The organism is Micromonospora sp. NPDC093277 (assembly GCF_044765245.1).
Taxonomy (GTDB): domain Bacteria; phylum Actinomycetota; class Actinomycetes; order Mycobacteriales; family Micromonosporaceae; genus Micromonospora.
Map to the genome: position 1 here is coordinate 230687 of NZ_JBIWJO010000009.1, position 55945 is coordinate 286631.

A 55945-nucleotide genomic window follows, 5' to 3' on the forward strand; every position below is an offset into this window, starting at 1 on the left:
GGGCTGCCGCTCTACCAGGCGGCGCTGCTGACCGCGTTGTTCATCTTCCCGGCCAGCCTGCTGCGACCCGTGGGTGGCTGGCTGTCGGACCGGTTCGGTGCCCGCCGGGTCATGTACGGCACTTTCGCGACCATGGCGGCGGCCAGCCTCTTCCTCGCCATGCCCTACGGCCACATCGTGCTGTACGTGCCGGAGCGCTACGAGGCCGACGGCGTACGCGAGGTGCTGCCCTACCAGCTCGGCGTGCTGCCGTTCACCGTGGCCGTGTTCGTGGTCGGGATCGCGATGGGCATCGGGAAGGCGGCGGTGTTCAAGCACATTCCGGAGTACTTCCCGAACGACGTCGGCGCGGTCGGCGGCCTGGTCGGCATGCTCGGCGCGCTGGGCGGGTTCGCCCTGCCGCCGCTGTTCGCGTACGCCCAGGCCTGGACCGGCCTGCCGCAGACGACCTTCGCGATCATCTTCCTGCTGACCGCTGCGGCCGGGCTGTGGATGCACGTCACGGTGCACCGGATGCTGCACGACCGCAGCCCCGACCTGGCGCGAAATGTCGAGCCGACGCCCGCGTGAGCAGCGTTTCCGCTGATGGGCGGGACCTTGGTCCCGTCCGTCGGCGGACCGTCGGCCGTGTCCTGGTGAGTTGTCCCCGAACAGGCTGACAGAAGTCCCGAACCGTTCGGCGACAGCGAGGAGCAGCGCGATGACCACGGCACTACGACCCCCGGAGGCCGGCACCGGTGGCCTCCCGGCGGAGGAGCCTCCCGCCCGGAAGGGCCGGGAGTGGTTGGCGGACTGGAATCCGGAGGCCGACACCTGGGACCAGCGGCTGGCGTGGCGGACCCTCAGCGTCACCACGTACAACCTGACGCTGGCCTTCATCACCTGGTTCCTCGTCTCGGCGATCGCGCCCCGGCTGAACAACATCGGGTTCGGGCTCAGCACCACCGAGCTGTACTGGCTGGCGGCGATGCCCGGCCTGGCCGGTGGTCTGCTGCGCCTGATCTGGATGTTCCTGCCGCCGGTGCTCGGGACCCGCAAACTCGTCTCGGCCTCCACGCTGCTGCTGATCGTGCCGCTGGTCGGGTGGGGCTGGGCCGTACGGGAGGCCACGACGCCCTACGCCGTGCTGCTCGCGCTCGCCTTCCTCTGCGGCATCGGCGGCGGCGTCTTCTCCGGCTTCATGCCGAGCACGTCGTACTTCTTCCCCAAACGCAAGCAGGGCGTGGCGCTGGGCATCCAGGCGGGCGTGGGCAACTTTGGCGTCAGCGTGGTGCAGTTCCTGGTGCCGTGGGTGATCGGCTTCGCCCTGCTCGGCACGGCGAGCATCGGCCCGGAGAAGGTGGTCAAGCCGGCGAAGGGGCTCGGCGAGTCGATCTGGCTGCACAACGCCGGCCTCGTCTTCATCCCCTGGGTGGTCGCCGGTGCCGTGCTGGCCTGGTTCTTCCTCAAGAGCGTGCCGGTGCAGGCCAACGTCCGCCAGCAGTTGGACATCTTCCGGGAGAAGCACACCTGGATCATGACCGCGCTCTACCTGATGACGTTCGGCGCGTTCTCCGGCTTCGCGGCGCAGTTCGGTCTGCTGATCAAGAATCTGTACGGCACGTTCCCGGACGCTCCGGACCCGCTGAAGTGGGCGTTCCTCGGCCCGCTGGTGGGCTCGGCGGCCCGGGTGGCGTGGGGGCCGCTCTGCGACCGCTTCGGTGGCGCCGTCTGGACCGTCGTGTCGGGCGTCGGCATGACCGCCTCGACCGTCTTCACCGCGTTCTGGCTCACCCCGTCCTCGCTCGGCGAGTTCAAGTTCTTCGTCGCCGGCATGCTGGGCATCTTCTTCTTCGCGGGCGTCGGCAACGCCTCGACCTTCAAGCAGATGCCGATGATCTTCGAGCGCCGGCAGGCGGGCGGGGTGATCGGCTGGACCGCCGCCATCGCCGCCTTCGGGCCGTTCCTGTTCGGTATCGGGCTGGCCAGCGTCCCGGCCACCGCCTTCTACCTCGGCTGGGCCGTCTTCTTCGCCGCCTGCGTGGCGCTGGCCTGGCACTTCTATGCCCGCAAGGGAGCCGAGCGCCCCTCCTGAACCTGCGGCTGTGGCGGCGACCGGAACCCCTCCGGCCGCCGCCACGGCCTGTGCGCGGTCCGTCCCGGGTCCGCCGCCATGGCCTGTGCGCAGTCAGTCCCGGGTCCGCCGCCAGTAGCGCGCGGGGGCGCGCCATCCGGCACGGTTGGGATACCGGGCCTGGCCAGTACGGGCGAGCTCTCGTCACCGACGTGGCGCGGCGTGCCGGGTGGTCGTGCCGCCCGGGTCGTGTCGCGTGCTCGGCAGGTCCGCGTGTCGCGGCCATCCGGCCGATCAGGTCTCAGCGATATGTCGGTGAGACATAAATATGTCTCACCGACATATCCAAAGCGAGGGCATCGTCTTCCCGGTGGCGTGACCGCCCGCCACGGGCTTGGGGCTGGTGTCCCACCGCCAACCGGCCACCCCACCGCCAACCGGCCACCCCACCGCCAACCGGCCACCCCACCGCCAACCGGCCACCCCACCGCCAACCGGCCACCCCGCAGCCAACCGGCCACCTCGCAGCCAGCCGGGCAGAGCGAACGTCAGCGGTCCAGGCGTAGCAGTTGCACCGGGGCCTCGCCCCGCCAACCGGGCGGCACGACGGCGAAGGCGTCCGCGTCGGCGGCGCCGCTCAGCTGGCCGGGCTGCCCGCCCTCGACGAGCTGCACGACCTGCCCCGACCGCCGGACCGGCACGATCCGGGTGTTCCGTTCGTCGGCCGGCGGTGCGCCGACGAGCGCCGCGGTCTCCAGTGGGGACAGCGGCAACCCGGTGAGCCCGGCCAGCAGCGGTTCCACCAGGGTGAGCGCCGCGACGAGCGCGGCGTACGGGTTGCCGGGCAGCCCCACGATCCACTTCTGCCCCACCTGGGCGAGCACCTGCGGGTGGCCGGGCCGGCAGGCGACGCCGTCGACGTGCACCGTGGCGTCGAGGCTGCCCAACGCGTGGTGCAGTCCGTCCGCGGGCCCGACCGACGACGCGCCGCACACGATCGTCACGTCCGCGTCGATGATGCTGCCGGCGACCGCGGCGGCGAACCAGTCGAGTTCGTCGCCGACCATGCGGGAGTCGAGCAGCTCTGCCCGCCACGACATCAGCAGCGGTCGCAGCATCGGACCGATCGCGTCGCGGACCTGTCCCCAACGGGGCAGTCCGGTGGACACCAGCTCGTTCCCGCTGACGATCATCCGCACCCTGGGGCGGGTGTACACGGTGAGCGTGTCCAGACCGACGCTGGCGGCCAGGCCCAACGCCGGCGGGGTGACGGCCCTGCCCGCCGATAGGAGTTCCTGCCCCGGACGGGCGTACTCGCCGCGACGCCGGACGTGCCGGCGGTCGCCCGGCGACGCCCACACCGTGTCACCGACGCGCTCCGCGGTCTCGTAGGGCACCACCCGCTCCGTCCCTTCAGGTACGGGAGCGCCGGTGGCGATCTCGACGGCGGTCTGCTCGGCCAGCGACGACGAGACGTGGGCGCGGCCGGCGAGCACCCGGTCGACGACCCGCCACGGACCGCGGCCCCGGACGGCGTACCCGTCCATGGCCGCGTTGTCGAACCCCGGCAGCGGCACCCTGGCCGAAAGCGGTGCGGCGAGGGTGCGGCCGGCCGCCGACGCGAGCGGCACCTCCTCGGCGGGCAGGGGAGAGGCCAGGTCGTGGGCGAGGCGGCGCGCCTGCGTCCACTCGGTGAGCCGGGTTCCGTGCTCCTTGCGGCGCGGCGCGGCGGTGGTGATCACCGCGTCTCCTGCGGAACCAGTGCGGCGACGGCGACCCGCGCCGCGTCCGGGTCCGCGCCGCGTCCGACGGCCACTCCGACCAGGTACGCGCCCAGTGGCGCCGCCGGCCGGCAGACGCCGTGCGCCACGTCCCGGACCAGGTCGAGGACCGCTCGGCACTCGTCGGTCGACGGGGTGGGCAGGTCGAGTGCCGCCGCAGCGGTGGCGAGCCAGTCGTCCAGCCTCGGGTCGGTCATGGTCTCTCCTTGGGGTCAGCCGCCGGCGAACGGCGGAAGCACGTCGACCGTGGCCGACGACGGCAGGACGGCGTGCCGGTCACGCCACTGGGTGCCGTTCACGAGGAAACTGCAGGCCCGCAGTGCTGCCCGCAGCCGCCACCCGTGTGCCTCACCCATCCGGTCGAGCAGCTCCGCCAGGGTGCTCGCCCGGTGGTCCTCCTCCGATGCCCCGGCGGCGACGCGGGTGCCGCCGAAGTAGCGCACGCGGACGGTGGTCGCCGGACCAGCGCCGTGGTCACCTGGCTCGTAGCTCGCCGACATACGCACTCCCACAACGGAATCGAGGTCCTCGCCGGCCGCTCACCGGGCGCCGCACGGGTGTCCCAGCCAGCCTGCCGGCACGTATTGCCGCTGTTCCGGGCCGAAGGTCCCGAAATCGTGGGGCGGTTGTGCCCGTGGTTGACCGAGGCGGCTCCGACCTCGACCGCTGAGCCCAGGAAGGCCCTCCGGCCCGGGTCACCGGTCCCTGGCCCGTGGCGTTACCGCCGGGCAGCGTCCCGGTCGTGACAGACGCGATCACGCCGGGAGGGCGGGAGCGCCCGGCAGGGGCGGGCAGGGCCGTGCGGCTGCCCCGACAGGACGTGCGGGAGCGGCCCTTCATCGTCATCTGGGAGGCCACCCAGGCGTGCCCGCTGGCCTGCCTGCACTGCCGTGCCTCCGCCCGCCCACTGCGCGACGCCGCCGAACTGGACACCGAGGAGGCCACCGCCCTCATGGCGCAGGTGGCGGCCTTCGGTCGTCCGGCGCCGCTGTTCGTGATCACCGGTGGCGACCCGTTCCAGCGGCCGGACCTGGCGGAGCTGGTGCGCCGGGGCAGCGAGCTGGGCCTGCCGGTCTCCGTGTCGCCCTCCGGTACGCCGACCCTCACCCGGAGCGCCCTGGCCGGCCTCCGGGACGCCGGCGCCCGGGCCATCTCGCTGAGCGTGGACGCGGCCACCCCTGCCGGGCACGACGGGTTCCGGGGCGTGCCGGGAGTCTGGCAGCTCACCGACCGGGCCTGGCGTGACGCGCGGGACCTGGGCCTCAAGGTCCAGATCAACACCACGGTCACCCGGGACACGGTGCACGACCTGCCCGCGATCGCCGCCCACGTACGCGAGCGGGGAGCGCTGCTGTGGAGCGTCTTCTTCCTCGTACCCACCGGGCGGGGGCGGGCACTGGCCGGCCTGGACGCGGCGGAGGCCGAGGACGTGCTGAACGTGCTCTACGACCTCGGCGAGACCGTGCCGGTGAAGACCACGGAAGCGCATCACTTCCGGCGGGTCTGCCTGCAGCGCGACGCCCTCGCGCGGCGCGGCGAGGACCACGTGGCGGCGCTCGGGCTGGGGCCGACGTATCGAGGCCTGCGCGCCCGGCTGGAGGAGCACGGCCTGCTCGGGCGGGCCGTCCGGGTGCGCCGGGCGCCGCTGCGGGTCAGCGCCGGCAACGGCTTCGTCTTCGTCTCGCATCGCGGGGACGTGCACCCCAGCGGGTTCCTCCCGGTTTCGGCCGGCAACGTGCGGCAGCGGTCGCTGGTGGAGATTTACCGCGACTCGGAGCTGTTCACCGGACTGCGGGACCCGGGACAGTTGGGTGGCCGCTGCGGTGCCTGCGAGTTTCGGGCCGTCTGCGGCGGATCCCGTGCCCGGGCGTACGCGATGACCGGTGACCTCTGGGGCGAGGACCCGGCGTGCGGCTACCAGCCGGGGACGTTCCCCGGCGCGGACAGGCTGGCCCTCGAAACCTGAGCCGCCACGGCCGTCCGACCCGTTCCGGTCGGGCCTTCCGCCGCTGTCGGGTGTCGGTTCCGCCGGGCCAGCCTCAGGCATGATCTCGGTACGAGAGGCGGCCTTCGACATCTTCCGGTCGCACCACCTGACCACCGTGTTCGGCAATCCCGGCTCGACCGAGCTACCCATGCTCGCCGGCCTTCCGCCCGACTTCCGCTACGTCCTCGGCCTGCAGGAGGGCGTGGTGGTCGGGATGGCCGACGGTTACGCCCAGGCCACCGGGCGTCCCGCACTGGTCAACCTGCACAGCGCACCCGGGGTGGCGACCGCGATGGGCGCGCTGGTGAACGCCGCTGCGGCCCGCACCCCGTTGGTGCTGACCGCCGGGCAGCAGGTCCGGGCCCTGCTCACCGGGCCCGCGCTGCTGACCAACCCGGAGCCGACCGTGCTGCCCCGACCCCTCGTGAAGTGGAGCGTCGAGCCGCCCCGGGCGGAGGATGTCCCCGCTGCCCTGGCCCGGGCCGCGCACCTGGCCGCCCTGCCGCCGCGCGGGCCGGTGCTGGTCTCGCTACCGATGGACGACTGGACGGCCCAGGTCGAGGTCGACCAGGTACGGATCCTCGCCGAGCGGCGGGTCAGCGTCGGTGCCGGCGTCGACGCTCAACTCGTACGAAATCTCGCTGCCCGGCTGGCGGCGGCGCGCTCGCCGGTGCTCCTCGTCGGCGCGGGCCTGGACAGCCCGGCGGGATGGGTGGCGGCGGTCCGGCTGGCGGACCGGTGCCGGCTCCCGGTCCACTGGGCGCCGCTGGAGCCGCGCTGCGGCTTCCCCACCACGCACCCGGCGTTCCAGGGCGTCCTGCCGGCGACCGAGGCCGGGGTGGGCAAGGCGCTGCGCGGGCACGACTTCGTGCTGGTGGCGGGGGCCAGCGCCTTCCGTTACTACCCGTACGCGCCGGGGCAGCTGTTGGGGCCGGACGCCGAGCTGGTGCTGCTCACCGACGACCCGGACGAGGCGGCACGCGCGAGCCTCGGGCAGGCGGTGCTGGCCGACCCGGTGGCCGTGCTGGCGATGCTGGCCGAGGAGGCCGCGCTCGCGCGGACCGGGCCTCGCGCTCCGGGGCCGCGCCCCGAGCCGGTCGACGATCCGGAGGGACAGCTGAGCGCCGCCGGCGTCTACGCGGCCATCGCCCGGGTGTTGCCGCCCGACGGTGTGGTGGTCTGCGAGTCCGTGTCGAACATGCGGGACTGCCAGGACCAGATCCGCCTACGCCGCCCCGGCGGCTACTACAGCCCGGCCGGGGCGAGCCTCGGCTTCGGTGTTCCCGCCGCGATCGGCGTGCAGCTGGCGCAGCCGGACCGGTCGGTGACGGCGGTGGTCGGCGACGGGGCGTTGCAGTACGCCCTGCCGGCGCTCTGGACCGCCGCCAGCTACGACGTGCCGGTGACCATCGTCGTGCTGCGCAACGACCGGTACGCGGTGCTGGAGGACTTCCGGGACTTCCTCGGGCTGGCCGAGGTGCCCGGTCTCCGGGTGCCCGGCATCGACACCGTTGCCCTGGCCCGGGCGTACGGGGTGGCGGCGACGCGGGCGGACGGCGCCGGAGAGCTGGCGGACGCCCTGCACGACGGCCTGGGCCGCACCGGCCCGACCGTGATCGAGGTGCCGATCGACGGCGCCGCGGAGAAGCACTGGTGAGAAGGGAACTCGGCGACGTGGCACCACTGCTGCGGTTGGCCCGCTCCGGCCGTCCCCTCCTGGCGCTGGACGGCTGTCCGCTGGTCTGCGTGGCGGCGACCCTGCGTCGGCACGGCCTCACCCCTGACGGGCACGTCGTGCTCAGCGACCACGGGGTACGCAAGCGCCGGCACGTCGACCCCGACGAGGCGGACCTGCGACGGTTGTGGCCACTGGTCACCGACGCGGCGCGCGACTGCGCGTCGTCGAAACCCGGCCGGTCGGGACCTGGGGCCCGGTCGGTGTCGGGACCTGCTGCCCTCCCGGACGGCTGACCGCACGGGCAGGCTGTCTGCATGATCACACTCCTCCTCACCCTCACCGGCGTGCTGTTGCTGGTCGCCGGACCGGTCATGATCGCCCAGGGTTTCCTCGGCCGGCGCAGCGTCGCCCAGGAACTGACCCGTCAGCGGATCGCCTTCCCGGCCACCGGCCTGCCGGCCCCGCTCGCCAGGTACGCCCGGACCCCGGTGTCCACCGGGGTCCAGGCGCGTGCGTACTCGGAACTCATCGCCGACCACGTGGCCCAGGCCACCGGTGGCCGGACGTACGCGGAGATCGCCGAAGAGTGCATGGGCGCGGGCCGCGGCGACCAGCGGCTCGACCGGCTGCGGCAGACCGCCTTCATGGGGGAGACCCTGCGCGGGGCGTTGCTCGGGGCCTACCAGGCGTGGCAGGTGACCGCCCTGGTCACGGGGTTGGGCGCGCTGGTCATGCTGATCGGGGCGGTGTTCGTGGTTCTTGCCGCTCACCTGGGGTGAGCCGTGGTTCCGGAACCGCAGCCACGTCAGGCCGTCGCGGGCGGCGGGAACAGGGGAGTGGTGAGGTACCGCTCGCCGGTGTCGGGCAGCACCACCACCACGGTCCGGCCGGCGTGGCCGGGTCGGGCGGCCACGCGCAAGGCGGCGTGCACAGCGGCACCGCTGGACACCCCGGCGAGCAGTCCTTCGGTACGCGCCAGCCGCCGTGCCGCCGCCCGCGCCCCTTCCACGTCGACCTTGACGATCTCGTCGTACCCGGTCGGGTCGAGCACCTCGGGCACGAAACCGGCGCCGATGCCCTGAATGCCGTGCGGACCGGGCCGGCCGCCGGAGAGCACCGGTGACTCCGCCGGCTCCACGGCCACCGCCCACAGGTCCGGGTTCTTCGACTTCAGCACCTGGGCGACGCCGGTGAGGGTGCCGCCGGTCCCGACCCCGGCGACCAGGACGTCCACCCGACCGTCGGTGTCCGCCCAGATCTCCGCCGCGGTCGTGCGCCGGTGGATCTCCGGGTTGGCCGGGTTGTCGAACTGCCTGGGCAGGAACGCCGCCTCGTCGTCGGCGATCTGCCAGGCCCGACGGACCGCGCCCGCCATGCCCTCGCGCGCAGGGGTGAGGACGATCCGGGCGCCGTACGCGGCCAGCAGCGCGCGCCGCTCCAGGCTCATGCTCTCCGGCATGGTGAGGGTGACCCGGTAGCCGCGGGCGGCCGCGATCATGGCCAGCCCGATGCCCGTGTTGCCACTGGTCGCCTCGACGATCGACCCACCGGGGCGGAGTTCCCCGCTGGCTTCGGCCGTCTCGATCAGGGCCAGCGCCAGCCGGTCCTTGACGCTGCCGCCGGGGTTGGCGGACTCCAGCTTGCCGAGCAGGGTCACCGGCAGGTCCCGGGCCAGCCGGTCCAGCCGCACCAGCGGGGTACGACCGATCAGCGCGGTGACGTCTGAGTAGATCACGGTGTTCTCCCAGGTCGGGTAGGGGTGGATAGGGCCGCCTCCGGGGCCTGGAGCCGAGCCCCGGGTGGCACGTCGTGCAGGACCAGGCAGTGGGCTCCGATAAGGGCGTCGTTCCCGACGCGTACGGGCCCGAGCAGCGAGGCGCCCACGCCCAGCACCACCCGGTCGCCCACGGTCGGGTGGCGCCGGCTTCCTCTGCCGTCCTGCCACCAGCCGCGGGCACCCAGCGTGACCTGGTGGTAGATGGTGACGTCGTCGCCGATGCGGGCGGTCTCGCCGATGACCACTCCCGCGCCGTGATCGATGAAGAGGCGGCGACCGACGATCGCGCCAGGGTGGATCTCGATGCCGGTCAGCAGGCGGGTGAGCTGGCTGAGCAGCCGGGGCAGCAGGGGAAGCCGGCCGCGGTGCAGCAGGTGCGCGACGCGGTGGCTCCACACCGCCCACAGGCCGGGACAGAGCAGTACCTCCACCACGTGGATGCCGTGCAGGGCGGGGTCGCGGCGGTACGCCGCGCGGATGTCGTCGAGCATGCGGGGTTCCCTGGCGGGGGAGGGGCCGGCGCCACGGGCGACCGGCCCTCGGACAGGACCGGCGGGACCGGCGTGCCACCCCGCCCGGCTCGGGCGAGGCGGCGGCTACGCCGGTTCAGGCGGGGCGACACCGTTCGTCGAAGTCGCGCCGGACGTGGGCGCCCGCCATGGGTATGGCGAACCGGCAACCGGCCAGCCGGTGTCGGGTCGGGCCGTGCCCGGCCGGCCGGTGCGGGCGTACGCTCACCGGGCGTCCGTCTCGGCCGGGGTGATCCGGTCCCAGGCGGGGATGGGCAGCGCGATCACCGCGGCGGGGAACAGGCCGTGCTCCTCGTTGTCGATGTGCCGGTGCAGCCGGTCCAACGCGCCTCGCACCAACGGCCAGTCTGGTGCGAGGCGGTCGACGCCGCCGAGCACGCCGTGGATGTCCTGGTGCTCGGCGCAGAGCTGGGTGACCGCGTCGGCGAGGCTGCCCTCGGCGCGCAGCTCGGCGAAGAGCCCGTCCTCCTCGGTGGTGGTGTGTGGCAGCAGCAGGGCCAGCAGCTCGTCGAGGGCGGCCAGGGCGGCCGGGTCGCCGGAACCGATGGCGGTGCGCAGCCGGCCGGCGGCGTTGGCGATCGCCTCGTGCTCGGTGGAGAGCCGGCCGATCAGCGGGAAGTCCCGGCAACCGCAGTAGTTGCACACGAACATCACCTCCCCGTACCGCTTGGCGGGTCCAACGCTGCCCGCCCGGAACCGCTCGAAACAGGGTCGAAGGACCCGGTCGGGCCGGGACGGCGGGCCCTGACGGAGACCGTCCCGGCACCGGCAGACTTCCTCAGGCCAGGTCCGGCTGCCGGGACAGCCGGACCTGCCACGTGTCCGGGCCGTCCTGAAGCCACTCGGCGTGCATGTCGCCCCGGTAGCGGGCCTCGATCTCGGCGAGCAGGGGTCGGGGCGCGTGCGGGGCGACCAGCACCAGTGCCCCGCCGACCGGCACGGCGTCCAGCGCCGCCAGCACCGTGGAGTGTCGGCGGTCGTGCGGCAGCAGCCGCACGTCCAGGCGGGGGTCGATGGTCAGCACCGGCGCCGGGGCCTCCGTCGTGGCGGCGTCGCCACCGCACCCGCAGGCCCCGCCGCAGCCACCGGCCGACTTCGAGGAGCCCAGCAGATCGTGTACGCCGTCGAGCAGCGCCGCCAGCGACACGTCCGCGGCGTCCACCAGCAGCGGGACGATCAATTCGTTCTCCTTGGCGAGGTGGACGGCGAGGACGGCGGCGAGGGCCCGCGCCGTCGCGGCCAGCCGTACCGGCTCGGTGGTGGCGTCGAGCTCGGCCGCCAGGTCGGTGATGGCCCGGTGCTCTGCTCGCATGCCCCGGATCAGCAGCGCGGCTTCGGCCCGCTCGGCGGCCACCGGGTACAGCGCGGTCTCCTCGGCGTCCGCGTGGGGCAGCAGTTCTTCGCGCAGCCAGCCGAGCAGGTCCGTGCGGACGTCCTGCGCCCGTACGTCGTCGCTGTTCTCCGTTGCTTCCAGGAGCCTGCGGACGTGGCGGTCGAGCACGGCCGCGAGCTGGGCGTGGTGGCGGACCACGGCCCGGGCGGCGGTCAGGTCGGCGGTGGTGTGTGAGTGCGACATGGGGACTCCCCGAGTTTCTACTACGAACGACGTTGTAACGTTAACTACCGTGGAAACCACGAGAACAGGGCCGGTCGGGGAAATGATCGACACAGAGCGGTACCGCGCGCTGGGCACCGCGAGCCGGGTCTCCATCCTGGATATCGTCAAGGCCGCCGACGGAGGCGTGACCATCGCCGAGGTGGGGGAGCGGACCGGTCTGCACCCGTCGACCGCCCGCGCCCACCTCGACCGGCTGGTCAGCGCCGGACTGCTCGTGAAGGCCCGGGCCAGCGGCGGCCAACCGGGGCGCCCGGCCTGGCGCTACCGGATCGCCGTCGCGGAGGCGCCAGCGCCCGCGCCGTACCGGGCCCTGGCCGCCGCCCTGCTCGACCACCTGTCCCGCCGCACCGGGGGTGACGTGCGGGCCGAGGCGACCCGGGCCGGCCAGGACTGGGGCCGGCACCTGGCCGCGGTCACCCCACCCGGCGAGGACCCGACGGACGTCCTCCTCGGCGTGCTGCGCGGCCTCGGCTTCAGCCCCCGGCTGCACCACACCGGCGCCGGCCGGACCGAGATCCACCTGCACACCTGCCCCTTCCTCGAACTGGTCAACCGCAACCCCGACGCGATCTGCAACCTGCACGTCGGAGTCGTGCGGGGCGCTCTCGAACACGCCGGCGCCCCGCCCGCCGGCGCCGTGGTCGAGCCGTTCGGCGCACCGGACGCCTGCGTGGTCCGCCTGACCCTGCCGGAGACCGACGCCCCGGGCCGGCGCCGGCCACCCGAGGCTGACCCGCGATGACCGTCCGGCCGGCCCGGCTGCGCTGGCGGGTCCCCGTCCTCGCCGCCGGCGGGTTCGCCCTGCTGACCGGGCTGTACGCCGCCCTGCTGCTGCTCGACCTGCCGCTGCCCGCCCCGCCGACGTCACTGGAACAGGTGCACGGCCCGCTGATGGTGCTCGGCTTCGTCGGCACCCTGGTGGCCCTGGAACGGGCGGTGGCGCTCGGCACCCGGCGGGCGCTGCTCGCACCGGCCTGCGCCGGGGCGGGTGCCGTCACGCTCGTCCTGACCGGCCCGACCCTGGCCGGGCAAGTGCTGCTCATGCTCGCCGCGGTGCTGCTCCTGCTGATCTACCGCCGGCTCTGGCAACGGCAGCCCGGTCCCTCGCTCCTGGCACAGGGCCTCGGCGCGTTCGCCTGGTACGCCGCCACCCTGCTGTGGCTCGCCGGCAGCGCGGTGCCGGAGTTCGTCCCCTGGCTGGCTACCTTCGTGGTGGCGACCATCGCCGGGGAACGCCTGGAGCTGGCCCACCTCGCCCTACCCCGGCACGGCGTTCCCTGGTTCCTGGCCGCGCTCGGCGCGCTCACCGCCGGGGTCACCGCGAGCAGCCTCTGGCCCGCCGTCGGGGCGCATCTGTTCGGCATCGGCCTGCTCGCCACCGTCGGGTGGCTGACGGCGTACGACGTCGCCCGCCGCACCGTACGCGCCGTCGGCCTGCCCCGCTACGTCGCGGTCGGGCTGCTGTCCGGGTACGCCTGGCTGGCGTTGGCCGGCCTGCTGTGGGCCGGTGCCGGCCCGGCCACCGGCGGCCCCCGCTACGACGCCATCCTGCACGCCGTCTTCCTCGGCTTCACCATGTCGATGATCTTCGTGCACGCGCCGGTCATCCTGCCGGCGGTGCTGCGGCGGCCGTTGCCCTACCGGCCCTGGCTGTACGCGCCGCTGACCCTCCTGCACGGCAGCCTGCTGGCGCGGGTCGTCGTCGGCGACGCGCTGGGCGTCCGACCGGTGTGGCGGGTGGCCGGGGTGCTCAACGTGCTGGCCGTCCTCGCCTTCCTCGCCTGCGCGGTGATCGCGATGCGCAGCGCGGGCCGCGCCACGGCCCGATCCGTCGCCCCCACGGCGCCGGCCCTGGCGGTGCGCTGATGGACCTCCTGTCGTCGAACCCCCGGACCCCGGGCGCGGACCCGTCACCGGCCGCCGGACGCGCCGCACCGTCCATCCCCGCCGCCGGAGAGGCCCAGGCCAGGGCCGCCGGCCGGTCGGCCTGGCACCGCCGGGCCGGACTCCTGCCGCCGGCCTACCTGGCCGGGCTCGTGGCCCTGGGCTTCGTCCACCCCTTCCTGCCCACCTGGCGCTGGCTGGCGATCCACCTGCTCCTGCTCGGCGCGGTGACCAACGCGATCGTCATCTGGTCGGCGCACTTCAGCACGGCGCTGCTGCGTACGCCACCGCCAAACCGCCGCCGGGGCGAAGCCCTGCGGCTGGCCGCGTTGAACGTCGGCGTGCTGGCCGTCCTGACCGGCGGGGCGGGCGACCGGCCCTGGCTCGGCGCGTCTGGTGCCGCCCTGGTCTTCGCCGCGCTCGTCTGGCACCTGGCCTGGCTCGCCAGGCAGCTCCGTCGGGCGCTGCCCTCCCGCTTCCGCGTCACCGTCCACTACTACCTGGCCGCCGGCCTGGCGCTGCTCACCGGTGTTCCGGTGGGCGCCGGGATGCTGGTGAGCGACGGTAGGTACCAGGCCCGGCTGCTGCTGTTCCACGCCCACGTCAACCTGCTGGGCTGGATCACCCTCACGGTCCTCGGCACCCTGCTGACGCTCTGGCCGACGATGCTGCGCACCCGCATGGCCGACACCGCGGTCCGGGACGCCGTGCGCGCCCTGCCGTTGGCCGCCATCGGACTGGTGCTCCTCGGCCTCGGCCTGCTCACCTGGTGGCGGGTGGTCACCGCGGTGGGACTGGCGTTGTTCGCCCTCGGTGTGCTGGTGGCGGTCCGGCCGGCGGTGGCGGTGGCCCGCGCCCGCCCTCCGTACGCCTTCGCGAGCTGGTCGCTGACGGCGGCGACCGGCTGGCTCCTGGTCGCCCTGGTGGTCGATGCGGCCACGCTGCTGCCGGCCGCCGACGCCGCCACGGCGGTGGACAGTTTCGGCGTGGTGCTCGTCCCGCTGTTGGTCGGCTTCGTCGGGCAGGTCCTCATCGGGTCGCTGAGCCACCTGCTTCCGGTGGTTCTGGGCGGCGGGCCCGCCCCCGCCCGGACCCGCGCGGCTCTGCTGGACCGGCACGGCCCGCAGCGGGTCGCGATGACCAACGCCGCGCTCGTGGTCTTCGCGCTGCCCAGCCCGCCGTACGTCCGCATCACCACGTCCCTGCTGATCCTCGCCGCGCTGGTGCAGTTCCTCGTGCCGGCCGCCCGCGTCCTGCTCACCGCCCGGAGATGACCGTGTCCACGTCGCCCGAGCCCGGCCGATCCCTCGCCGGCGCCGCCACCGGCATCGCGCTCGTCCTGGTCGCCGTGCTGGTCGGCGTGGCCGCGCAGCGCGTCACCAGCCCCACCGAGCATCGACCGACGGCTGCCAGCGCCGTCCAGCCGACCGGACACACCACGACGGTGGACGTGGTCGCGGAGGGAATGCGGTTCCACCCCGCCCGGATCGAGGTGCCCGCCGGTGACCGCCTCGTCGTGAACCTGACCAACCGGGACCCCCGCCGCCACGACCTCGTACTGGCCGGCGGCGCGCGCACCAAGCTCATCGGCAACGGCGAATCGGCCCGCCTCGACGCGGGTGTGATCGGCGAGGTCACCGAGGGTTGGTGCTCACTGCCGGGCCACCGGCAGGCGGGCATGACGCTCGAGGTCGTGCCGACCGGCGCGGCTGCCTCGCCGCCCGCCGCCGGCTCCGCCTCGCCGGCCACTGCCGGCTCCGCCTCGCCGGATCAGTCGATCGACGTCATGGCCGACCCCGGACCGGCCTTCACCGCCCGGGACGCCACCGCCCCACCCGTCCCGCCGGGACGGCTGCACCGGCGGGAACTGCACGTCCGGGAGGTGGTCCGGGAGGTCGCCCCGGGGGTACGCCAGCAGCTCTGGACGTTCGACGGCACCGTGCCCGGACCGGTGCTGCGGGGCCGGATCGGCGACACGTTCGAGATCACCCTGGTCAACGAGGGCACCATGGACCACGGCATCGACTTCCACGCCGGGGCCGTCGCCCCCGACGAGGTGATGCGCCCGATCGACCCCGGCCAGAGGCTCACCTACCGGTTCACCGCCACCCGCGCCGGCATCTGGATGTATCACTGCTCGACCATGCCGATGCTGCATCACATCGGCAACGGCATGTACGGCGCGGTGATCATCGACCCGCCCGACCTGCCCCCGGTCCAGCGGGAGTACGTCCTGGTGCAGTCCGAGCTCTACCTCGGCCCCGACGGGGAACCGGGTGACCTGGCGAAGATGCAGGCGGAGCGGCCCGACGCCGTCGTGTTCAACGGCTACGTCGCCCAGTACGATCACCGTCCGCTGCCCGCCCGCGTCGGCGAGCGCGTCCGGGTCTGGCTGCTCGACGCCGGCCCGAGCCGGGACACCTCCTTCCACGTGGTGGGCACGCAGTTCGACACCGTCTACCGGGAGGGCCGCTGGGAGAGCAGGCCCACCGACCCCGGTGGGGCCCAGGTGCTGCCGCTCAGCCCCGCCGCCGGCGGCTTCGTCGAGATGACCTTCCCGGCCGCCGGTCACTACCCGTTCGTCAGTCATTCCATGGTGGACGCCGAGCGGGGCGCACACGGCATCTTCGAGGTGCGTCAGTGAATGGTGGGCCTTCCCGCCCCGCTAGACCTTGATCGACTCCGTGTGCGGCAAGTGGTGGTTTCTGTGTCGGCGGAGACCGCCGTTTGCGGCGCATGGAGTGGATCACTGGGGGCCAGCTGACACATAGCGCTGGCAGAGATGGGATGCCAGTCGTTGCTGCCGACCGTTCACCGCACCAGATCGACCGTTCGTCGCGGGGAACCTGGCCTTTGCCGCCGGGCCGACCATAACGTCAGATAGGACGTCCTACGTCCGGTGTCGAGAGTTCGGTCCGCGCACCGTCCGCCACGTCCCAACCACGCGAAGGAAGGTGGCATCGTGTCCAGTACCACCCGCAAGGCCCCCGTGCTCCGGACGGCGATCGTCGTCGGTTGCGCCGCCCTGGTCGCGAGCCTGGCCGGCGCCGGCGTCCCATCAGCCCTGGCGGCGCCGGCACAGACCCCTCAGGGCTCACGCTGCGAAGGATCGGTGCCCTTCACCGCCAACACCGAGGGATACAACGCGTTCCGCATCCCCGCCGTCGTGGCCACCCGATCCGGCACGCTGCTGGCCTTCGCCGAAGGGCGGCTCGCCTCCCTCAGCGACGCCGGCAACATCGATCTCGTGCTCAAGCGGTCGACCGACGGCGGATGCACCTGGGGACCCCTGCAGGTGGTACACGACAACGGCCCCGACACCGCGGGCAACCCCGCGCCCGTGGTGACCGCGACCGGCCGGGTCGTGCTGCTGTCGACGTACAACGGCGGGACCGCGTCCGAGGCCGCGATCATGCGCGGCGAGGTGCCGGCCGAGCAGAGTCGCCGGGTCTTCGTCCAGCACAGCGACGACGACGGAGCCAGCTGGTCCACGCCGCGCGAGATCACCGCGCAGGCCAAGGCGGAGAACTGGCGTTGGTATGCCACCGGCCCGGGCCACGCGATCCGGCTGGCCCGCGGCGCGCACCGGGACCGGCTCGTGGTCCCGGCCAACCATTCGATCGCACCACCGGCCGGCTCCACCGACCTCGGCACGGAGGCGAAGTACTACGGCGGGCATCTGCTCTACAGCGACGACGCGGGCGAGAGCTGGCGGATCGGTTCCGTCGACGACAACCCGGACGGGTACATCAACGTCAACGAGTCCACGGTGGCCGAGCTGCCCGACGGTCGCCTCTACGTCAACACCCGTGAGCACAACGGCAGCGCGCCGGGCAACCGTGCCGATGCCTACAGCCGCGACGGCGGGGAGACGCTGGAGCTGCCGCACCGTCCGCAGGCCACGCTCGTGGGGCCGGTCGTGCAGGGCACTGTCCTGCAGTTGGCCGGTGCGAGCAACCAGCTGCTCTACTCCGGCCCCGCGGACCCGAACAGCCGCGCGGCGCTGACCCTGCGGGCGAGTGCCGACCACGGCGTGACCTGGCGACCGGCCCTGGCGCTGTCCGGCCTCCCCGCCGCCTACTCGGACCTGGTCCAGCTCGATCCCAACACGGTCGGCGTGCTCTACGAGACCGGCAACTTCGGGGCGAACGAGACGATCACCTTCCGGCGGGTCCCGGTCGGTCAGCTGCGACCCTGACCGCCGGCCGCGAAGAAGGGAAGACCACCATGCTCGTCGACTGGCCACTGGACCGTCTCCGCGACTACCTGCCCGCCCGCGACGAGCCGACCGACTTCGACGACTTCTGGGCCGCGACACTGAAGGAGTCGCGGGATGCACAGTGGGCCGCCCGGTTCGTTCCCTACGACGCCGGCCTGTCCACCGTCGAGGTGTACGACGTCACCTTTCCCGGATTCGCCGGCCAGCCGGTGCGCGGCTGGTTCCTGCTGCCCCAGCACACGAGCGGCCGACTGCCCTGCGTGGTCGAGTACATCGGGTACGGCGGCGGACGCGGCCTGCCGCACGACTGGCTCACCTGGAGCGCCGCCGGCTACGCCCACCTCGTCATGGACACCCGCGGGCAGGGCAGCAACGGCTCGCTCGTGAGCGACACGCCGGACCCCGACCCGATCGGCCTGCCCCAGACGCCCGGCTTCATGACCCGCGGCATCGGCAACCCCCGGCACTACTACTACCGCCGGGTCTTCACCGACGGCGTCCGCGCGGTCGACGCCGCGCGGACGCACGACCGCGTCGACCCGGACCGGGTGGTGGTCACCGGCGGCAGCCAGGGCGGGGGGATCACACTCGCCGTCGCCGGCCTGGTCGACGGGCTGGCCGCCGTCATGCCCAACGTGCCCTTCCTGTGCCACTATCGGCGCGCCACCGAGATCACCGACGCCCAACCCTACGGCGAGTTGGTGTCGTACCTGAAAACCCACCGCGGCGACGTCGACCAGGTGTTCGCGACCCTGCACTACTTCGACGGGATCAATTTCGCCGCCCGCTCCGGCGCTCCGGCGCTCTTCTCGGTCGCGCTGATGGACAACGTCTGCCCGCCGTCGACGGTCTTCGCCGCCTACAACCACTACGCGTCGGCCGGCAAGGACATCGCGGTGTGGCCGTACAACGGGCACGAAGGCGGCGCGGGCGTGCAGCGCGCGGAGCAGATCAGGTGGCTGCGGAACGTGCTGGCCGGGTGCACCGCCTCGTGACCCCGTCCGTTGCGGCGGCCCCCGTCGTCCGCAGCCACCGTCCGCAGCCACCGTCCGCAGCCACCGTCCGCAGGTCTCAGAGGAGGCCGGCGACGGCCAGATACTTCCCGACCCGGGCGATCTCGTTCTCGTTCAGCGGGATCTGCGGCACCGCCGTTGTCGGGTGGTCGATGATCCCGCGCAGGTACAGCGCGGCCTTGAACGCTCCCAGCGCGGACGAACCCGGGCCCATGCGTGGCCTGCCGACATTGACGAGATCGAAGAGGTGCAGCAGCCGCTCCTGGTCGGCTCGCGCCGCCTCCCAGTCGCCGTCGGATGCCGCGCGGAACAGTCGGGCGTAGCCGTGCGGGTCGACGTTGCCCAGGCCCGGCACCACGCCGTCGGCACCCATCCACAGGGCGGAATCGACGGTGAGTTCGGAGCCGGTCAGCACACTGAAGTAACCGAGGTCCCGGCGGTCCCGTCGTCCGAGGATCAGCCTGCGCAGCGCGCCTTCGTCGCCGCTGGAGTCCTTGACTCCGGCCAACACACCGTCGCCGGCGAGTTCGAGCAGCAGGTCGGCGCCGAGCTTGCTGTGCACCGAAACCGGTAGGTCGTAGGCGTACACCGGCAACCCGGCCCGCGCCGCGATGGTGCGGAAGTGCAGGTCGATCTCCGCGGGGTGCGTGCGGGCGTAGAAGGGTGCGGTGGCCACGAGCGCGTCCACGCCCGCCTCCACGGCCACCCGGACATGGTCCAGCACCCGCAGGGCGGTCATGTCGATCACGCCGGCGAGCACTGGAACCTGGCCCGCGACGTGGCGCGTGACGGTGTCGAGCACGATCTTGCGGTGGCTGTCCGGGAGGAAGGCCACCTCCGAGGTGGAGCCGAGGACGAACAGCGCGTCCACCCCACCGTCCAGCAGATGGTCCACCAACCGGGCCAGCGACGTGGTGTCGACCTCGTAGTCCGGGGTCAGTGGGGTGGACACCGGAGGGATGACGCCGGTCAGTGCGGCCGATCGCCGTGGCGACAGCTCGTGGGTGGTCATGTGTGCTCCTGGGCTTGGCTGATCAGTTCGGGGTCGACCGCGCCGTTGCGGATCGGGTGGTGGCAGCGGAACAGGTGATCGTCGGGCCGGACGACGGTGTCCGTCTGCGCTTCGGGCATCTGCCTGGCGCACTGGTCGTCGGCCTTCCAACAGCGGGTGCGGAAGGGGCATCCGCTGGGTGGTCGGGTGGCGGAGGGGACCGGCCCGGCCAGCGGGATCGGGTCGATCGGGAAGAGCAACCCGGGGGTGGCGGAGAAGAGCGCTCGGGTGTAGGGGTGGCGGGCCCGGTCGGGCACCGCCTCGGCCGGGGCCTGCTCGACGATTCGCCCGAGATACATCGTCACGACCCGGTCGCTCATCCGTCGCACCGTCTGGATGTCGTGCGAGACGAAGACCATCGCGAGGTTGAGTTGCTCCTTGAGGTCGAGCAGCAGGTTCAGGATCTGCGCGCGCACCGAGACGTCGAGCGCACTTGTCGGCTCGTCGGCGATGAGGAACTGCGGCTGCAGTGCCAGCGCGCGGGCGATGGCCACCCGCTGGCGCTGGCCGCCGGACACCTGGCCGGGCAGCAGGTCGGCGACGCTCACCGGCAGGCCCACCAGGTCGAGCAACTCGCGTACCCGTTCCTCGCGCTGCCGCGGCGTGCCCACTCGGTGCACGTCGAGCGGGTCGCGCAGCACCTGCCGAACGGGCAGTCGCCGGTTGAGGGCGGTCGACGGGTCCTGGAACACCATGCCGGTGCTCGCCCCGATCGCCGCCCGACGCGCCGCAGGGGGCATGGACCAGAGGTCCTGGCCGCGAAACCGCACCGTACCCGCGGTCGGCTTCTCCAGCCCGACCAGGATCTTGGCGAGCGTCGACTTGCCGCAGCCGGACTCGCCCACCACGCCCACCGTCTCGCCGGGCGCGACGGCGAGATCCGCTGCGGTGAGTGCGTGGACCCGATCGCGTCGGAGGAGCCCACCGGATCGTGCCTTGTACATCACGTGCACGTCGGCGAGTTCGACGAGGGGCTGGGCATCGGTCGTAGTCATGGTGCCTCCGCGGGGCTGGCCGGTGCGGTGGCCGTGTCGCCGGCGAGAACAGGCGTTCCGGCGTCGAGAGCCGGATGGTGGCAGGCCACCTCGTGGTGGCGCTGCCCGGCAAGCCGGGGCGCCTGCGCCCGGCAGATCTCGGTGACCATGGGGCAGCGGTCGGCGAAGCGGCAGCCGGTGGGGAAGTCGGCCGGGGGCGGTACGACGCCGCGGATCTGGGTCAGCCGGGCCGCGCCGGCTTCCAGCGACAGCACCGAGCCCAGCAGCCCACGGGCGTAGTGATGGGCGGGTGCGCCGACCACGGTCGCGGTCACGCCCGTTTCGACGAGCTGACCGCCGTACATGACGACGACGCGGTCCGTGACGTCCGCGACCAGGGCGAGGTCGTGCGAGACCAGGATCAGGGCGAATCCCAGCTCCGCTCGAAGTCGCAGCAGCAGCTGGATGACCTGCGCCTGCACGGTCACGTCCAGCGCCGTGGTCGGCTCGTCCGCGATGATCAGCTTGGGGCTGCGGGAGAGGGCCATCGCGATCAGGACGCGCTGCCGTTGGCCACCGGAAAGCTCGTGCGGATAGGACGGCAGGGTACGCGCGGCGTCGAGGCCCACGAGCTCCAGCAGCTCCGCCGGGCTGCGCCGGCCGCCCCGGCGGGCCACCTGCTTCAGCTGCGCGTTGATGGTCATCGCCGGATTGAGCGAGGAGAGCGCGTCCTGGTAGATCATCGCCATGTCGTGGCCGAGCAGCCGGCGACGTGCGGCCCGGGAGAGTGTCAGCAGGTCCTTGCCGTCGAAGAGGACCTCCCCGCGGACGCGGGCCCCGCGCGGTTGCAGACCCATGACGGTCAGCGCGGTCAGCGACTTGCCGCAGCCGGACTCGCCGACCAGGCCGAGCACTTCGCCCGGTCGTACGTCGAAGGAGATCCCGTCGACGATGTCCACGCCGTCGTGCCGGCCTTCGAAGCCGATGGCGAGGTTGTTCACCCGCAGGATCGGCGTGCCCTGCGGCAGGGGCCGCGCTCGCTGGGCCAGGCGCCGCGCCGCCTCTGCGAGCCCGGGTAGTTGCGTGATCTCGCCGGATCCCGGAGTGGCCTGTTCCAGCGGATCGACGTCGTCGGCCTTGGTGACGGGGCCGGCGCGACGGGCAGCGGGCGCGGCCCAGGCGTCGGAGACGCCCTCGGCGAGGATGTTGAGTGCGAGGACCGTGATCAGGATCAGCAGGCCGGGGAAGACGGTGGCCCACCAGCCGCCGAGCAGCACCATGTTGCGGCCGTCGGCGATGACGCTGCCCCACGAGGGGTCCGGTGGACGCACCCCGGCGCCGATGAACGACAGTGACGCCTCGAAGACGATCGCGTCGGCGACCATGACCGTGCAGAAGACCAGGATCGGCGCGGCGCAGTTGATGGCCACGTGCTTGAGCAGGATGTGCGGGGTGCGGGCGCCGATGATGCGCTCGGCCGCGACGTAGTCCTCGCCGTACTGGGTCAGCACGTTCGCCCGGACCACCCGGGCCACGGACGGCATGTAGAGAAACGCGATGGCCAGCACCAGCACGAGGATGCTGCCGCCGAAGACGGCGACCAGCACGGCGGCGAGCGCGATTCCCGGGAACGCCATGATCACATCGAGGCTGCGCATGACGGCCTCGTCGACGGCCTTGCGGGAGGTGGCCGCCACCGCGCCGATCAGCGCGCCGCAGAGCAACGCGATGGCGGTCGCGCCGAGGCCGATGATCAGTGACCAGCGGGCGCCGTAGAGCAACCGGGTGAAGATGTCCCGGTTCGCGCTGTCCAGGCCCATCCAGTGGGTGGCGCTGGGGCCGCCGCCGCTCGCCTCCTGAACGTAGGGCGAGTGCGGGGCGAGCACGGGGGCGAGGACCGCGGCGAGGGCGATGACCGCGACGACGGCGAGGGAGATCCACGACGGTAGGCCGAGCCGGTGGAACCGGATACCCGGTCGGGAGAGCCTTCTCGCGAGTCCGGTTCGCATCACGTGGCACTCCTGAGGCGCGGGTTCACCAGCAGATAGAGGAGGTCGACGGCGAGGTTCACCACGACGAAGCCGGTCGCGATGGTGAGCACGACGCCCTGGACCACGGCGGGGTCGCCGTCGCGTACCGCGTTGATCATGAGCTGTCCCATTCCGGGCAGCGAGTAGATGGTCTCGATGACCACCGCTCCGCCGAGCAGGTAGCCGAGCCGCAGGCCCAGCACCGTCAGCGGATTGATCAACGCGTTGCGCAGCACGTTGCGTCCGATTACGACGATCGGCGGCAGGCCGCTGCCGATCGCGGTCCGCACGTAGTCCTTGTCGAGTTCCTCCACCATCGACGTGCGGATGATCCGGGTCAGCTGGGCGGCGACCGGCAGCGACAGGGAGAGCGCGGGCAGGGTCATCGACCGCAGCCATCCGCTGACCGAGTCGCCAGGATTTATGTAGCCGCTGGTGGGAAACCACCCGCGGTCGACCGCCAGCCACTGGATCATCAACAGGGCGAGCCAGAACGCCGGCGCGGCGACGCCGATCAGCGACACGAGCCGGATCAGCTGGTCGGGCCACCGGTCCCGGAAGATCGCCGCGGTGACCCCGAAGATCAGGGCCAGCGCCACCGCGATCGCCAGGCCGAGGAAGGTCAGCTGCAGCGTGAGCGGGAGTGCGGTGAGCACCGAATCGAGCACCGGCGCCTTGGTGAGCACGCTGGTGCCCATGTCGCCGTGGAGCAGGTCGCCGACGAAGCGTACGTAGCGTATCGGCAGCGGATCGAGCAGGCCGTTCTCCACCTGGAACTGATGAATCTGCTCCGCGGTCGGATTGGCGCCCTGGAAGTAGGCGTACTCCGGCTTGTTGTTGGAGAACCGCATGATGATGAAGACGAACAGGACGACGCCCAGCAGCAGCGGGATCAGGATGAGGATGCGGCGCACCAGCATCCTGGCGACGACAGCCACGGCGTGCCTCCTGATGGTCGATAGCGGTCAGCCGGGGGCGCGGCACCGGGGGCCGGTGCCGCGCCGGGGATCAGCGGCGCTGTGCCTGCAGCAGGGTGATGCCCGGGTACGCCTGCGGCCGGACCCCGGTGAGCCGCTTCGGATCCCAGGCGGTCATCAGCTCCGTGTGCAGGACGGGGTAGAGCACGGCCTGCTCGGCGATCACGTCCAGGTACTGGTGCAGGAGGTCCAGCTTCCGGGTCGGGTCGGACTCCCGGGTGGCCCGGTCCATCAGCGCGAACAGGTCCTTGGCCTGCGGGCTGGTGTCCCACCTGGTGTACTTCATCCAGGTGCCGCCGGCCGTGTAGTTATAGCGGAGGATCAGGTCCGCGTCGAGGCCGAACTGGTTCGGGTTCGACGCGGCCGCCACCACCTGGTACGACTGGGACTGGTCCATCTTGGTGAACAGTGCGGCGGTGTCCTGCGGCTCGAGGGTCGTCTTGATGCCCACCGCCTCCCAGGAGTTGGCGATCGTGGGCAGGCAGTCGGTGATCCAGCTGACGTTGACCGCCATCAGCGTGACGGACAGGTTCGCCACGCCGGCGTCGGCCAGCAGTGCTTTCGCCTTCGCCGGGTCGTAGCTGTAGACGGTCTTCGACCTGGCGTACGAGGGGTTCTGCTCGTTGAGGAAGCTCGTGGCCGGAGTGCCGTGTCCCTTGAGCGCGACGTCGATCATTTTGTCGGTGTCGATGGCGTGCAGGAGGGCCTGGCGCACGCGTACGTCGTCGAAGGGCTTCTGCGCCGTGTTGAACATCAGGAACATGTGGTTCATGCCCTTGCCGCCCTCGACGGTCAGCCCTCCGTTGCGCAGCTGGTCGATGTTGGCGTACGGGATGTTGTCCGCGATCTGCGCCTCGGCGCTGCCGCCGGAGATCTTGGCGACCCGGGCCGGAGCGTCCACGATCGACAGCCAGTTCATCTTCTTGATCGTGGGCTTGCGCGGGCCGTTGTAGTCCGCGAACGCCTCGAGCACGGTGTTGGACGTCGGGTTGTGCGCCACCAGCTTGTAGGGGCCGGAGCCGACGGCCTTGCCGCCCTTGGCCGCGTCCCACCCGCCGGGCGCGCCGAAGACATGCTTCGGCATGATCTTGGCGATCGTCAGGCGTGGTAGCGCATCGGGGAACGGGAAGTTGAAGACCAGCTCCACAGTGGTGTCGTCGACCTTGCGCACCTCCTTCAGCCAGGTGCCGAAGAAGGAATAGGTCAGCGTCTTGGCGGCCGGGTCGAGGATGCGCTGGAAGGTGAAGAGCACGTCGTCGACGGTGACCGGCTGCCCGTCGTGCCACTTTGCGCCCTGACGAAGGGTGAACCGCCACGTGGTCGCTGCGGTGTCGGCCGGCAGGGCGGTGGCCAGCGCCGGGTGCGGCTCGCGGCTGATCGGATCCGTGTCGACCAGCCCTTCGTAGATGTGGTTGTTGGCGGCCATGGAAAAGGCCGACGCGGTCATGGTGGGATCCCAGCTCTGGTTGTTGCCGTAGCCGATGACGGCGGTGACGAGATCCTTGTTCCCGCCGGCTCCGGCGGAGCTGGTGGAAGCGGGGCCGCTGCAGGCGGAGATGGTGGCGGAGATCGCTGCTGCGGCGCTCACCGCCCCGCTGTAGCGCAGAAAGTCGCGGCGATTGAAGACTGGCCGAGAAACCGGGGCGCTCACGGTGCCTCCTGTGTGGAAGGTGGTTTCGGCTTGGACGATCTGTTCAGGCATTGGACGTCCCACGTCCCACGTCTTGTAGACTGGAGGCTAGGGGCCGACCTCGGTCCCGGTCAAGAGCAACTGACCAGGAGATGTCCGTGGTGTTTCAGCCCGATCGTCATCGCGACTCGTCCGGTCGACCGTCCAGGGCTCGCCCCGCCTCCGCAGGTGGGCGCCGTCGACACAGCCGCGCGGTCGAGGTGCAGGAGGCGGTCAAGGGCCTCATCCTGCAGCGCGGACTGGCCATCGGGGACCCGCTGCCAACCGAGTCCGAGCTGATGGAGGAACTAGGCGTTGGCCGCAACTCGGTCCGCGAGGCCCTCAAGGTCCTGCAGGCCGTCGGCATCGTCGACATCCGGCACGGCTTCGGGATGTTCGTCGGGCACATGTCCCTCAACGGTCTGGTCGACGAGTTGGCCTTCCACAGCCGCATCACCCTGCAGCACGAGCGCAACCACCTCGGACACCTCATCGAGATCCGGGAGATCCTCGAGAGCGGGCTGGTGCAACGCCTCATCGACGAGCACGTCGACCACGACCTGACCCCCCACCTCTCGGCGGCCCGAAAAGTGATCGAGCAGATGGAGGCCGAGGCGCTGGTGGGCCCCGTCACCCCCGAGACCGACCGCCTCTTCCACGACGTGCTCTACCGCCCCCTGGGCAATCCACTCGTGGGTCGACTGCTCGGCGCGTTCTGGGAGGTCTACCACCAGCTCAGCGACGACCTCGGCCCGCCCGACGAGACGCCGGCCGACGTGGCTCGCAAGCATCGGCACATCTTCACGGCCGTCGACACCCGGGACCGCGCGTCGGCCACGACGGCCGTGCGAGTTCACTTCGACGGGGTACGCGCTCGACTCGCCCGGCTCGGACAACAGTGACGCAGGGGCCGAGCGATCCGGCTCAGGCCGCCTCCCCGCCCAACGGCGTGGCCACCTGACCCGCTTCCGCGCGGGCGATGCGCTCCTTGACGTCACGGAAGTGGCGCTGCATCGCCTCCTGCGCGGCCACCGCGTCCCGGGCGCGCAGTGCGTCGACGATCCGTCGGTGATTCGCCACGATGACGTCCATCCGCTCCTCCGGCGCGCCCAACAGCGGCTCGACCTGGTGGTAGACCTGCCAGAACAGGGTGATCAACTGCAGCACGAGCTCGTTGCCGCAGGATTCATAGAGCAACCCGTGAAAGGCCCGGTCGGCTTCAAGGTCGGTCTGCATCGCGGTCACCAGAGCGTCGAGCGCCGCCAGGCGGCTTTCGCTGGTCGACCCCGCGACCCGCCCGACCAGGGCGGTCTCCAGCATCTCGCGAACCTCCACGAGGTCCTGGAGCGCGCGGACACTCTGCGGGCCGGAGCGGATCCGGAACTCCAGCGACGGGCCGAGCACATCCAGCGACGCGCGACCGACGAAGGTGCCGAACCCGTGTCGGATCTCGACGATGCCCAGCGCCTGCAGCGCCCGGACCGCCTCGCGTACGCTGTTGCGACTCGCCCCCAACAGGTCCATGAGCTGCGGTTCGGTCGGCATCGGCGCACCGGGCTGGAGCTGACGATCATGGATCAGGGCCACGATGCGGTCCTGAACGGTCTCGCCGTTGCGTCTGGCCATCCCGCGCCTCCAGGCTCCTTCGCGGCCGGCGCACATCCCACGTCCGAAAAGTGCGCCCCGCCGAGGAGCAATGTACACGCGGTAGCCGCGCGCTGGCCTACGGGTGCCGCCCACGTTCCGCATGCGTCGGTGCCCCGCCGAACGACCGCTGGCGGGGCACCGACGCGGTGGCTACCGCTGGGGGTTGATGGTCGCGAACGGGAGGCGGAGCCGGAGCTGGCCGGCGATCGGGACGTTGTGTTCCCGGATTTCCCGCAGCTCATCGAGGGTGAGGGCGCGGCCGTAGATGCGGAACTCGTCGAGAGTGCCGCGGAACCGGTTGACGCCGTCGACCCGTTGGCCGAGGTGGATGCCGCGGATGCCGAACTCCTTGCCGGTGGTCACCGAGCCGCGGGGAGCGGCCAGGTCGGCGACAGTGGCGCCGTCGATGAGGACGGTGACCCGGGCCGACGTGCGTTGCATGGCGACGTGGTGCCAGCGCCCGTCGTTGTACGCGCCCGCGATGGTGATGTTCGCGTCGCCCTGGCCGGTGCCGACGACACCCCGGATGCGGTTGCTCGCCGGTTCGGCCCGCAGCCAGATCTGCGCGGCTCCCGTGCCCACCTGGTAGCACCACCAGATCACGTGGCTGCCGGTGGTCTCGCTGTACCGGAACCACGACATGATCGTGAAGTCGCCGTTCCCAAGGTCGATGTCCGGGTTGAACGGCATCTCCACGTGGTCGTCGACGCCGTCGAGCGCGATCCCGGTGCCGTACCGTCCCTCGGCCAGCGTCGCGCCGCCGCGCACGTAGGCGGTGTTGTCATAGCGGGGCGCCGCGTCCGGGGTCGTCGGTCCCGGCGCCGGTGGCGGCGGCAGATCCGGCGGGGAACCGTTCGGGGTGTCGAGGTACGCCTCGTTGAACCTGACGAACTGGATCACCTCGTACAGGGCGGTCACGCCGCCCTCGTACAGCAGTCCGGCGACCGGGCCCGTGACCGGATCGGTCCCGATCTTGACCAGGTCGGAGTACCCGCCCGGACCCCAGCTGATGACCTTGCCTTCCTGCCAGTTCTGCCAGGTCCGGGCCTCGTCGTACGAGGAACGGATCGTCAGGGCCTCGCGCTTGCCGGGGTTCGCGGGCCCGGAGAAGAGGATGCGGTTCCGCGCGTCACCCTGGTCGGTGGCGGTGAGGCGCAGCAACGCTCCCTGTACGACCGGCATCGTCAGCTCGGGCACCATCTGGAACGGCGCGTCGAAGGCTTCGCCCCCGTCACTGGAGATCGCGTACGCCCGCGTGCCCTCAGCCGTCCCGGCTTCCCGCACGTTGACGTAGATCCGGCCGTCGGTCAGCTCCACCAGCGTCGACTCGTTGACGAAGATGGTGTCGTCGGCGCCACCGGCGCTGGCGCCGAGCTGCCACGTGTCGCCGCCGTCGTCGCTGTACGCCAGGTGGATGCCGGCGACGGGTTGCCGGTCGGGACCGACGGACTCATGATTGGCGCTCATCACCAGCCGCCCGGCGTGCGGGCCGCGGTTGAGCTGGATGGCGTGCACCGGACCGGTGGCGTACCAGTGGGTCCACTCCGGCAGGATCAGCTCGGTCATTTCCCGCGGCGTGCTCCATGTCGCTCCGTGGTCGTCGCTGACCTGCAGGTACGGAACGCGGCCGCCACTTCCGGTGCCCGGGTTGTGGGTGGTGAACAGCACGACCCGGCCGGTTCGCTCGTCCACGATCGGCATCGGGTTGCCGTGGGTGTCGCCGTTGCCGCGCGACACGACCTGCAGTGGCCCCCAGGTGCGGCCGCCGTCGTGGGACCGCTTCAGCACCAGGTCGATGTCGCCCCTGTCGTCACAGTTGTTGATCCGGCCTTCGGCGAATGCCAGCAGGTCCCCGTTGGTGGCCTTCACGATCGCCGGGATCCGGAAGCAGGAATACCCGTCCGCGTTCGCGGTGTAGACCGCCTGTTCCTCGTGGTACGGCTCGGCCGCGTGCGCGGTGCCGCTGGTGAGCAGCGTGGCGGCCATCGCCGCGATCACCACGGTGGACCACAGTCGACGGCGTATCTGGCTGTGTCTTCGACCCGTCATCGGAGCACCCGCCTCTCGTCACACGTACAAAACGTTGCTGGACATCCTACGTCCCACGTCAGATGTCGCAAGGTCTTCGGACGAGTTGTCGGTCAGCCTGATCGACAAAGCCCCTCCGAAGCTCTTCAGCCAGAGGAGATAGAGGCGGATGACTGTTGACCACGACGAGGGGTGAGGGGCAAACTCGTTGACGATCGGGAGGAGATCCCATGTCCCACATGCGAAGAATGACACAAGTCGCCGGCACTGTGCTCGCACTGGTGCTCGGCCTGACCAGCCCGGCCGCCGCGTCCAGCCAGGACGCCGAATCGAAGGCACCGGTCGGTGACTGGGTCGGCACCTGGTCGGCCTCGGCATCCGGAACCGTGCCCAACCTCCCCACCGGATATGCGGACCGGACCATCCGCAACCTCGTGCACACCAGCGTTGGTGGTTCGGCGGTGCGGGTTTCGCTGACAAACGTCCTCGGCACGGTGGCGGTGCGGATGGACGCGGTGACGGTGGCGGTCGCCGATGCGCCCGACGCGCCGGACGCGGTCGCGGGCACGATGCGCGAGCTGACCTTCGGAGGCGCACCGTCGGTGACCATCCCGGCCGGCGGCGAGGTGCTCAGCGACCCGATCTCCCTTGCCGTGCCGGAAGACGCCGACCTGCTGGTCAGCGTGTACACCCCGGTGTCGTCCGGGCCGGTGACCTATCACCAGGTGGCCAACCAGACTTCGTACCTGTCGCCGAACGGAGATCACGCGGCCGACCAGTCCGGGGCGGCGTTCACCGAGACGATCACCTTCTGGCCGTACGTCAGCGGCGTGGACGTCCGGGGAGAGGCGGAGGGCGCGGTGGTCACGCTCGGCGACTCGATCACCGATGGGAACAACTCGACCCGGAACGCGAATCACCGCTGGCCGGACTACCTGGCCGACCGGCTGGTCGACGCGCCCGGGCCGACGAGGCTGGGCGTGCTCAACGCCGGCATCAGCTCGAACCGGTTGCTCAACAGCAGCTTCAACCCCAACGCGCTGTCCAGGCTGGACCGCGACGTGTTGACCGCGACCGGCGCGCGCTCCGTGGTCGTGCTGTTGGGGATCAACGACATCGGCGGCCAGCCGCAGCACCGGGAGCCGTCGGAGATCATCGCGGCGCTGGGCCAGATCGCGGCACAGGTCAGGGCCAAGGGGCTGCGGGTCACCGGTGGCACCCTCCTGCCGTTCGGCGGGTCGAGCAACTACACCGAGGAACTGGAAGGCGTGCGGCAGGCGGTCAACGACTTCATCCGCCACGGCGGCGCGTTCGACGCGGTGGCCGACTTCGACGTCGCGCTGCGGGACCCCGCGGCGCCGAAATGGTTGCGGGCGGAGTACGACTCCGGCGACCACCTACACCCCAGGGACGCCGGCTACCGGGCGATGGCGGCGGTCGTCGACCTCGACAAGCTCGACACCCGCCCGCCCGGCCACTGGGTCGGCACCTGGCAGACGGCCATGGCGCGGACGACGCCCGGTGCCGACCAGGGCATGCCGAACCACTCGATCCGCAACGTGGTGCACACCAGCCTGGGTGGCGATGCGGCCCGCGTGCGCCTGTCCAACGCGCTCGGCACGATGCCGGTCCTGATGGGACGGGTGACGCTGGCGGTGGCGACCAGGCCCGACGCGCCGGACGCGGTCGCCGGCACGATGCGCGAGCTGACCTTCGGCGGCGCGCCGTCGGTGACCATCCCGGCCGGCGGCGAGGTGCTCAGCGACCCGATCTCCCTCGCCGTGCCGGCGGACGGGGACCTGCTGGTGACCGTCTACACTCCGGCGCCGTCCGGACCGGTGACCGAGCACCCGCGCTCGTACCAGACGTCGTTCATCGCCACCGACGGCGACCATGCGGCGGACGAGCAGGGCATCGCGTTCACCCAGCCGACCACGGCGTGGTACTACGCGACAGCCGTGGACGTCCGGGCCCCCTCCGCGTACGGCACGGTGGTGACCTTCGGTGACTCGATCACCGACGGGGACAAGTCGACCATCAATGGGAACCGGCGGTGGCCCGACGCCCTCGCCGACCGACTCGCCGCCAAGCCGGGACGCACCAAGCTCGGTGTGGTCAACAGCGGCATCAGCGGCAACCGGATCCTCGACAGCAGCACCGGAACCGGGATCGGTGGCCCGAACGCGTTCGCCCGCCTGTCCCGGGACATGCTGACCACGTCCGGGGCGTGCACGGTCATCCTGCTCGAGGGCGTCAACGACATCCTCAACCTCGCGCACCCCGACCCGGAGACCCTGAAACTCGCCCTGCGGCAGATCGCCGCCCAGGCACACGCACAGGGCCTGCGGATCGTCGTCGGAACCATCACGCCGATGAAGGGATGGAGTTCCTACACCGAGGAACGGGAGAACGTGCGGCAGGCCGTGAACGGGTTCATCCGTACGAGTGACGACTTCGACGCCGTCGTCGACTTCGACGCGGTCGTGCGTGACCCGCACGACCCGCAACGGATCAACCCGTCGTACGACTCGGGCGACCACCTGCACCCGTCGGACGCGGGCTACCAGGCGATGGCGGAGGCCATCGACCTCGGCGTACTTCGCTGAGTGCCGGCTGCGTGCCGCCCCACCCGGGTCGGCACGCAGCCACCCGCCGGCGCGGTCGTGCGCCTCCAGCGGGCGGCCGCGAGCTCTCCGGGTGGCGTTCTTCGGCCACCCTCGCGCCGGCGCCGCTCAACGGGCCTTTTTGGTCGCCCGCTTGCGGGGCGGCGTCAACAGGTCAGCGATCGCCGCGATCGCGGACGGCACCACGCGGTAGTACGCCCAGACGCCGCGCTTCTCGCGTTCGAGTAGGCCGGCTTCGGTGAGGATGCGAAGGTGATGACTCACGGTCGGCTGGGAGAGGCCAAGCGGCGCGGTGAGGTCACTCACGGACGCCTCGCCCTCCGGAGCGGACTGGATCAAGCTGAGCAGCCGAAGTCGGGCCGGGTCGGCGAATGCCTTCAGCACTCCCGCGAGCCGCTCGGCATCCGCGCGCTTGATCGGCTCGCCGGTAAGCGGCGAGATGGCAGGCATAGCAGTTCTTGCAGTTCCCACGTCTTCCATAGTTGCACGAACACCGTCGATAGACCGGTGGAACCCGGCCCAGTACCTCGATGGAATTCGCGAGGCCGGCTGCGAGGGGAGCGGGGGCGGGGCGGCGAGGTGGTGGGCAGCCACCCTGCCGGTCACCGCGACCGAGCCGGACCTGGGTAGCTTCTCTGTCATGAGTGAGGACACTTTCCGCTCGGTGGAGATCGAGCGCACCAGCGTCGGGCAGTACATCGTGCGGAACGCCCGCGGCGGAACGATGTCGATGGGCGCGGGACAGGACGACAGCTTCACGCCGGTGGAACTGCTGCTGGCGGCGATCGGCGGCTGCACCGCGATAGACGTGGACCACATCACCAGCCGCCGCGCCGAGCCGACCCAGTTCACGGTCGAAGTCACCGGCGACAAGATCCGGGACGATGCCGGAGGAAACCGGATGCAGAACCTCACCGTCGCGTTCACCGTGACGTTCCCGCCCGGCGCGGACGGCGACAAGGCGCGCGAGGCGCTGCCCCGGTCGCTGCAACAGTCGCACGACCGGCTCTGCACCGTCTCCCGTACGGTCGAGCTCGGCACTCCCGTCTCGATCGTCGAGGCTGCCGGTTCCAGCGAGGGCTGACCCCTCCGGTCGTCACCCGGGGGATTCACGGGCGGCGAGGTATTCGAGCATCCTGCGGGTGCGGCGCTCGGAGCCGTCGCAGACAGGGCGGCGGCGGAGGTCTCGGCCCGCGCGGGTTCACTTGTCGGGGTCGAAGGCGCCGTCCCATTCGAAGACCGGGTTGGGCACGTCGTGGCCGTGGCTGTCGGTGAGGGTGGCCTGGCCGATGAGTTTCGTGGGCCCGCCGGCGAGGTACGTGGCGTCAGCCCGTACCTGCACCTCGAATTTGCCGTCCTGCGGTTGCCCGTGGTCGTCCATGAAGTGGATCATGCAGATCCAGTCGGGACCGGGGCCGACATCGGCGACCTTGGGCCCGCCGCGGTCGCAGGCGGTGGAAGCGCCGATGCTCCGCACGGTCACGCCGGGTTCGCCGAGCAGGTCGGCCCGCTGCACGTAGAGGCTCGCGAAGGCGGGCCCGATGGCCCGTTCGAGACGAGCCTTGGTGACGTCGGGCCGACCACATCCGGCGAGTGCCCCGGAGGCGGCGAGGGCGAGGCCGATGGCCAGTGCGAGGGTGCGCGTACGGGTCAAGGTCAGCCTCCGGTGATGTCGCGGCGACGAAGGTAGAGGTAGGCGACGGTCAGGCAGACGACGAGCCAGCCGGCGCTCACGATCACGCCGGTCGTGATCGGGGCGTGGAACGGGGGCGCGGTGAGCAGGCCGTGCCAAGCCTCGAACGGTGTGGTGAGCAGCAGCCGGCGGGCCTTGTCCAGACCGCCCAGGCTGCTGGCCAGCTGCATGATCATCCCGAGTGCGACGGGCGCGGCGACGCCGATCGTGGCGTTGCGGGTGACGACGGACAGCAGGATCGCCAGGGCGGTGAACCCGAGCACCGGTGCCACGGCGGTGGCCCAACTCGCGACGACCAGCGGCAGGGCGTGGTCGGCGGGGATGACCTGGCCGCTGAGCCCGGGCAGGGGTTGGGTGCCGACGACGAGCAGGCTCGCGGTGATGGTGCTGGCGGCGAGCAGCACCAGGACGAGGAGGTTGAAGCCGACGGCGGTGAGAGTCTTGGCCCAGAAGACCTGGGTACGGCTGACCGAGCGGGTGAGGATGGTCTTCCAGGTGCCGTGCTGGTCCTCGTTGGCGAAGATGTCGCCGGCGACGAGGGCGGCGAGCAGGGGCAGCACCCACTGGTGGGCGAAGGCGAGCACGAACAGCGGTACGGCGAAGCCGCTGGTGTGTATGTGCCGGCCGTAGATGGTGTCCTTCGGCGGCAGTTGCGTGTTGAAGATCAGCACGATGGCGATCGGGACGAGCGCCGCGCCGATGACCAGTGCCCGGCTGCGGGCCTGTGCGGCGAGCTTCGCCACCTCCCAGCGCAGCACCGCGGCGATGCCCACCCGGCGGCGCGCGGTGGGCGGGCCGGCGTATGCGGCGGTCGTGGTCGTCATCGGCGGGCTCCAGTCGAGATGTCGACGCCGGCGGCCGGTCCGGCGGGGGCGGATTCGGTGAGCATGAAGAAGAGCGCCTCCAACGGCGTCTCGTCCCGAGTGAGGCCGCGCAACGCGATACCCGCGTCGACAATGTCGGCCACCAGCGCGTCGACGTCCTTCTGCGGCCCACGGACATCCAGCCCGTCTTCGGCCACGGTGACCTCGAGCCGTCGGGTCCGGGCCAACTCGGCCGCCCGGTCGTTGTCCGTGGTGGTGATTCGGTGCGCCTGCTCGGGCGCCAACTCCCGCAGGGCGGCGATCGAGCCGTGGTGCACCACCGACCCGGACCTCATGATGGTCACGTTGTCGCAGATCTGCTCGACCTCGGCCATGTCGTGGCTGGAGAGCAGGACCGTGAGGCCGGTGTCGGCGAGACGCCGGACCAGGGCGCGCATGTCGCGGATGCCGGCCGGATCCAGGCCGTTGGCCGGCTCGTCGAGCACCAACAGCCGCGGGTTCCGCAGCAGCGCGGAGGCGACTCCCAGGCGCTGGCGCATGCCGAACGAGTAGCCGCGAACCCTGTCGTGCCGCCGGCCGGTGAGTCCGACGAGATCCAGCACCTCGTCGATGCGGTCGGCGGCGTCACCCCCGTCGAGGCCGGCGAGCAGCCGCAGGTTCCGCCAACCGGACAGGGCCGGGTAGAACCTGGGGCTCTCGATGAAGCCGGCCACCCCGGACAGGGAGTTGACGCCGTGGCGCCGCCAGGATCGGCCGAACACCTCCAAGGTGCCGCTGTCGGGCCGGACCAGCCCGAACAACATCCGCAGGAAGGTCGTCTTGCCGGCCCCGTTGGGGCCCAGGACTCCGTACACCTCGCCCTGGGCGACCTGCACCGTGATGTCATCGACGGCGGTCAGCGAACCGTAGGTCTTGGTGAGATGAACGGCGTTGACCGCCAGCACATCACTCATGCCCCGGACGCTAGGGATCGCACATGAAGCCAGCATGAAACCGGCGGGGCGGCCGGGGCCGGCCAGTCGTCAAAGGTGCCCCGTGTCGTTGAAGCTGACCAGGGTCGGCGGTCGGTCGGAGTCCCACTGCACGACGGTGATCGCGCAGTTGGCCTGGTTGAGGCCGATCCACCGCCACACCGGGGCGTCGAGCATGTGGCGGACGAACCATCCGATGACGAAGTTGTGCGTGATCAGCAGTTCGTGCCGGTCGGTGTCGCCGGCGACACCGAAGTGTGCGACGGCCGCCTGTAGGGCGATCGCGTCTTCGTCGCGTTCGTCGTCGGGTACACCGTCGAGCCAGGCATGCCACCGGTCCGGGTACCGGCCGCGTTGGGCGGCGGAGGGCACCGGCGTGCGGTCCGCGACATGGTCGCAGCCGTGTCGCGGCACCTGTGGGAGATGGCCGGCGACGATGTCGGCGGTCTGGGCCGCCCGGGCCAACGGGCTGTGGTGGATCGCCGAGAAGGGCACCGTGCTCAGCCGCCGACCCAGCCGGTCCGCCTGCTCGCGGCCGAGTTCCGAAAGGCCTCCGTCCGAGGCGTGACCGGATGCCTGATCCTGTTCGCCGTGCCGGACCAGGTACAGCTGCGTACGAGCCATCGTGAGTCATCCTCCGGTCCCTGTGCGATGAGGAGCAGGATAGGTGGCGACGACGGATCGGGGGCCCGCCGCAGCGGCGAGCCCCCGACCCCCGGCGGTCAGGCCGCGTGCAGCGTGACGTTCGTCCCCCAGAGCAGCCCGATGACGCCCTTCACCGCCGGCGGCGCCCGGCGTGCTCGGCCGCCTCGTCAGTTCGGCCAGGGCCGTCCAGCTCGGTTTGCGGCCGCTGCTCGCCCCGCCGCCCGCTGACCCATCGGTCAGTCTCCTCGCACCGCGGCGGCGGGCAGCCGCCGCTCGAGGGCCAGGATCGCCAGGATCGCGACGCCGTTGAGCGCCGCGAGGGCCACCCAGGGCAGGCCGTGCCGGACAGCGAAGAGCGCCGTGAAGAAGGTGGGCCCCACGACCTCAGCCAGGGTGAAGGAGTACTGGAAGATCGCCAGGTAACGACCGCGGGTATCGGCCGGTGCGGCAGCCGCGGCGAGGCCGATCGACACCGGCGTGTGGATGACCGTGGCCGCCGTGTAGAGCAGCGCCGCCCCGACGAGCACCGGTATTCCCCACGACAGATGTCCCGGGCGCAGCACGGTCAGCAACAGTGCCCACGCCGCCCAGAGCGCGGCCGCCGTGGCCAGCACACGGGTCCGGCGGAAGGGGCGCAGCCGGAGCACGACCGGCGCGGTGACCAGCGACACCACCACGGTGTTGCCGACCAGCAGGCTGGACACCAACCAGGCCGGGGCGTGCAGATGCAGCAGTACGAGGGTCGGCAGCGCCAGAGCCAGCATCATGGTGGACAGGGCGAACACGGCATTGACGGCGACGAGCCCCAGGTAGGGGCGGTCCCGCAGCAGCCCACGGTAGCCCTGCAGGACGGCTACCTCCTGCTGCTTGGCCCGTGGTGCCCGAACCACGAGCGCGATCGTGCCGGCGGCGACGGCGAAGCAGGCGGCCGCGCCGAAAGCGATCAGCCGAAAGGTGTGCCGATCGGTGTCCGGGCTGGCGAGCGCGACGCCGGTCAACACGCCGCCCACACCCAGGCCGGCCGTGCGGGCCATGCTCGACCAGCCGTACCAGTAGTCCTTGCTCTGCGCGCCGCGCTGGCCGTCGACGTAGTCGGCGATCAGCGTGAAGATCGAGGACCAGAAGAACCGCACGCCGAGGGCGGTCAGGACCGCCGAGACCAGGATGCCCACGGGCCCGTTCGCCAGGCCGGCGGCTGCGTAGCCCAACGCCTGCAGGACCTGCGCCAGCACGACCAGCGGCAGGGCGCCGTACCGGTCCGCCAGGGCGCCCGCGAAGAGCGGGATCGGCAACTGCATCACGTTCGCCACGCTGAGCAGGACGCCGACCAGGGCGAGCGGGACGTCGGTGACCCGGGTGAAGAAGATCAGGCCCAGCGGCAGGAACAGCCCGTTGCCGATCGAATCCACGACCAGCGCGCCGATCAGGACAGCGCCGCCCCGGCTGCGGTGCGCCGGCGTCACTGGCGTGGCGACGGATTCTCCGACTGTCACGACTACCGATCCTCTCGGGCGGCCGACCGGGCTTCGGCCCGCTGTCTACGGCGGAGCCCGCACACTACGCGCGACAGTGGCCGCGGCAACTCAATATCCAGCTCGCGATCACCATTGATCGTTGGCAGCTCAGCGACCCGACACGCCGACGCCTGTACAGCTGAGCCGCCAACGATCAAGGCTCGCCATAGCAGCTGGCGTGGGGGGATGGGGGTTGTGCACAGGGGGTGAGTGTGCACAGGTCGGGACGGGTGGGGTTGTCGGCCGAACGGTGGGAGGACAGGGTCAGGGCGTGAATCCCGTGCTGATGGAGTTGGTGGGGCGGGGCGGCGGGCTGGTGACTCGGGCGACAGCCGTCCAGGTCGTGCCGGAGTGGACCTTGGAACGGGCATGCCACGTCGGCGACCTGGTGCGGGTTCTGCCCGAGGTGTTCGCGGCGGCGCACCTGCTGGCCGACCGGCCGTGCCGCGCCGTGCCGGCCATCGGCCGACTCGACCCTGAACTGGGCCGCCGTGCGGTTCTCGCCTGGGCCGACGGCCGCGGCGCACTCAGCCACCTCTGCGCCCTCGCCGCTTGGGGGCTGCACCGGCAGGCCGCCGGCGATCTGCTGCACCTGAGCGTGCCGGCCGGCGTCAGCCTGCGCAGCCGGCCCGGGGTGGCCGTGCACCGACGGCAGGGCCTCGTGCTCGAGCCGCCGCACGTGATGGTCCGGCGAGGACTGGCGGTCACCCGCATCGAACCGGCCCTCGTCGACTCGTGGCCGATACTGCCGCCCGGCGAGCGGAGGGCACCGGTGATCCAGGCGGTCAACGATCGGCTGACCACACCGGAGCGGCTGGAGGTGGCACTGGGAGCCTCGCCGAGGCTGAATGGCCGGGTAGCGTTCCGGACGCTGCTCAGGAGGCTCGCCGAGGGCTGCCGCAGCCCGCTGGAGATCTGGGGACACGAACGCGTCTTCACCGGCCCGGGGATGCCGAGGTTTCGACGGCAGGTGCCGATCCGGCTCGGATCGCGCACCGTCTACCTCGACCTCTACGCCGAGCCGGAACGCGTCAACATCGAACTCGACGGCGCCACCACCCACGGCGACCCCCACCAACGCGAGATCGACCTGCGTCGAGACGCGCAGCTGGCTGCCCTCGGCATCCTGGTCGTCCGCTTCGCCCACCGTAGGCTCGTGCACGAGATCGAGGAGGTACGCCGCGAGACCCTCGCCATCCTGTCCACTCGTCGCCCTGACACCAGCGTTCCCCCGACCGCCGCCGTCGTGCCCAGCCATCGTTGGCAGTTCAGCGGTCCGACACGCCGACGACAAGCCAGCTGAGCTGCCAACGATCAAGGGCTGGAACACGGGCGCCGGGAGCGGCCGCAGACGCTCCGTCAGCGGGAGATCACATGGCGATCGGTTCTGCCGAACCAGATCGACTCCGGCTGATCCGGAGAATGACGCGGACCCCAAGGGGTTCGTCGCGCTATCGGGACCTGGGGGTTCGCGGTGGACGCCGCCAAGGGCCTGGCGACCGTGTTGCGCCAGGAACGTGGTCACCACCCGCCGGAAATCGTCGGGGTTCTCGACCCACGGCAGGTGACCGGATCCGGCGAGACTCACGCGTTGGCTGTTGGTCAGCGCTCGGTGCAGCGAGTCGACTGCCCAACGGGGGCGGATGTCCTCAGTGCCGTCGATGATGAGCACAGGCGGGTCGAGCGTGCGGCACCGCACGGCTGTCTCGGAGTTGTCGAGTTCCTGCTTGACCTCGGCGTTGATGGCCTGGTTGCAGTCGTGGTTGATGCCCAGCCATGGCGTGGCCATGCGTTCGGCGTGCCGCAGCGCCGTGCCGTGGTCGGCGAAGTCGGCCGACCATTGCAGCACGGCCCGTTCACGTTCCTCCTCGGGCGTGCGGGCGCAGGCGCCGAGGGCCTTCCACCGGTCCAGATGATGCCCGAGCCGCAGCCTCAGATTCCGCTTGTAGTGCGGATGCCAGCCGCGTTCGGGGTCGATGCCGGTTCCGGACACGTAGATCAGATGGCTGACCCGTTCGGGGTGCTCGATGGCGTACCGCAACGCCAGGTGCGCACCCCACGAGTGGCCCAACAGGGCCATTCGCGGTCCGGCCAGCTGATCGCGAACGGCGTCGAGGTCGGCAACGAAGCGGGCGACGCTGTACGGCCCGCGCCGCTGCGAGCGTCCACAGCCGCGCTGGTCCCATCGGATGGTGCGGGCACGATCTTCGAGCAGCCGGGCCACCGGGTCGAGATAGTCCCACAGGCCCGGGCCGCCGTGGCAGAGCACCAGTGGTGGCCCGGCGCCGGCCTGTTCGACCCACAGCGGCAGTTGTCGTCGCTGCGCACGTCCAGGCTCATGGGCGGCAGTATGGCGGCTTGTGCCGGACGTGCAGCAGCCTCACCTACGCTGCACGGAGTCGCCGGTGTGTGGCGATGTCATCCACGCGGTGCAGGGTTTCCGCGTTGCGCGCGCGCAGTACCACTGACATCACGGCCTCCGGGACGAGGCGGGCGAACCCTGCGGCCGCCCTCCAGCCCATCCGTACCCGGGTCGTGGTGTCCGAGATCGGCTCCAGGATCAGGCGGACACGAGCGACGCCGAACGGTCCGGCGTGCGCTTCGAGCTCGAGCAATCGGTTCGGCTCCATCTCGCGTACCACGGTCTGGTCTTCGAGCTGCAGCGGCCAGGGGCCCAGCCGGTGGTGGACTCGGGTGCCCACCGCGGGCCAACCGTCGTCGACGGCCCGTATGTGGGCGGCGCCGACGACCCAGCTGGCGTAGCTCCAACCATCCGCGAGCACGGCGAAGATCCGCTCGGGTGGGGTACGGATGGTTCGACAGACCTCGATCATCACGTCTCCTCCCCTCGGGCCGTGCCGCACACCTTCCCTGTCTGGGCCGAGGCAAACGAGGGCCGGTTCGGCCGAAGAGCGCCACGCCACCGGCCCCGGATGCCGAGTGCCCGTTTTGTCCGGGTAGGAGACGGGATGCGGCGAGCGTCCCTGCTGTTGACCGCCGCCCGGACCGGCTCGTCTCATCGCCGGGCGTTGATTCTCGGACCTCCGGAGGCCGTCCCACGACGACGATCCCGCAGGCGAGGCCGATGGCCTGCCAGGTGGCGGGACAACGGCGGGCGACGGCGTGCCGGTCGCGTCGCCGGGTGCACTCGGGGTCGCGGTGACGGATACGATTGCCACGCCTACGACGGTGAGTGGCGGCTCTGCAATCGACAGTGCCCTTAGGAGGTGCTGCGAGCCGGCAGTCTCCACTGGATCCGCGGCTGATCGGGGGAGGCGCATGGAGAGCGGGACTCTCGGCGACGACGGTGTGCTGGACCCGGATGGCGCCATGGACCAGATGCGGGCCTGGAAAGGCCGCATCGAGAAGCTCGCCACCGACACCAAGGTGATGAGTGATCGCCTGCAGGACCTGCGGGTCACGGCCACGGACGACAACGGGCTGGCCGAGGTCACGGTCGACTCCACCGGCGCGCTGTTGGACCTGCGCCTGGGCCGGCAGATCCAGCGGGTCTCGCCCGAGGTGGTGGCCCAGGCGGTCATGAACGCGATCAGGCGGGCGAAGGAGCAGCTGGCCGAGCGGTCGCAGCAGATCCTCGCGGAGACCGTCGGTACCGAGTCGGCGGCCGCGCGGGCGATCGCGGAGCGGGTGGACAGACAACTGCGCCCCGATCCGGAAACCGGATGGGGCGAGCCCGGCTCGTACGACGGCCACGGTTGGCGAGGATGAGCGGCGCGGCTGGCTGGACGGCCGACACCGAGCAGATCCGCGCGCACGCCTCGTCCATCGAGGAGTTGCGCTCCCGCTTCGAGGCGGTCCGCGGCGCGAGCGCCCACATCGCGCAGGACGACCAGGCGTACGGGCTGCTCTGCGGTTGGATCTCGGCGATCCTGGAGGGCCGGCACACCCGCCAGGACGAGTTGGTCGCGTACGTCGAGGAGAACCTGCGGTTGGTCGCGGACGGTCTGCGCCGCACCGCCGACAGCTACGACGGCACCGACGGTGACGCGGCGGGCTCGATGAGCGCGATCAGCAGGCGGTTGAGCGCATGACCGACGATTCGCTGGTCGCGGACGTCCAGTCCACCCGTGAGGTGTGGACCGGCTCGTCGCTCGCCGACGGGGTCGAGGGCCTGGTCGACGCGATCCGTAGCGAGGGCTGGGTGGACGACCTGCTCGCCGGGGCATCCTTGGGGCTGGACGTGGTCTCGACGGTGCTGGACCCGTTCAGCGCCCTGCTGGCCAACGGCCTCGGTTGGGCGATGGAGTACTTCGATCCGCTGCGGGAGATGCTCGACTGGCTGACCGGCATGCCAGACGTCGTCGCGTCGCACGCGGCGACCTGGGACAACATGGCCGGCCATCTGCAGCAGATGGCCGCCGATCTGCAGGCGCACCTCTCCGGGGACCTGCCGGACTGGCGGGGCCACGCCGCCGAGGCGTACCAGTCGCTGATGAAGAACAACGTCGACGCGATCCTGGGCCTGGGGGGTGCGTCCGCGGCGATGGCGGCCGCCACCCAGGCCGCGGGAAACCTGGTCTCCTTCACCCGCGACATCGTCCGTGACCTCATCGTGGACCTGGTCGCCCGCGTGATCGTATGGGCGGTCGAGGCGATCTTCGTGGTCACCATCCCGGTGATCGCCGCGCAGATCACCGCCGCGGTGCTCAAGTGGGCGGGCCGGATCCTGAGCTACACCACCGCGCTCGTCACCAGCCTCACCAACCTGTCCAAGCTCATCAACGGCTGACCGGGGGGATCGTGGCGAAACCAAAAGGACCCCACGGCCACCCCGGCGAGGGCGGCGATGGCGGCGAGGGTGGCGGCGACAGCGGTGTGCCGCGGCAGCGGGGTGGCGGATCGCACGGCAGACCCGCCAGCGTCGCCGAGATCCATCAGAACGCCGCCACGGCAGCGGAGGGCGGCCGGCCCGGCGGACCGCGCTCCCAGGACGGCAAGCCCGCCGGCCCGGAGAGTGCCGGCCCGAAGAACAACCCCGAACTGGACAAGCACGACCCGCAGACCCTGGAGGAGATCGCCAAGGCCCGGCAGCAGATCGCCGGCAAGCTCCAGGACATGGCCGACGACGCGTGGGACCACGTCGACCAGAACCGGGACGCGATCCTGCAGCAGGAGGGCTACCAGCGGCAGCGGGAGGCGCTCTTGAAAAGCTACCCCGAGGATGTGGCGGACCTGGTCGTGGAACGTACGGCGCTGGGCATCGAATCCCACCGCCACCTCACCAACGCGATCGACGCCGAGGGGCAGAACATTCTCGACCCGGAAACAGGCTTCCGGCTACGCACCGAGGTCGGCTACGACGCCGAGGGCGTCGAGACGACAAATCCGACCGACCAGAACTTCCGGCCGGACGTCATCCTCGAACGGCAGTACACGGACTCCGCCAGCGGCGACCTCGACTGGGAGGTCGCGCACGCCTACGACCTGAAGACCGGCCTCAAGACCGGCATCGAGCCGAGCTGGGCCAACAAGGTGCAGCAGAAGCTCGACCTGCCCAACCCACCGGAGGAGCTACGACCGACGCAACGACCGTTGAGCGTAGACTGACGGGGCCTGGGCGCCGACCCGCGAAAGGTACGCATGTCCTCTGCTGACAAGGCACAGCGGTGGCGGCAAATCCTGTCCGAACTGCGAGCCGAGCTGCCGGGAGAGTGGTGTCTCCGCGGCACCGGTCTCGGCAGCGTGCTGGCCCGCGAACCACTGGACTGGTCCCTGGCCTGGATCGGATATGCCGGTTCGCCCACCCGGCCCGTGGGCTGGGTTTCCGCCGGTGTGCAGCCGCTCGTGACGCCCTTCACCAGCTGGGTCATGACCTACGGGGTCCGGATGGACGAGGTCCTGTCAGGGCCGTCGACGGTGGACCTGTTGTCTGACGCAGCGGCTGGCCAGACGCGGCAGTTCGTGCTCGATGCCGGTCTGGAGAAGATCGACAGCTGGCCTCCCACGCGCCTTTCCGATGTGGCCGAGCGGGACTTCGCCCAAGATCCTCGCCAGCGCCGGACGCACTGGCACCAGCTACCGGGCTGGCGGGTGGTAAATGGCGCGGCTTCGCCCGTTGAGCCCGCGAAACAGCTCGCTGAGCTGTACCACGACCGGGCCCAGGGGACCTCCGGCAAGGGTGCCCGGCAACTGGCGGAGCAGGCCACGTTCTACGAGCGACTCATCCAGGCATGGCACGAGGGAGAACGCGAGGCGGCGCTCCGGTTCCTGACCGAGCAACGGGATCAGGCGCTGGCCGTCCGGAAGGTCGACAAGGCGCTCACCCCGTAGGTCGCCGTACCCGGATGCGCTCCGGTTCGACCTGGCCTGCTCAGTGACCGCGGTCCAGCCGCTCCACCACCGGGGCCAACGCCTCGGGCATCCGTACCTGCACGGCCCCCGCGGATTCCCCCGCCACGACGCGCACCGGGTGGAACTCGCCGCCGTGCCACCAGAAGATCTGGTCGGTGCAGGGATCAGTGGCGGCCGCGAACATGGAGTTGGCCAGGCGGTGCAGCGCCACCGCGCGGTCCTGCACACGGCCGACCACACGGTGCAGCATCACCGCGCTGTACTGCGGTGCCGCTACCAGTGCGCCGTTGTCGGCCCCGTCGGGCAGGAACCGCTTGACGGACATGAGGGCGGTCGTGACGAACGGATTGCCGTCCGAGGCGAGCAGGCGAACCGATCCACCGCCGGGCAGCTCATGATCCCGCACGTCGAGGGAGACCAGTTCGCGTTCCACGGTCTGCCGCACGGCGATGCGGACCAGCCCCTCGGGATCACCGCCCAGTTGCGCCACCTGGGCGAGGGTCAACAGGTCCAGACGCTCGGGCCGGTTCACCACCACCATCGCGGTGAAATGCGTACCGAACGGCATAGCCAGATAGTTGTCGGCCTCGGGCGTCGCGGCGGCCGGGATGAGCCGCAGCCGGAGCTGCTCTACATCGGCCGGCCCGAGCTCGGCGGAGACCTGGTCCGGCAACTCCCGGCGAACCGCCGCGAGCCAGTCGGCCACCACGTCGGGCCAGGACTGGCGGGGCTGATCCAGGCAGCGACGCAGCAACGGGACCAGGGACACCCGGGCCCGACCGCCCGGCATGACGATGATGACCTCATCGCTGTCCGTCGCCACGCGTGCTCCCGGCATTCGAGCCGGCATCGCGTCCTCGACCAGAGCGCGGACTGTGCCCATCAGGTCTGAGTTCTGCGACGACGCCACGCTGCATTCATACCATCGGCCCGCCAGGCTCAGTCGAGCAACCAGACGTGCAGCTGCGTGCCGTACGGAGTCACGGCGAGTGCCGTCAGCGCGAGCCACGTCCCCGTGCTGACGACGAGCCACTTGAACGCTTTCCGGTCGCCGACCCGCCAGGTTCGGACCAGCGCCGCCAACCCGAATACCAGGGCCACGAAAGCGAGCGGGTAGACGAACATCGCCGATGCCCGACTCAGCTCGAACACCCAGAGCAGCGGGTTCCACGCCGAATCCGGGCCGATCGGCGGAAGCGAATCCTTCGGGTCGCCCAACCGCTCCAGACCCGGGTCCAGCACGGCCGGGAAATCCCCGACGTGCAGTGCGGCCACGAGCAGCACACCGAAGCTGCCGACCAGACACGCCGCCAGCAGCAGCACCTGCGCCGATGCCACTACCCGGCCGCCGAGTGAAGACGCCGAAACCTGATCCTGTCGACCCATCGACGCAAGGTACACGCTCGCCGTCGGCTTCGGGGCCCCGCGCCGGCAGGCTCAGTGGCTTCGCGAGATCCTGCCGGCTCGCGCCCTGATGCTGCGATCCTGGTGGTATGACCGCATGGCAGGACGTCGAACGGGCAGAGCCGGAGTTCGCGCAGCGCGTGCGTGTGCTGTTTGAGGCTCGTAGGCACAAGACCATTGCCACCGTACGAGCCGACGGGTCGCCGCGGATCTCGGGGATCGAGGCGGTATTCGAGGACGGTGAACTCGTTTTCGGGTCGATGCCGAACGCTCGCAAGGGTGCGGATCTGCGTCGTGATCCGCGGTTCGCCCTGCACAGTGCCACGGTCGACCCGGTCGAGGGCTCCGAGGCGCAGTGGCCGGGCGAGGCGAAGATCTCAGGCCGGGCGATAGCTGCCGGACCGATCACCGAAGGGCCGGACGGCGACCGCTTCCACGCCGACATCACCGAGGTCGTGCACACCCACCTCAACGCTGAGGCCACGATGCTCGTCGTCGAGTGGTGGACGCCCGCGCGAGGGCTGCGAAGGGTCGAGCGCGAGTGACATCGTCCGACAGGCCGAGATCCGGTTGGTCCCGGCCGTCAACTTCCGGCCAGGACGAGGGAACGCGCGAGGATCACGACGAGGACCTCACCGGGGTTTCCTCCGGCGTCCGCCGCGTCGGCGGTTCGGCGCAGGCGCAGTCCCCACCGGCACACCCGGTGCGATGCCGGCGGACCCGCCGGCCCGCCCACCACCATGCGGCGCCGGCCGCGGCGGCCAAACCGACCGTGATGGCGGGCATCGCCCGGGTGGCGGCGGCCCAGCCGGCACCACCGACGAGCCCGGCTGCCAGCAGCAGCGGCAGTAGACAGCATGCCGCGCACGCGACGCCGGCCAGCCCGGTCAACCCGGACGGCAACAACCGGCGTCCATCAACCCTCGACACGATCAGCCACCTTCTCGGTAAGTCCCACGAACGGTAACGGGCAACATGGGCTGTCCGCGCAGGCGACCAGGTCGTCGCAACCAGCGGCGATCGCCGCGTGCAGTGTCTCCCGGATCACCGACAAGTCGGCGATCTTCTGTTCCACCTCGACCAGCTTGGCCTGCGCGCGGGCCTGCAGTCCCGGCTCCGGCCGCCGGCCATGCCGGTGAACACTCACGTTCAACAGTTCGGCGACCTCGTCCAGGGTGAAGCCGAGCCGCTGCGCCGTTTTGATCACCCGCAGGATCGTGACCGTCTCCGGCGGGTAGAGCCGGTGCCCGCCCAACGTCCGCTCCGGCTCGGCCACCAGACCCCGCCGCTCGTAGTAGCGCAGCGTCTGCTGATTCACCCCGGCCGCCTCGGCCACCTGCCCCGACCGCAGCCCCGAACTCACGACCGGCCACCGGACACGGCTCGGGCGACGAGCGCGTCGAGCACATCGACGTGCCCAGCAGGCACCGCCACCTCCAGCGCGAGCCGCCCACCATTGGTGATCAAGCTAAAGGTGAAGAACGAGCAGCAACGGTTCTCCCGCACCATCAGGTCCGCCGCCCGTCCTGCCACCGCTGGCTCGGCACGTAACTCCAGCCGCACCCGCAGCCGGTCAACCCGTTCCATCCCGACCACGGCCGAGGCCCACAGTTCACCGAACTCGGCCAGTCGCAGTGGCTGCTCCGCCGTCGGCAACGTGCACGCCTGCGGCACCCACGACCCCTCAACCAGGTTCTTTGTTTCGGTCACCCTACGACGGTAACCCTGTACCCAGGTACAGGATGCAACCGTGATCAACCAGCGGGGTCATTCGTTCGCGGGGGAGAGGAGCAGTTGGTAGCGGCTGACGAAGGTCAGCGGCCCGGTGTCGAGGCGCTGCCCCGGGGCCCCGCCGACCGACGCGTCGCCGCAGTGGCCGAAGCCAGCGGCCTCGTAACAAGCGCGGAGGCGTGCGTTGGACGCGACGCAGTCGAGGCGGACGGCGTTGTGGCCGTGCGCCGTACCTCGTCGACGTCGGAGGCGGTGGCGAGCCGGGGTTCCATGACCGGTGGCCGGGCGGACATGGACGCATTATGAGACGTCAGTTGGCCGCCGTTCACCGCGGCATTGTCCCCATCGATCGACGGTGGGCGTTCTGAACGCCATGACGCGGTCAGGCGGTGGTCTGGCGGAAGCCTTCGTACCCCATGATGTAGAGCTTCTTGGACGGATCGAGGACGTAGGGCACCACCTTGCCGGTTTCGACGAACCCGATTCGCCGGTAGAAGGCCTGGGCGCGTCTGTTGTCCTCATGCACGCCCAGGGTGAGCCATGCGGCGTCGGTGTTGTCGCGTGCCCACCTGATCGCCGCCTCCATCAGCCGGGTCGCCGGCCCAGCTGGCTGACCGCGGTGTGCGGACGCCACGTAGACGCCGTGGATGTTCGCGTGGCCCGGGATCCTGTCCATGGGAGCGGAGCTCGCCATCCCCACCCAGCGGCCGTCTTCGGTGGCGGCGACAAACGTCGCCGACGTCGGCGAGGTCGAGTTCGATGCGGTCTGCTGCCGCCAGACCTCGTCGGTGAGCGCGGCGGCGTCAGCGTAGGTGGTGCCGAAGGCGGTCGGTGAATCCCGCAGCGCCTCCAGGCGTAGGGCACGCAGCTGACGCCACTCCCGCGAATCGGTCCTGCGGATGACATACGACACGTGCCTTTTCCCCCGTTGATGTCTGAGGTTCCCCGGGATCCGGACTCCGGGTGACGCCGCGACCCGGTGCAGCGTAGTCGGCGCGACGGACCGTTCGGGGATGACGTGTCGGATTCCGCGCTGACGTAGGGCACAGCGAGGCCAACGGTGAGCGCCGTCTCGGGGCAGACTGTTGCCTGCCGTATCGAACGTCCCACGGGAGTTGGCATGGAACCAGAGACCGTACCGGGTGCCGTGGCGAAACCGTCCGGGGCGGACGGCCCGGCGCCGGCGCTGCGGCTGACCGGCCTGCACAAGGCGTTCGGCGCGAACGTCGCGGTCAACCACGTCGATCTGACCGTGCCGCAGGGATCGTTCTTCGGCCTGGTCGGTCCGAACGGTGCCGGCAAGACCACGGCGCTGTCCATGGCGGTCGGCCTGCTGCGCCCCGACGAGGGCCGTTCCGAGGTGTTCGGCGTGGACGTCCGGGACGACCTGGTGCGGGCGCGGACACTGATGGGCGTCCTGCCTGACGGGCTGGCGATGCCCGAACGGCTCACCGGCCGGGAGCTTCTCACCTTCATCGGGCAGCTGCGCGGAATCGAGCCGGCCGTGCTCACCGAGCGCATCCAGGAGCTGCTCGACGTGATGGAGCTTAACGACGCCGAGACCACCCTCGTGGTGGACTATTCGACCGGCATGCGCAAGAAGATCGGCCTGGCCACCGCGTTGCTGCACGGACCGCGACTGCTGGTGCTGGACGAGCCGTTCGAGGCGGTCGACCCGGTCTCCGCGGCCGCGCTCAAGTCGATCCTCGTGCGGTTCGTCGAGTCGGGCGGCTCGGTGGTGCTGTCCAGCCACGTCATGGCCCTGGTCGAGCAGCTGTGCGACACGGTCGCCATCATGGCCAAGGGCCGGGTCGTCGCGGCCGGGCCGCTGGCCGAGGTCCGCGGCGAGCAGACGTTGGAGCAGACGTTCGTCCGGCTGGTTGGCGGCGACGAGCACGCCGGGAGGGGGCTGTCGTGGTTGGCGTCCTGATCCGGATGAAGTTGGCGACCATCCGGAACTCGATGACCGGCGGCAAGGCCGCCTGGATGGTCACCGGCGGCGTCTTCGGGCTGCTGTTCGCCGCCGCCACGATCTGGCTGACGTTCGTCGACATCGCGAGGCCGGGGGTGCTGGGCGATCTGCTCGCCTGCGTCTGGGTGATGTGGATGCTGGGCTGGGTGGTCGGCCCGCTGTGGGGCGCCTCGGCCGTGCTGCGCGCCGACCATTTCGCGCTGCTCCCGGTGCCGCGCCGCAAACTCGCGGTCGGGCTGCTCGGCGCCGCCTTCGCCGGCATCACCACGGCGGTCACCGCTCTCGCCTTCCTCAGCCTGATCACGTACGCGGCGCACCTGGGCGTGGTGCCGGCCCTGATCGCCGTGCCGGCCGCCGCCGGGGAACTCGTGTTCGTGGTGCTGCTGTCGCGCGTCGCGTACGCCCTCTTCGGTTTTGTCGCCACCTCCCGGACCGGCGCCGCGATCACCGGCCTGCTGTTGGCCGCCATGATCGTCCTCTCCCAGTCCGGCTGGATGCTCGTCGTGGGAATCATGTACTCGGACGTGCTCTCCACCGGCTTCTCGTCCGCGTTCTCCGCCACGCTGCGGTGGATTCCGTCGAGCTGGGGCGTGGTCGCCGTCGACGCCGCCGACCACGGCGACTGGCTGCTGGTCCTCGGCGCGCTCGCCGGCCTGGCCGCGCTCATCGGCGTGCTCCTGCTGACCTGGGCGGCCACCCTCGGCACACCACGCCGCTACCAGGTCACCATCCACGGCACCAGCCACGGCCCCGTGCCGACCGGCGGCCTCTTCGCCGGCCCGACCGGAGCGGTCTTCCGGAAGGAGCTGCGTACCTGGTGGCGTGACCCGCTGCGGACCACCACGGCCACCGTGCCGATCGTCTGGGCGCTGCTCACCGCGCTGCTGCCACTCACCTTTGACGCGAAGGCGTTGCTGCCGTGGGCGGGCCCGGCCGTCGCCGTGTTCGCCATCACCTCGGCCTGCAACCTGTACAGCCAGGACGGCACCGCACTCTGGCAGACCATCACGACCGGCACCCAACATGCGGACGTACGCGGCCGGCAGTGGGCCTACCTGGCCGTGTTCGGCCCGATCTCGATCGCCCTCAGCGTCGGCTTCACCATCTGGAGCGGCTACACCTGGGCCTGGCCGTGGGTCGCGGCCACCGTGCCGGCGCTGCTCGGCGGCGGCGCCGGCCTGATCATCTACGCCTCGGTGGCCGGGATGGTGCCCGGCCCTGACGCACACAAGCGTCCCGTCAACCCGCTCGAGCGCGCCAATACCACCGGGCAGTCCAACGTGCTGTTCTGGCTCGGGCTGATCCCGGCCGCCCCGGCGCTCACCACTGTGATCCTCGGCCACCTGTTCGACCTGCCCGTGCTGTTGTGGGCCGGCGGACCGATCAGCCTGGCGACCGGCATCGCGCTCGCCTGGTGGCTGGGCTCTCTGGCGAGCAAGCGGCTCACCGCCAAGGGCGCCGAGATGCTGCACGCCATGCGTACCGGCCGGAACACGGCAGCGGGCCGGGCGGCGGCGTCGGGCGGCACCAGGATCGAGGTGTCCAAGCGGGACGCGACGATCGGTCTCCTCTACTGGGTTCTCGGCCCGATCCTGCTGTTCCCTCAGGGCCTGCTGCCGCTCGTGTTCATCCTCACTCGCACCGACGTGAAGTCCTGGTTCCTGGCGATGTACGTGCCGCGCGGGTGGGGGCTCCCGGTTGCCGGCGTCAGCATCCTGATCGGCATCTTCCTGTGCGCCCAGGCCATCCTGATCACCTTCCGCAACAAGGGCATCCGGGCGCAGCGCGAGGCCGCCGCGGCCCGCGAGCGCGACGACGCTGCCGGCGGTGATCCGGCACCACACCAGGAGCTCGAATCCGTGTGACGAGCAGACATCCGGGTGGGATCTCCACTTGGGCCGCCGGCGAGCTGGGCCGACCGATCGGCAAACGCCGCCCGCCACGACGTGACGACCGAAACTTTCGCTGGCTATCGGTGGCGCAGCCCACCCGGCAAGGCGGCTGTACGCAGTGACTCTTGCGTGTCCGGCCCGGATGTGTCGCTGACTCGTTCGTGGAACTTTCCGGAAAGCGATTCGACATGTTTCAATGGACGCCTCCCTGCCGTGTCGCTTCCTGCGGGTACCACCCGACCGTTCCGCCGGTAGGGCAGCGACCGGCCAACCCCGAGGAGAGGCAATGCCTACTACCCGTCCTACCAGCCGGCGCGTCCTGGCCAGCGCCTTGGCGCTCGCCGCCTCGGCGGTCGGCGCCGTCGCGACGATCACGGTCACCGCTCCGGCCCAGGCCGCCACCTGCAACGGCTACGTCGGCCTTACCTTCGACGACGGCCCCACCCCCGGCAACACCCAGAACCTGCTCAACGCGCTGCGGTCCGCCGGCCTGCGGGCCACCTTCTTCGACGAGGGCACCAACGCCCAGTCCAACCCGTCCCTGGTCCAGGCCACGGTTGCCGCCGGAATGTGGATCGGGAACCACTCCTGGGACCACCCGCACATGACCCAGCTCAGCACCGCCCAGATGACCAGCCAGATCGGCAACACGCAGCAGGTGCTCCAGCAGAGCACGGGTACCGCGCCGAAGCTGTTCCGGCCGCCGTACGGCGAGACCAACGCCACCCTGAAGTCGGTGGAGGCGCAGTACGGCCTCACTGAGATCATCTGGGACGTCGACTCGCAGGACTGGAACGGTGCCAGTGTGTCGGCCATCGTGCAGGCCAACGCCCGCCTCACCAACGGCCAGATCATCCTCATGCACGACTGGCCGGCCAACACCGTCGCCGCCATCCCACAGATCGCGGCCGGTCTCGCCAGCCGTAACCTGTGCGCCGGCATGATCTCGCCGACCACCGGGCGGGCCGTCGCCCCGACCGGGACCAACCCGTCGCCCACCGTGACGCCGAGCCAGCCCCCGACGGGCAGCCCGACCACCAACCCGCCGGGCGGTTCGGGCTGCCGGGTCACGTCGGCGGTCAGCGCGTGGAACAACGGCCTGACGAACAACATCACCATCACCAACACCGGCAGCGCGGCGGTCACCAACTGGCGGCTGACCTTCACCCTGCCCAGTGGCCAGACCATCACCTCGGGCTGGAACGCCAACTACAGCCCGACCAGCGGCCAGGTGACCGCGACCGGTGTCGGGTACAACAACACGATCGATCCGAACGGGTCGACCGCGATCGGATATCAGGCGACGCACACCGGCAACAGTTCCGCGCCGACCGGGTTCACCCTCAACGGGGTGGCCTGCTCGAGCTGACGACCTGACGGAACCCGCGGGCCGGCGCACGCAAGTGCGCCGGCCCGCGTACGTCGCAATGGCATCCGGTGAGGCCCTTGTCCCCAGCAATGGCTGCCGGGCGTCGAACACGCCGATGGCGGCCACCGCCGGTATTCGACGGTGGCCGCCATCGGGAGGAGCATCACCGGCTCGGCCGCGCAGGGCCTCGTCGGCGTCGTTGCCGGGTGTTACAGGTTGGCGCAGTACCCGATGCTGACGGTGCTGGCACCCGGTGCCAGGGTGCGGTTCCAGTCCACGCCGCTGATCCGGTAGCTACCGTCTGCCAGGCGTTCCCGCTTGAAGTTCCACGCGTCGTAGATGTTGCCCTCGAGGTCGACGACAGCGGTCCATTCGACGGGCTTGTTGCCGGTGTTGGTGGCGGTGATGGTGGAGCAGTAGCCGCCGCCGCTGTCGGAGTTCCAGCGGGCGATCCGGGTCAGGGTGACGTCCACGTTGGAACCGGCCACCAGGCGGCCCACTCCCCACCGGGCCGTGCTCTGGTAGCCCACGCCCTCCTGCTCGGCCCAGTTGCGGATCGCGGTACGAGCGCCGTTCGACGCGTCGTTGACCTGGAAGTCCAGGCCGTGGAACGTGTCGAGGCCGCCGTATTCGAGCAGGCTGATCGCCGCCTCGACGGTGTAGCCCGTCGCGGTACGCACGACCGCGCTGTCCAGCCGGCCCGCCTGGAACGCCTCGTCGCCGGTGCCGAACGACACCACGTTGTCGGCGCTGATCCGGATCTGGGTGTCGTCGTAGCGGTAGGCGCCGTTCTTGGCGTTGCCCGCGTCGACGTAGATCTCGACCGAGTCCTGGGTCCACGGGTCGGAACCGGAGACGTCCACCGTCGGGTCGGTGACCTCGGCCAGCACGTAGAGCGTCTGGCCCCGCCAGAGGGTACGGACCTTCGCGGTCGCGCCGTCGGTGCCGGAGACCTTCTTGGCCGTGGTCACCGCTCCCGCGCGGGCCCAGGCGGCGTCCACCGTGCCGTCGATGACGGGCGCGGTGGCGGCCTCGCGCACCTCCAGGTACGACAGCTCCTCCACCAGGGTGAGGGTGCCGACCGCTCCCGGGGTGTTCCAGCCGGACGTGGTGCCGTTGTCGCTGACCCGTACGTCCAGGGCGAGCGTGTCGCCCTGGGCGGCGGCCAGCGGCAGGCGGGCGACCAGGTGGTAGCCGCCGTCGCGCTTGGCCACCACGGCCGGCACGTCACCGCTGCCGTCGCGGGAGACCTGGTACGTCTTGCCGCCCAGGACGAAGGTGACCCGGTCGTCGTTGGAGACCGTGGTGTCGTTGACCGTGACGTACGCCGTCAGGTGGTCCGGTGCCCAGCGCAGCTGGAACCGCGCCTTGTCCTCCACCGGGTGCAGCGGCAGCTTGCGCCAGGTCAGATCCTTTGGGGCGTCGGCGGTGAGGGCGACGTCACCGGCGAAGACGTTGGCGGTACGCAGCCGGGCCGGCAGTTCGCCATCCACCGCCCCGTGGTAGGCGGGCTTCGCCCGCAGGTTGTCGTCGAACAGCAGCGGCGCGCCACTGCTGTTCCGCCAGGAGCGGCCGTCGGTGAGGCCCCAGACGGTGACCGACAGCAGGTCGTCGCTGTGTGCCCGGAAGATCCGGAAGGCGTCCCGGTAGTAGTAACCCTGCTCGATCAGGTTCGCCTGGGTGACCGGGGTGCCCGTGGTGACGTCGAATTCGGTGACGGCCTGCGTCACCGGCAGGTCCTTGAACGCCTGCAGCGCGGCCTCCAGGCTGCTGACCGGCGTGGCCAGCGAGACGTGGAACTGGTGGCCCACCCCGTCGACCGGCACGCCGCGCGCGAGCAACCGCTGCACGAGCGCCCGGTAGCGGGCCTGCTTGCCGCTCTGTTCGGTGTTGTAGTCGTTGATGAACAGGGCGACCGGATGGCTGTTCCCGGCGGCGTAGACGTCGTTGAACGCCTCGTTCGCGTACTGGAACGTCAGGTCGATGAAACTTTCGCCGAGGATCCGGTACCACTCGCTGCGGCGCAGGCCGTCGGCGTACTCACCACTGTCGCTGACCACCTCGTTGACCGCGTCGAACGCGTACAGCGGGTTGGTGGGGGAGCCGAACGGTCCGTACCGCTCGCTCAGCGACTTGGCGATGTTGAAGACGTGGGTCCGCAGCCGCTCGCGCAGCAGCTGCTGGTCGGCCGTTGACGTGGTCAGTTGCCGCCCGGACGAGTCCTGGAAGAACCAGGCCGGGGTCTGGCTGTGCCAGACCAGCACGTGGCCGTAGACGTGCAGGTCGTTGTCCCGGGCGAAGTCCATCAGGGCCAGCGCCTGGTCGTTCGGGTGGAAGTTGCGCTCGCTGTCGTACCAGGCCTCGGGCTTCATGTGGTTTTCCGGCGTGATCTGGTTGAAGTGCCGGGTCAGCAACTCGGCGGCCCCGCCGACCGTCTCCCGGCTGTCGATCGCCACGCCGACCGAGAAGTCGGTGGTCTCGTGGATGCCGGTGAGGTCCTCGACGGCCGGGGGCTTGGGCGCCCGGACGACGATGTCATCGACGAGGAAGTCACTGGTGTTGCCGGCCACGTCCGCACCCTGCCAGCGGGTCTCGAAGTAGAGGAACGCGCTGTCCGCGGCCGGCATGGTGAAGCGGGCGGTCACCTGCGTCCACCCGGTGTTGGTGACCGTCTCGAACCGGGCGATGGTGCTGAAGGACTGGCTGCCGCCGGTCGTGCTGGCCAGGCTGAGCCAGACATGGTCGGTCGGTTGGCCTTCGGCGAACCGCAGCCAGGCGTCGAACTCGTAGGTCACGCCCTCTTCGAGCAGGCCGGTCACGTCGCGGCCGAGGCCGGCGCCCTGGTTGACCCGGTCGGTGACCAGCGCCGCGGACGTGCCTGCGTGCGCGACGTCGGTGAGCGTGACCCTCGGGGCACCCGGGCCGCCGTCGCGCGGGCCCCAGCCGTCCAGCCCGTTCTCGAAGTCGGTGTCGATGACATTGGTGCCCGGCTCCGGCCCGCCGCCGCCGTCCGGTGCGGTGATCAGGACGTCGTCGAGCAGGAACGGGGTGTCGCCGTCCGCCTCCGCGTAGAGGGTGGCGGAGCTGAGCCCTGCGGGCAGCGTGTAGTCGCCGCCGATCCGCACCCAGCTGTCGGCGCTGGTGGGGACGCTGCCGCCGATCCAGGTGTAGGTGTTGTCACCGCCGCTGGCCGGGGTCGCCTCGACGGTGAAGTGCACGCCGGCGGTGCCCTCGGTGCCGGCCGGAAGCTTCACCCAGGCGCTGACCGAGTACGGCGTACCTGGCTTGAACAGTGCGGTCGCGCTCGTCGCCGGCCCCTGCCAGTTGGCCGTGCGGCCGGTGATCGACAGGCTGTGGCCGCTCTCGTGGCCCTCGTCGCCGATGGCGAGGGTCACCGAACCGCGCGGTCCCCACGGAGCGTACGAGCCGGACTCGAAGTCGTTGGAGAGGACGGTCTGCGCGGCGGCGGCCGGGGCGGGTGCGACGGCGATGGCCGCGACGAGCACGGTCGAACAGAGTGCGGCGAGGGTTTGCGATCGGCGTCGTGATCGACGGGACAGGTTCCAGAGGCGCATCGGTGGTCCCTTTACGCGATTTCGATGGCGGTGGGGTGTGCCTGGCATCGGCTTTCCTGACCGGATCCAAGCGCGTGCATGTTATGACGGGCCCACCACCGTGGCCAGAACTTCCGGAAGTTCTCGAAAAATCGGCGAGCGCACGACGGCCGCAGGTCAGGGGGATCATGGCGTGACGGGGGTTGACATCCGTCTGTCGGGTGGGGGATGCATCCTCGCGATGCGCTTCAGGGCGCGCGGCTAGGCGCCTTTGACGACCGATGCGGTCACCGTGTGCTGGGCCCTCGACCCCAGGCGAGATAGGCCACCGGACCGACGGGCTGGACGAAGATGGCCAACCACCAGAGGGGCTTTGGACCGCGTACCAGATCGGCTGGCCGTCGGGCGAGGTCAGCCGCCGCGGCGGCGGTGAGGGTCAGCTCGACCGACGCCAGGGCGATGATCACGCCGCGCCGCTGCCGGGAGAGGTCCTGCCACTTCTGCTTGGCCATGGTTGGTTCTTC

General features: G+C 71.1%; 54 protein-coding genes and 1 pseudogene (1 of these 55 only partly in view). 25 read left to right on the forward strand and 30 right to left on the reverse strand.

Translation table 11 applies throughout. From position 1 onward, the window contains the following. Both ACIRG9_RS21420 and ACIRG9_RS21425 read left to right on the forward strand, forming a co-directional pair. Positions 1 to 570, forward strand: partial view of a nitrate/nitrite transporter gene (locus ACIRG9_RS21420; protein ID WP_402858480.1) — the 3' end only. The gene continues 771 nt to the left of window position 1, outside the view; 570 of the gene's 1341 nt are visible here — the last part of the coding sequence; the start codon falls outside the window, past its left edge; the stop codon is at positions 568 to 570. 130 nt (positions 571 to 700) lie between these two features. Further along, complete coding sequence (locus ACIRG9_RS21425) at positions 701 to 2074, forward strand: MFS transporter (protein ID WP_402858483.1); 1374 nt, start codon at positions 701 to 703, stop codon at positions 2072 to 2074. 527 nt (positions 2075 to 2601) lie between these two features. On the opposite strand, the gene ACIRG9_RS21430 is transcribed toward ACIRG9_RS21425, so the two are convergent. From ACIRG9_RS21430 to ACIRG9_RS21440, 3 genes are read right to left on the reverse strand one after another with little or no spacing between them, the layout of a single operon-like run. Then, positions 2602 to 3795: a molybdopterin molybdotransferase MoeA gene (locus ACIRG9_RS21430; protein WP_402858486.1), complete on the reverse strand. Its 1194-nt coding sequence runs from the start codon at positions 3793 to 3795 to the stop codon at positions 2602 to 2604. After that, the gene (locus ACIRG9_RS21435; protein WP_402858489.1) at positions 3792 to 4031 is read right to left on the reverse strand and encodes a DUF6457 domain-containing protein; all 240 of its coding nucleotides are present in this window, start codon (positions 4029 to 4031) and stop codon (positions 3792 to 3794) included. Before ACIRG9_RS21435 ends, ACIRG9_RS21430 begins: the two co-directional genes overlap by 4 nt. A gap of 15 nt (positions 4032 to 4046) precedes the next feature. Beyond that, entirely contained in the window at positions 4047 to 4334 is a 288-nt protein-coding gene (locus ACIRG9_RS21440; RefSeq protein ID WP_402858492.1) for a MoaD/ThiS family protein, read from the reverse strand. 299 nt (positions 4335 to 4633) lie between these two features. Here ACIRG9_RS21440 and ACIRG9_RS21445 point away from each other — a divergent pair, with 299 nt between their 5' ends. The 4 genes from ACIRG9_RS21445 (at position 4634) to ACIRG9_RS21460 (ending at position 8278) form a co-directional block, all read left to right on the forward strand. Then, a complete protein-coding gene (locus tag ACIRG9_RS21445) occupies positions 4634 to 5800 on the forward strand; it encodes a TIGR04053 family radical SAM/SPASM domain-containing protein (protein WP_402858786.1) in 1167 nt (388 codons plus the stop codon). 79 nt (positions 5801 to 5879) lie between these two features. Beyond that, positions 5880 to 7478 (forward strand): benzoylformate decarboxylase, encoded by a 1599-nt coding sequence (gene mdlC, locus ACIRG9_RS21450; RefSeq protein WP_402858495.1) that lies wholly within the window; start codon positions 5880 to 5882, stop codon positions 7476 to 7478. Next, complete coding sequence (locus tag ACIRG9_RS21455; RefSeq protein WP_402858498.1) at positions 7475 to 7792, forward strand: putative zinc-binding protein; 318 nt, start codon at positions 7475 to 7477, stop codon at positions 7790 to 7792. The genes mdlC and ACIRG9_RS21455 overlap by 4 nt, the downstream gene beginning before the upstream one ends. Before the next feature lie 21 nt (positions 7793 to 7813). Then, positions 7814 to 8278 carry a hypothetical protein gene (locus ACIRG9_RS21460; RefSeq protein WP_402858501.1) on the forward strand — a complete coding sequence of 155 codons (465 nt, stop codon included), beginning with the start codon at positions 7814 to 7816 and terminating at the stop codon, positions 8276 to 8278. Between the two features lie 26 nt (positions 8279 to 8304). Here the strand turns inward: ACIRG9_RS21460 and cysK are convergent, their stop codons facing one another. The 4 genes from cysK to ACIRG9_RS21480 form a co-directional block, all read right to left on the reverse strand. After that, on the reverse strand, positions 8305 to 9234 hold the full coding sequence (gene cysK / locus ACIRG9_RS21465) for a cysteine synthase A (protein ID WP_402858504.1): 930 nt from the start codon (positions 9232 to 9234) through the stop codon (positions 8305 to 8307). Beyond that, positions 9231 to 9767, reverse strand: coding sequence for a serine O-acetyltransferase EpsC (gene epsC, locus ACIRG9_RS21470; RefSeq protein WP_402858506.1), 537 nt, complete (start codon positions 9765 to 9767; stop codon positions 9231 to 9233). The genes cysK and epsC overlap by 4 nt, the downstream gene beginning before the upstream one ends. A 243-nt stretch (positions 9768 to 10010) precedes the next feature. Continuing rightward, positions 10011 to 10451, reverse strand: coding sequence for a hemerythrin domain-containing protein (locus ACIRG9_RS21475; protein ID WP_402858509.1), 441 nt, complete (start codon positions 10449 to 10451; stop codon positions 10011 to 10013). 133 nt (positions 10452 to 10584) lie between these two features. Then, positions 10585 to 11382 carry a DUF2249 domain-containing protein gene (locus tag ACIRG9_RS21480; protein WP_402858512.1) on the reverse strand — a complete coding sequence of 266 codons (798 nt, stop codon included), beginning with the start codon at positions 11380 to 11382 and terminating at the stop codon, positions 10585 to 10587. 82 nt (positions 11383 to 11464) lie between these two features. On the opposite strand from ACIRG9_RS21480, the gene ACIRG9_RS21485 reads away from it, so the two are divergent. From ACIRG9_RS21485 to ACIRG9_RS21510, 6 genes are all read left to right on the forward strand, one after another. Beyond that, positions 11465 to 12166, forward strand: a complete 702-nt coding sequence (locus ACIRG9_RS21485) for a helix-turn-helix transcriptional regulator (RefSeq protein ID WP_402858515.1) — start codon at positions 11465 to 11467, stop codon at positions 12164 to 12166. Next, positions 12163 to 13290, forward strand: coding sequence for a hypothetical protein (locus tag ACIRG9_RS21490; RefSeq protein ID WP_402858518.1), 1128 nt, complete (start codon positions 12163 to 12165; stop codon positions 13288 to 13290). The genes ACIRG9_RS21485 and ACIRG9_RS21490 overlap by 4 nt, the downstream gene beginning before the upstream one ends. Next, on the forward strand, positions 13290 to 14582 hold the full coding sequence (locus tag ACIRG9_RS21495; RefSeq protein WP_402858521.1) for a hypothetical protein: 1293 nt from the start codon (positions 13290 to 13292) through the stop codon (positions 14580 to 14582). The genes ACIRG9_RS21490 and ACIRG9_RS21495 overlap by 1 nt, the downstream gene beginning before the upstream one ends. Then, positions 14579 to 15952, forward strand: a complete 1374-nt coding sequence (locus ACIRG9_RS21500) for a multicopper oxidase domain-containing protein (RefSeq protein ID WP_402858524.1) — start codon at positions 14579 to 14581, stop codon at positions 15950 to 15952. Before ACIRG9_RS21495 ends, ACIRG9_RS21500 begins: the two co-directional genes overlap by 4 nt. 318 nt (positions 15953 to 16270) lie before the next feature. Continuing rightward, a complete protein-coding gene (locus ACIRG9_RS21505; protein WP_402858527.1) occupies positions 16271 to 17506 on the forward strand; it encodes an exo-alpha-sialidase in 1236 nt (411 codons plus the stop codon). A gap of 29 nt (positions 17507 to 17535) precedes the next feature. Further along, positions 17536 to 18522 carry an acetylxylan esterase gene (locus ACIRG9_RS21510; protein ID WP_402858530.1) on the forward strand — a complete coding sequence of 329 codons (987 nt, stop codon included), beginning with the start codon at positions 17536 to 17538 and terminating at the stop codon, positions 18520 to 18522. 76 nt (positions 18523 to 18598) lie between these two features. On the opposite strand, the gene ACIRG9_RS21515 is transcribed toward ACIRG9_RS21510, so the two are convergent. The 5 genes from ACIRG9_RS21515 to ACIRG9_RS21535 all read right to left on the reverse strand — a co-directional run bounded on the left by ACIRG9_RS21515 (position 18599) and on the right by ACIRG9_RS21535 (position 25274). Further along, positions 18599 to 19552 (reverse strand): dihydrodipicolinate synthase family protein, encoded by a 954-nt coding sequence (locus ACIRG9_RS21515; RefSeq protein ID WP_402858532.1) that lies wholly within the window; start codon positions 19550 to 19552, stop codon positions 18599 to 18601. Then, the gene (locus ACIRG9_RS21520; protein WP_402858535.1) at positions 19549 to 20586 is read right to left on the reverse strand and encodes an oligopeptide/dipeptide ABC transporter ATP-binding protein; all 1038 of its coding nucleotides are present in this window, start codon (positions 20584 to 20586) and stop codon (positions 19549 to 19551) included. Before ACIRG9_RS21520 ends, ACIRG9_RS21515 begins: the two co-directional genes overlap by 4 nt. After that, positions 20583 to 22574, reverse strand: a complete 1992-nt coding sequence (locus tag ACIRG9_RS21525; RefSeq protein ID WP_402858538.1) for a dipeptide/oligopeptide/nickel ABC transporter permease/ATP-binding protein — start codon at positions 22572 to 22574, stop codon at positions 20583 to 20585. Before ACIRG9_RS21525 ends, ACIRG9_RS21520 begins: the two co-directional genes overlap by 4 nt. Beyond that, the gene (locus ACIRG9_RS21530; RefSeq protein ID WP_402858541.1) at positions 22574 to 23533 is read right to left on the reverse strand and encodes an ABC transporter permease; all 960 of its coding nucleotides are present in this window, start codon (positions 23531 to 23533) and stop codon (positions 22574 to 22576) included. The genes ACIRG9_RS21525 and ACIRG9_RS21530 overlap by 1 nt, the downstream gene beginning before the upstream one ends. 70 nt (positions 23534 to 23603) lie before the next feature. Continuing rightward, positions 23604 to 25274: an ABC transporter substrate-binding protein gene (locus ACIRG9_RS21535; protein WP_402858544.1), complete on the reverse strand. Its 1671-nt coding sequence runs from the start codon at positions 25272 to 25274 to the stop codon at positions 23604 to 23606. Positions 25275 to 25462: 188 nt separating this feature from the next. Here ACIRG9_RS21535 and ACIRG9_RS21540 point away from each other — a divergent pair, with 188 nt between their 5' ends. Next, a complete protein-coding gene (locus tag ACIRG9_RS21540; RefSeq protein WP_402858547.1) occupies positions 25463 to 26143 on the forward strand; it encodes a FadR/GntR family transcriptional regulator in 681 nt (226 codons plus the stop codon). Between the two features lie 22 nt (positions 26144 to 26165). Here ACIRG9_RS21540 and ACIRG9_RS21545 read toward each other — a convergent pair whose 3' ends face one another. Both ACIRG9_RS21545 and ACIRG9_RS21550 read right to left on the reverse strand, forming a co-directional pair. Continuing rightward, a complete protein-coding gene (locus ACIRG9_RS21545; RefSeq protein ID WP_402858550.1) occupies positions 26166 to 26867 on the reverse strand; it encodes a FadR/GntR family transcriptional regulator in 702 nt (233 codons plus the stop codon). Between the two features lie 171 nt (positions 26868 to 27038). Continuing rightward, entirely contained in the window at positions 27039 to 28937 is a 1899-nt protein-coding gene (locus tag ACIRG9_RS21550) for an exo-alpha-sialidase (protein WP_402858553.1), read from the reverse strand. Positions 28938 to 29164: 227 nt separating this feature from the next. Between ACIRG9_RS21550 and ACIRG9_RS21555 the strand changes: the two genes are divergently transcribed. Beyond that, positions 29165 to 31522 carry a GDSL-type esterase/lipase family protein gene (locus ACIRG9_RS21555; protein WP_402858556.1) on the forward strand — a complete coding sequence of 786 codons (2358 nt, stop codon included), beginning with the start codon at positions 29165 to 29167 and terminating at the stop codon, positions 31520 to 31522. Between the two features lie 126 nt (positions 31523 to 31648). Here the strand turns inward: ACIRG9_RS21555 and ACIRG9_RS21560 are convergent, their stop codons facing one another. Beyond that, complete coding sequence (locus ACIRG9_RS21560; protein ID WP_402858559.1) at positions 31649 to 32020, reverse strand: ArsR/SmtB family transcription factor; 372 nt, start codon at positions 32018 to 32020, stop codon at positions 31649 to 31651. A gap of 160 nt (positions 32021 to 32180) precedes the next feature. On the opposite strand from ACIRG9_RS21560, the gene ACIRG9_RS21565 reads away from it, so the two are divergent. Beyond that, a complete protein-coding gene (locus ACIRG9_RS21565; RefSeq protein ID WP_402858562.1) occupies positions 32181 to 32624 on the forward strand; it encodes an OsmC family protein in 444 nt (147 codons plus the stop codon). Between the two features lie 117 nt (positions 32625 to 32741). Here ACIRG9_RS21565 and ACIRG9_RS21570 read toward each other — a convergent pair whose 3' ends face one another. The 5 genes from ACIRG9_RS21570 to ACIRG9_RS21590 all read right to left on the reverse strand — a co-directional run bounded on the left by ACIRG9_RS21570 (position 32742) and on the right by ACIRG9_RS21590 (position 37166). Continuing rightward, entirely contained in the window at positions 32742 to 33194 is a 453-nt protein-coding gene (locus tag ACIRG9_RS21570) for a hypothetical protein (protein WP_402858565.1), read from the reverse strand. A gap of 2 nt (positions 33195 to 33196) precedes the next feature. Then, positions 33197 to 34057 carry an ABC transporter permease gene (locus ACIRG9_RS21575; protein ID WP_402858568.1) on the reverse strand — a complete coding sequence of 287 codons (861 nt, stop codon included), beginning with the start codon at positions 34055 to 34057 and terminating at the stop codon, positions 33197 to 33199. Next, entirely contained in the window at positions 34054 to 35010 is a 957-nt protein-coding gene (locus ACIRG9_RS21580) for an ABC transporter ATP-binding protein (protein WP_402858571.1), read from the reverse strand. Before ACIRG9_RS21580 ends, ACIRG9_RS21575 begins: the two co-directional genes overlap by 4 nt. A 69-nt stretch (positions 35011 to 35079) precedes the next feature. After that, complete coding sequence (locus tag ACIRG9_RS21585) at positions 35080 to 35652, reverse strand: histidine phosphatase family protein (RefSeq protein ID WP_402858574.1); 573 nt, start codon at positions 35650 to 35652, stop codon at positions 35080 to 35082. Positions 35653 to 35909: 257 nt separating this feature from the next. Then, the gene (locus ACIRG9_RS21590; RefSeq protein WP_402858577.1) at positions 35910 to 37166 is read right to left on the reverse strand and encodes an MFS transporter; all 1257 of its coding nucleotides are present in this window, start codon (positions 37164 to 37166) and stop codon (positions 35910 to 35912) included. A 292-nt stretch (positions 37167 to 37458) separates the two neighbouring features. Between ACIRG9_RS21590 and ACIRG9_RS21595 the strand changes: the two genes are divergently transcribed. Beyond that, positions 37459 to 38490 carry an endonuclease domain-containing protein gene (locus ACIRG9_RS21595; RefSeq protein WP_402858580.1) on the forward strand — a complete coding sequence of 344 codons (1032 nt, stop codon included), beginning with the start codon at positions 37459 to 37461 and terminating at the stop codon, positions 38488 to 38490. 285 nt (positions 38491 to 38775) lie between these two features. Here ACIRG9_RS21595 and ACIRG9_RS21600 read toward each other — a convergent pair. Next, positions 38776 to 39456 (reverse strand): annotated as a pseudogene (locus ACIRG9_RS21600) (alpha/beta hydrolase); the annotation flags it as partial. A gap of 115 nt (positions 39457 to 39571) precedes the next feature. Next, a complete protein-coding gene (locus ACIRG9_RS21605; protein ID WP_402858789.1) occupies positions 39572 to 40021 on the reverse strand; it encodes an SRPBCC family protein in 450 nt (149 codons plus the stop codon). 445 nt (positions 40022 to 40466) lie between these two features. On the opposite strand from ACIRG9_RS21605, the gene ACIRG9_RS21610 reads away from it, so the two are divergent. From ACIRG9_RS21610 to ACIRG9_RS21630, 5 genes are read left to right on the forward strand one after another with little or no spacing between them, the layout of a single operon-like run. Then, on the forward strand, positions 40467 to 40916 hold the full coding sequence (locus ACIRG9_RS21610; protein ID WP_402858583.1) for a YbaB/EbfC family nucleoid-associated protein: 450 nt from the start codon (positions 40467 to 40469) through the stop codon (positions 40914 to 40916). Further along, the gene (locus tag ACIRG9_RS21615) at positions 40913 to 41239 is read left to right on the forward strand and encodes a type VII secretion target (protein WP_402858586.1); all 327 of its coding nucleotides are present in this window, start codon (positions 40913 to 40915) and stop codon (positions 41237 to 41239) included. Before ACIRG9_RS21610 ends, ACIRG9_RS21615 begins: the two co-directional genes overlap by 4 nt. Then, complete coding sequence (locus tag ACIRG9_RS21620) at positions 41236 to 41937, forward strand: WXG100 family type VII secretion target (RefSeq protein WP_402858589.1); 702 nt, start codon at positions 41236 to 41238, stop codon at positions 41935 to 41937. Before ACIRG9_RS21615 ends, ACIRG9_RS21620 begins: the two co-directional genes overlap by 4 nt. An 11-nt stretch (positions 41938 to 41948) precedes the next feature. Then, positions 41949 to 42755, forward strand: coding sequence for a hypothetical protein (locus tag ACIRG9_RS21625; protein ID WP_402858592.1), 807 nt, complete (start codon positions 41949 to 41951; stop codon positions 42753 to 42755). Positions 42756 to 42788: 33 nt separating this feature from the next. Continuing rightward, complete coding sequence (locus tag ACIRG9_RS21630) at positions 42789 to 43478, forward strand: hypothetical protein (protein WP_402858595.1); 690 nt, start codon at positions 42789 to 42791, stop codon at positions 43476 to 43478. Between the two features lie 40 nt (positions 43479 to 43518). Here ACIRG9_RS21630 and ACIRG9_RS21635 read toward each other — a convergent pair whose 3' ends face one another. Further along, positions 43519 to 44322 carry a hypothetical protein gene (locus ACIRG9_RS21635; protein WP_402858598.1) on the reverse strand — a complete coding sequence of 268 codons (804 nt, stop codon included), beginning with the start codon at positions 44320 to 44322 and terminating at the stop codon, positions 43519 to 43521. A gap of 116 nt (positions 44323 to 44438) precedes the next feature. Next, positions 44439 to 44885: a hypothetical protein gene (locus tag ACIRG9_RS21640; protein WP_402858601.1), complete on the reverse strand. Its 447-nt coding sequence runs from the start codon at positions 44883 to 44885 to the stop codon at positions 44439 to 44441. Positions 44886 to 44992: 107 nt separating this feature from the next. Between ACIRG9_RS21640 and ACIRG9_RS21645 the strand changes: the two genes are divergently transcribed. Further along, positions 44993 to 45448, forward strand: coding sequence for a pyridoxamine 5'-phosphate oxidase family protein (locus ACIRG9_RS21645; protein WP_402858604.1), 456 nt, complete (start codon positions 44993 to 44995; stop codon positions 45446 to 45448). Positions 45449 to 45521: 73 nt separating this feature from the next. Here ACIRG9_RS21645 and ACIRG9_RS21650 read toward each other — a convergent pair whose 3' ends face one another. The 4 genes from ACIRG9_RS21650 to ACIRG9_RS21665 all read right to left on the reverse strand — a co-directional run bounded on the left by ACIRG9_RS21650 (position 45522) and on the right by ACIRG9_RS21665 (position 47547). Continuing rightward, the gene (locus tag ACIRG9_RS21650) at positions 45522 to 45833 is read right to left on the reverse strand and encodes a hypothetical protein (protein WP_402858607.1); all 312 of its coding nucleotides are present in this window, start codon (positions 45831 to 45833) and stop codon (positions 45522 to 45524) included. Next, complete coding sequence (locus tag ACIRG9_RS21655) at positions 45820 to 46266, reverse strand: MerR family transcriptional regulator (RefSeq protein WP_402858609.1); 447 nt, start codon at positions 46264 to 46266, stop codon at positions 45820 to 45822. The genes ACIRG9_RS21650 and ACIRG9_RS21655 overlap by 14 nt, the downstream gene beginning before the upstream one ends. After that, complete coding sequence (locus tag ACIRG9_RS21660; protein ID WP_402858612.1) at positions 46263 to 46613, reverse strand: hypothetical protein; 351 nt, start codon at positions 46611 to 46613, stop codon at positions 46263 to 46265. Before ACIRG9_RS21660 ends, ACIRG9_RS21655 begins: the two co-directional genes overlap by 4 nt. Positions 46614 to 47016: 403 nt before the next feature. Further along, on the reverse strand, positions 47017 to 47547 hold the full coding sequence (locus ACIRG9_RS21665; protein WP_402858615.1) for a GNAT family N-acetyltransferase: 531 nt from the start codon (positions 47545 to 47547) through the stop codon (positions 47017 to 47019). A gap of 207 nt (positions 47548 to 47754) precedes the next feature. Between ACIRG9_RS21665 and ACIRG9_RS21670 the strand changes: the two genes are divergently transcribed. The 3 genes from ACIRG9_RS21670 to ACIRG9_RS21680 all read left to right on the forward strand — a co-directional run bounded on the left by ACIRG9_RS21670 (position 47755) and on the right by ACIRG9_RS21680 (position 51867). Beyond that, positions 47755 to 48564, forward strand: a complete 810-nt coding sequence (locus ACIRG9_RS21670) for an ABC transporter ATP-binding protein (protein ID WP_402858618.1) — start codon at positions 47755 to 47757, stop codon at positions 48562 to 48564. Next, positions 48549 to 50471 (forward strand): hypothetical protein, encoded by a 1923-nt coding sequence (locus ACIRG9_RS21675; protein ID WP_402858621.1) that lies wholly within the window; start codon positions 48549 to 48551, stop codon positions 50469 to 50471. The genes ACIRG9_RS21670 and ACIRG9_RS21675 overlap by 16 nt, the downstream gene beginning before the upstream one ends. Positions 50472 to 50784: 313 nt before the next feature. Next, positions 50785 to 51867, forward strand: a complete 1083-nt coding sequence (locus tag ACIRG9_RS21680) for a polysaccharide deacetylase family protein (protein ID WP_402858624.1) — start codon at positions 50785 to 50787, stop codon at positions 51865 to 51867. A 209-nt stretch (positions 51868 to 52076) separates the two neighbouring features. Here the strand turns inward: ACIRG9_RS21680 and ACIRG9_RS21685 are convergent, their stop codons facing one another. Both ACIRG9_RS21685 and ACIRG9_RS21690 read right to left on the reverse strand, forming a co-directional pair. Beyond that, complete coding sequence (locus tag ACIRG9_RS21685; RefSeq protein WP_402858627.1) at positions 52077 to 55373, reverse strand: endo-1,4-beta-xylanase; 3297 nt, start codon at positions 55371 to 55373, stop codon at positions 52077 to 52079. Positions 55374 to 55708: 335 nt separating this feature from the next. Continuing rightward, entirely contained in the window at positions 55709 to 55933 is a 225-nt protein-coding gene (locus tag ACIRG9_RS21690) for a PLDc N-terminal domain-containing protein (RefSeq protein ID WP_402858630.1), read from the reverse strand. Positions 55934 to 55945: the final 12 nt, after the last annotated feature.

Coding starts and splice junctions, on each gene's coding strand:
- ACIRG9_RS21555 (WP_402858556.1), top strand. CDS start 29,165: ATGACACAAGTCGCCGGCACTGTGCTCGCACTGGTGCTCGGCCTGACC.
- ACIRG9_RS21510 (WP_402858530.1), top strand. CDS start 17,536: ATGCTCGTCGACTGGCCACTGGACCGTCTCCGCGACTACCTGCCCGCC.
- mdlC (WP_402858495.1), top strand. CDS start 5,880: ATGATCTCGGTACGAGAGGCGGCCTTCGACATCTTCCGGTCGCACCAC.
- ACIRG9_RS21460 (WP_402858501.1), top strand. CDS start 7,814: ATGATCACACTCCTCCTCACCCTCACCGGCGTGCTGTTGCTGGTCGCC.
- ACIRG9_RS21525 (WP_402858538.1), bottom strand. CDS start 22,574: ATGCGAACCGGACTCGCGAGAAGGCTCTCCCGACCGGGTATCCGGTTC.
- ACIRG9_RS21480 (WP_402858512.1), bottom strand. CDS start 11,382: ATGTCGCACTCACACACCACCGCCGACCTGACCGCCGCCCGGGCCGTG.
- ACIRG9_RS21610 (WP_402858583.1), top strand. CDS start 40,467: ATGGAGAGCGGGACTCTCGGCGACGACGGTGTGCTGGACCCGGATGGC.
- ACIRG9_RS21535 (WP_402858544.1), bottom strand. CDS start 25,274: ATGCCTGAACAGATCGTCCAAGCCGAAACCACCTTCCACACAGGAGGC.
- ACIRG9_RS21630 (WP_402858595.1), top strand. CDS start 42,789: ATGTCCTCTGCTGACAAGGCACAGCGGTGGCGGCAAATCCTGTCCGAA.
- ACIRG9_RS21645 (WP_402858604.1), top strand. CDS start 44,993: ATGACCGCATGGCAGGACGTCGAACGGGCAGAGCCGGAGTTCGCGCAG.
- ACIRG9_RS21640 (WP_402858601.1), bottom strand. CDS start 44,885: ATGGGTCGACAGGATCAGGTTTCGGCGTCTTCACTCGGCGGCCGGGTA.
- ACIRG9_RS21670 (WP_402858618.1), top strand. CDS start 47,755: ATGGAACCAGAGACCGTACCGGGTGCCGTGGCGAAACCGTCCGGGGCG.
- ACIRG9_RS21515 (WP_402858532.1), bottom strand. CDS start 19,552: ATGACCACCCACGAGCTGTCGCCACGGCGATCGGCCGCACTGACCGGC.
- ACIRG9_RS21435 (WP_402858489.1), bottom strand. CDS start 4,031: ATGACCGACCCGAGGCTGGACGACTGGCTCGCCACCGCTGCGGCGGCA.
- ACIRG9_RS21495 (WP_402858521.1), top strand. CDS start 13,290: ATGGACCTCCTGTCGTCGAACCCCCGGACCCCGGGCGCGGACCCGTCA.
- ACIRG9_RS21620 (WP_402858589.1), top strand. CDS start 41,236: ATGACCGACGATTCGCTGGTCGCGGACGTCCAGTCCACCCGTGAGGTG.
- ACIRG9_RS21485 (WP_402858515.1), top strand. CDS start 11,465: ATGATCGACACAGAGCGGTACCGCGCGCTGGGCACCGCGAGCCGGGTC.
- ACIRG9_RS21575 (WP_402858568.1), bottom strand. CDS start 34,057: ATGACGACCACGACCGCCGCATACGCCGGCCCGCCCACCGCGCGCCGC.
- ACIRG9_RS21500 (WP_402858524.1), top strand. CDS start 14,579: ATGACCGTGTCCACGTCGCCCGAGCCCGGCCGATCCCTCGCCGGCGCC.
- ACIRG9_RS21605 (WP_402858789.1), bottom strand. CDS start 40,021: ATGATCGAGGTCTGTCGAACCATCCGTACCCCACCCGAGCGGATCTTC.
- ACIRG9_RS21440 (WP_402858492.1), bottom strand. CDS start 4,334: ATGTCGGCGAGCTACGAGCCAGGTGACCACGGCGCTGGTCCGGCGACC.
- ACIRG9_RS21585 (WP_402858574.1), bottom strand. CDS start 35,652: ATGGCTCGTACGCAGCTGTACCTGGTCCGGCACGGCGAACAGGATCAG.
- ACIRG9_RS21690 (WP_402858630.1), bottom strand. CDS start 55,933: ATGGCCAAGCAGAAGTGGCAGGACCTCTCCCGGCAGCGGCGCGGCGTG.
- ACIRG9_RS21490 (WP_402858518.1), top strand. CDS start 12,163: ATGACCGTCCGGCCGGCCCGGCTGCGCTGGCGGGTCCCCGTCCTCGCC.
- ACIRG9_RS21545 (WP_402858550.1), bottom strand. CDS start 26,867: ATGGCCAGACGCAACGGCGAGACCGTTCAGGACCGCATCGTGGCCCTG.
- epsC (WP_402858506.1), bottom strand. CDS start 9,767: ATGCTCGACGACATCCGCGCGGCGTACCGCCGCGACCCCGCCCTGCAC.
- ACIRG9_RS21520 (WP_402858535.1), bottom strand. CDS start 20,586: ATGACTACGACCGATGCCCAGCCCCTCGTCGAACTCGCCGACGTGCAC.
- ACIRG9_RS21425 (WP_402858483.1), top strand. CDS start 701: ATGACCACGGCACTACGACCCCCGGAGGCCGGCACCGGTGGCCTCCCG.
- ACIRG9_RS21565 (WP_402858562.1), top strand. CDS start 32,181: ATGAGTGAGGACACTTTCCGCTCGGTGGAGATCGAGCGCACCAGCGTC.
- ACIRG9_RS21550 (WP_402858553.1), bottom strand. CDS start 28,937: ATGACGGGTCGAAGACACAGCCAGATACGCCGTCGACTGTGGTCCACC.
- ACIRG9_RS21680 (WP_402858624.1), top strand. CDS start 50,785: ATGCCTACTACCCGTCCTACCAGCCGGCGCGTCCTGGCCAGCGCCTTG.
- ACIRG9_RS21560 (WP_402858559.1), bottom strand. CDS start 32,020: ATGGAAGACGTGGGAACTGCAAGAACTGCTATGCCTGCCATCTCGCCG.
- ACIRG9_RS21615 (WP_402858586.1), top strand. CDS start 40,913: ATGAGCGGCGCGGCTGGCTGGACGGCCGACACCGAGCAGATCCGCGCG.
- ACIRG9_RS21580 (WP_402858571.1), bottom strand. CDS start 35,010: ATGAGTGATGTGCTGGCGGTCAACGCCGTTCATCTCACCAAGACCTAC.